Source organism: Kitasatospora sp. NPDC059327, assembly GCF_042752535.1.
Taxonomy (GTDB): Bacteria; Actinomycetota; Actinomycetes; order Streptomycetales; family Streptomycetaceae; genus Kitasatospora.
Genome location: NZ_JBHYYB010000010.1, coordinates 79,617 through 137,287 on the forward strand (window position 1 = coordinate 79,617; position 57,671 = coordinate 137,287).

Sequence of the window (57,671 nt, forward strand, 5' to 3'; positions counted from 1 at the left end):
GCAACCCCACCGTTCCCGGGGGGGGGGGGGCCCCCGGCGGGCCCCCCCCCCACCTCGCCGTCCCGCAGCACTCGAAAGGAACGCGATGGGCCCGTGCGGGCCGGCGCGAGGGTGTGGGGAGACATCCCATCTCGGCATGCCGGCCGGCGCTCAGGCCTGGGGAATTTGATCCTCGTCTCGGCAGTTGGTCCCCCCTTACCGTCGGATCCAAGGGATGTTTGGATGGGGACCGCACGGGGTCACAGCGAAGAGTGGAGGGTCCATGGCGCGCGTCGACGATGCGGTGGCCAAGATCCGTGAACTGGTGCGCACCGGAGAGTTGCGGCCGGGCCAGAGGCTGCCGCCCGAGCAGGAACTCGCCGCGCAACTGGGCATGTCCCGCAATTCACTGCGCGAGGCCGTCAAGGTCCTGGAAGCCGCCCGCGTGGTGGTCGTCAGACAGGGGGACGGCACCTACGTCACCAGCCTGTCACCGCGCATCCTGTTCGAGGGAATCGGCGTCGGCGTCGAACTGCTCCAGGGACAGCACCTGCTGGAGGTCCTGGAGGTGCGGCGGATGCTCGAACCCGCGGCCACCGCCGCGGCCGCCCTGCGCCTGACGGAACCCGGGCTGGCCACCGTGCGTGCCCACCTGGAGGCCATGGCCGAGACGGCCGACGAAGCCGAGGCGATGGTCGCCCACGACATGGCGTTCCACCGGAGCATCGTCGCGGCGGCCGGCAACGAGTTCCTCGTGTCCATCCTGGACGGCATCGCGCAAAGCACCCTGCGCGTGAGGGTCTGGCGCGGACTCCTGCACAGCAGCGCCGCGGAGCGCACCCTCACCGAACACCGGGCGATCGTCGCTGCCCTGGAACAACGGGACCCGCTGGTCGCCCACGCCGCCGCCACCATGCACATCGCGACCTCGGTGAAATGGCTCATGCAGAGCGTGCCCTCCCTCAACGGCCACGCCCCTCTCGACGAATCCCCGCACCCGGAGGCCGCCGCCTGATCGCCGCGGCCCTCCTCGCGGCACACCACCCGCCGACAACCCATCCCTGGTACGTCGCGGACGCTCTCACCCCCCTGCGGGCTCGGGCCGCGCACTGGAGGGTCCGACAGGCCGTGGAGCCGTCCCCGCCGGTCCGGCCGATGCCGGCGGCAGCAGCCTCGGACGGCGGGTCCGGTCTCCGCTTCGGCTCGGGGCGCTGAGGTTCTCTCCCCGACGACGGATAGCGCTTCGGCTGTGGGGGTCTGGGTGACGGCGTGGGATGTAGGGCTCGGTGGAGCGGTTGGCGACGGCGAAGACAGGCTTGCTCTGGGGGCCAGGCCATGACGCGCTGGTCGGGGTCGAAGTCACAGCGGCTGGCCCGGATCCGGGGTGATGGCCGACGTTGAGGTCGTGCGGGGTGCCAGAAGCCGAGGCCGTATCCCTCGGACTCGGCCTTGATGACGGGCTTGAGGGCGCGCGGCCGCCTCCAGTTGGTGGAGTTCTGGAAGGTCATTCAGCTCATGATCGACTGGGTGGTACTGATGCATCGCCAGTCGGCCAGCACGCCACCGAGGCACTCGAACTCGTTGGTGAAGGCGGGCTTTCGGAGAAGAGGGCGGTCCGGTCGTTGCAGCGGCCGGCGAAGTGCTCGCAGTCGCGGTGGTAGAGGTCGAGGGTGAGGCGGCAGGAGTACGGGGACGCCGCTGACCAGGCCGGGAATGCCGTTGATGAGACTCCGTCTCGACCGCTTGTTCGGGGGTCCGTGCCTGGGCGCGGACCCCCGAACAGCGGCCCGGATCAGTCGGGTTGGGGGGCAGGCCCCGCCGGGAGGCGGCCGGGGACAGTCTCACCGACGGAGTGGGCCATGGTGGCAGAGGGGGCCTCGGTTGGGGTGTCGTCGTGGAGCGCCCTGGTCTCGGCCTTGAGGATGCGAAGCGATTTGCCGAGCCCGCGGGCCGCTTCGGGCAGCTTCTTCGATCCGAAGAGCAGCATGATGACGGCGACCACGACGAGAAGGTGCCAGGGTTCCAGGGCGTTGCGGAGCATGGAGCTGTCCGTCCTTGTTGTCGGCAGGGCCGCGGGGCGATCCCGTGGGCACCACCGGAGCCGTGCGGGTCGGCGGCCTCCCGAGCCGGGGCCAGCGTCGGCGGAAGCATGCGGAGTACGCGCTCCTCGGCAGATGCCTGCGAGTCCGTGACGGTGGAATTGGGCCGCCGGGCCGACGGTTCAGTGCTGGGGGAGGGGTGGGAGTGGCTTCACCGAACTCGGGCCGGCGGCGACGGGTACACGCGTTTCCCGGAGGCCGTCGGAAGCCCGGTGAGGCACGCTGCGGACCTTGCCATAGCGGACCATCAAGCGACCCGCCTGTCATGCCGAAGCGATCGGGCTGGCATCAAGCGCTGAGTCCGACACCCTTTCCAGGGCGACTATCAGCCATCCGGCGGGCTCAGTCAAGCCCCTTCGGCGCGAGGCTTCCTGGTTCGCATCCGGCCTGCCCACGGGCGGGTGGCCGGCGCTGTCATTCACAAGGGACATCCCATGTCTCTTGGCGCCGGCATCCTTCACCTGTCGGTTCAGCTAGGAGTGTGCCAGGAAATTTTGCCAGACCTATAGACAAGGCAGGCCTGATTGCTGTTAATACATCCAATGTCTGGTGTGGCAGTTGGGGCGCTGGCAGTGGTTGGGCCGTTCACACGCGTGCCTCCTGTACTGGTGTGCGGCTGATGGCGAGATCGTTGACGTTGGAGGGGTGCCTTGCAGGAGCGTGAGCGTTGTGCCCTGTGGTCGGCGATCGGGTGGGACCCGCGTCGTCGGAGTCGAGTTCCGGTAGGAGGGTTCTGGTCGGCGTGGCGATCGCGGTGCTGCGGTCGGTGGCGGCGTCGGAGGGCGGGGAGGGTGCTCGCCACCGTCGGCTACGGTGCTTTCGGGACCGGTTGGGGCTGGTTCGTGGCCGACGGCGTCGACTGGCCCGGGGCGTCGCGGTTCGGGCGAACGTCGGTGGCCCGTGCTCCCCCCCGTTACCGTCTTCGTGGTCCCGCAATGGGGTACCAGCCTTCGGGTCGTTGGGCGCGGTGTTGTCGCGATGAGCCGCAGCACGGCCGGGGAGACCTCGATGACGGAGCGTCACTCTGCCTGCGGTCTTCTCGATCACGGTGCGCTTGCCCTGCCCCGCTGGGGACCGCCGCTTGGCCTCGCGGCCGTGGACGGCGATGACACCGGTCGGCAGCTCGGACGCTCAGCTGATGCGGTGGTCGCTGAGGCGCCCGGCCCCCTCCGTCGTCGTCGGCGCCCGGACCGCGCGGCGCCAGACCGAGTCACACCAGGTCACGCGATGCCGCGTCGTGTCACGTCGCGGTCAATCAAGGGCGCGGGCTTCCAGGTCATTCCTGGGGGCCGGGTGTCCTCCTCCTTGAACCGATCATCATCGGCGTTTCGAAGGGAACGACATGTCTTCCTCTCCTTATGAGATCAGCAGGCGGGGCCTGTTGGGCGCGGCCGGCGCGGCCACGGCGTTCGGCCTGTTGCGGTTCGCCCCCGAGGCTTCCGCGACCGAGGGGCCCCAGGGCTACACCGCGACCTGGTCCTCCGTGAACCAGCACCCGGCGGTCCCCGAGTGGTTCCAGGACGGCAAGTTCGGGATCTACTCCCACTGGGGCGTCTTCAGTGTTCCCGCGTTCTACGACGAGTGGTACCCGAGGACCATGTACAACTCCAAGCAGGTGGCCAAGCCAGAGCGCCCCGTCACCCCTTGGCAGCACCACGTCGCCACGTACGGCGACCCCTCGGTGTGGCCGTACCACAACTTCATCGACGGTGCCCGCGACAAGGCCGGCAACTTCGTGCAGTTCGCCCCGAAGCTGGCCTCTCAGGGCGGCGAGTGGGACCCGGAGGCCTGGGCGCGGCTGTACAAGGCGGCAGGGGCGAAGTTCGCCGGTATGGTGGCCGAGCACCACGACGGCTACTCCATGTGGCCCAGCCGGTGCAACCCGTGGAACTCGGTCGATCGCGGCCCCAAGCTCGACATCGTGGGACTGCAGGCGAAGGCCATCCGAGGCCAGGGGCTGAAGTTGGTGACGTCGCTGCACCACGCCTTCCACCTCAGAACGGATAACCGGTTCTTCGCATTCGCGCCCAGGCAGTCGGATCCGACGCTGCGGATCCTCTACGGACAGCTGAGCGCGGCCGAGCGGCACCAGCTCTGGTCCGACAAGCTGATCGAGGTCATCGACGGCTGCCAGCCGGACATGATCTGGCAGGACTTCGGCGTGGGCGACATCCCGGAGTCCGAGCGTCTGCGGTTCCTCGCGCACTACTTCAACATGGCCGTCGCGGGGAACAAGGACGTCGTCGCGACCTACAAGGGAACGGACCTCAGCGGCGGAAGTTCGGTCTACGACTTCGAGCGCGGCGGTCCGGCAGGGCTGCTCAGCCCCTTCTGGCTGACCGACGACAGCGTCTCCTCCTCCAGTTGGTGCTACACGGAGGGCATCGGCTACTACCCCACGCGGGCCATGCTGCACTCACTGATCGACAGGGTCAGCAAGGGGGGTGCCTTGCTTCTGAACATCGCCCCGAAGGCCGACGGTTCCATCCCCTCCGAACAGCAGTCCATCCTGCTCGGCATGGGGGACTGGCTCCGCCGCTTCGGCGAGGCCCTCTACGCCACCCGTGCCTGGACCTGTTACGGCGAGGGCCCCACCCAGATGGGCAACGGCACGTTCACCCCCCCGAAGGCCGGCACGGCGCGGGACGTCCGGTTCGCCCGCAGCAAGGACAACCGGGTGCTGTACGCCACCGCACTGGGCTGGCAGGGCGCCACCATGACCATCGGGACGCTGAACTCCAACCGGATCAACCTCGGCAACCTCACCCGCGCGCAACTGTTGGACAACACCACGGGCACCTACATCGACCTGCCCGCACCGACCCAGGACGGTGCCGGCCTTCACCTGACCATGCCCACGTCCAACCCGCCCTTCGACGCCCTGGCGTACTCGGTCAAGCTCACCTTCTCCGGCCAGATCCCCACCCTCGACGCGCCGGCCGGCCCGGTCGCGTGGGTGAAGATCACCCACCCGACCACCGGACTGGTGCTCGACAGCGGGGGCCCGGTCGCCGCTATGTCCAAGCTCAAGCAGTGGAAGTACGACGGGAGCGCCTACCTGCACAACCTGCAGTGGCAGCTGACACCGGTGGGCGACGGCTACTACCGCATCACGAATCGCAAAAACGGCATGGCCATCGACAGCAGGCCCGTCCCACCCCAGATTCCGCCGGTCCCCGCCCCGGCCACGCCCGTCGTCACCCAGGCCCCGTGGGACGGCAGCCACGAGCAGCAGTGGATGTTCAACAACATCCGTGACAACCACTACGAGATCATCAACCGCGCCAACGGCATGGCCATCGACGGCAACGGCAAGACCGTGGAGGGCTCCGACGTGCTGATGCGGCCACCGGCCGCCGCCATCAGCGACAAGAGAGACTGGATCATCACCGGAATCTGACCGCCGGGGCGGTACCTGTGAGCCGGCGTCAGGGACGCTCATGGTCGACTTCCCACGGCCACCTTGCTCATGTCGGAAAGCGCCATGCTCGGGTCGGTCGTGACCGCCGGTCAGGTGGCGGCTGCGCGGACGCCGAGAGCGGGAATCCCCAGGATGGACACGCCTTCCGGGTGCCCTCCGGACGTCTCGCCCTCACGTCTGTCGGACGCCTGGGCACCTCGCTCGTGGCCGTGCTCGCCCTGCTGGCGGGTTCCGCAGCCCTGGCCCCCTGCCTGTCGGCGGCGGCGCGACCGCCCAGCCGGCGCCGGATCCCGCGCAGGCCCCGTACGACCTCACCAAGGACGCACCGGTGCTGATCGTGCTCGGCCAGAGCAACGCGGAAGGGCGGGTGGCACTTGACCCGGGACACCGTCGATGCGGGGCAGTGCAGGGCCTTCGGCCACGTCAAGGGGAACCAGACGAACAATCGGGTGACCGTCGCGGAGAGCGCCACCTGGTCGCCGTACACCTGCGTCGGCAACAACCTCGGCCAGGAGTACGCAGGGGGCCGCAACGACGACGTCGCGTCGGCGACCGCGCTGCGCTGGGAGCGCGCCGTCACGGCAGGCGGGGCTCGCCCCGTACGAGGTGTTTCAGACGGTCGGGCGTGGTGAGCGGTCGCATCCGCGGTGAGCGGTGAGCGGTGCGCCGAACGGTCGAGCGGCCGCCGAACCGTGCCGTTCGTCGTGCACTGTCCCCTCCGGCGATCCGGTTGGTCAGTTCTCTTGACGATGGCACAGGGGCCGGGATTTCATCTGCTCCATCGCGTTCGGACGGTTGGTTCCGAGCGCTCTCCCGTCGGAGGCGTCCGGGCATCGAGGCCGCGCCAAAACGTAGTTGACACTCATTCATGCAGCAGGCGAAGCCGCCCCCGTAGGGCCTCTCCGTGTCAGCGCGGGGAGACCCTGACCGGTCGGCGTCTCGACTGGACCACGGAACCCGTGCGGCTGTGACAGACGGCCGTGCGTGGAGATGCCAGGGGCACGCCGTCCGGCCCGTTCCATCGGAACGCGTCGGCCGGCGGTCCTACTGCGGCCGCCCTCCCCGCCATGGCGAGGGCGGCGCCCGATCATCAAGCAACCTCTCACGAGCACCACGAGGTGACCACCATGCGCAGAGCTCACCACTCCACCCCGGCCCCCCGCACACTTGCCGCCGCTACCGGTCCGGCCGACCCCGGCCACGCCGATGCCCCGAACGCCCCGTCGCCGTCCACGAGGAGGCGCTTCGCCTCCGTTCTCGGTCGGCTCGGGGTGACGCTCACGGCCGCACTCACCGTCGCGGCGACGTCCGCCGCCCTGGCTCCCGCCCTGGCTGCCGGTGCGACGGCCCCCACCACTGAGGACCCCACCCGTGCTCCGTACGACCTCGCGGTCGACGCCCCCGTGCTCATCGTGCTCGGACAGAGCAACGCCGTCGGCTGGACGACGAAGGTGACCAACTCTGCGGACAAGGCCCAGTGCGAGGCCTTCGCTCACGTCAAAAGCCTGAACCGGTTGGAGAACCGCGTGGTCGGTGCCCTCGGCGCGACGTGGAAGCCCTACACCTGTGTGGGCTCCAACCTGGGTCAGGACCGCTACGCCGCCTACGGCGAACCCGACATCTACAGTACCTACAACACCGCGACACTGAGCGCGCTGCGCTGGGAGCGGGCCATCAAGGCCGGCACCAACCTTCCCGACCTCCACGTGATCCACGTGGCCTGGGGCGCCCAGGGAATCCAGGAAGCCGCCGGTCCGAACAGAAATCGCTGGTGGCCCGACCGCGACTTGGCCGACATCGAGAGCCTGCACCAGCTGACGCTCAACACGATCTCCAACGGACTGCGGGCTCTGCGGGAAGCCGGCAAGCGGCCTCGGATCATAGGAATGCACTGGAACCAGTGGGAGACCGAGACCCAGACTGCTTCGACGATCAGCGCCGACCAGGTCCAGCGGGCTTTCCTCGGCGTCCTGGGACCCTTGCAGACCATCTCGGGCGGTACGTCGTTCCCCGTCTTCCTCTACCGCCCGCGTACGGCCAGCACCCATATCCGTACGCAGTACGTCACCGACGCGCTGACCGGGCTCGCCGCCCGGCCCGCGCCCAACCCCTACCGGCTGCTCGACGCGGCGCAGGCTGTTTCCGCGACCGGCACGCCTCTCTACGACCCCGCGATCCCGAAGAACCTCGGGATATACAACGACGGTATCCACTACACCCGGGCCGTGCAGGAGTGGTTCGCCGACCAGCAGTGGAAGACCGTCTTCACTGACAAGCAGTTCGGCGCGCCGGTGCAGGCCACCGAGAACGCGGCGCTGGGCAGGCCCGCCACGCAGTCCTCCACCAACTGGGCGGGACGGGAGGAGGCCGGGAACGCGGTGGACGGCAACACCGGCGGCGTCTACTGGGAAGCGACCCCCAGCTACACCAAGTACGAGGCGCAGCCGTGGTGGCAGGTCGACCTCGGCGCGAAGCGGACGATCCGGTCGGTGGAGCTGTTCAACCGCACGGACCGCCTCTTCGAGCGTCTCACCGACTTCGACGTCATCGTGTCGGACACCGATCTCACCGGTCGCGGCTGGGCGGACATCCAGGCCGACCCGACGGTGAGGAAGATCCGGATCAAGGGCACCGCACCGACGAAGCTGACCGTCGCAGTGGGCGCCGACGGACGCTACGTCAGAGTCCAGCTCGCCGGCACCAACCACCTCACCCTGCCCGAGGTCCAGGTCAACGTCCCCATCGGCTGACCCCCGAACGGGACGCCACCGCGGGGACGTCCGGCAACGCCGCACCCCCCGCGGCAACACCCCCTGACGGCGATCAGGCACGGGTGGGGGAGACCTCGACGGACGGATCGCCGCTGCATCTGTTCGGGCCCGTGGTCGTCTCGACCACGTCGGGGCTGCCGTACTCCGCCGCGGACCGCCTCCAGGCCTTGTGGCCGCGGGCCGTGGGAGGTGCGGTTCGGCGGTCGCGATCGTCGGTGTCGCCTGCGCGGGTGCGAGGGCGTGTCCGATGCGTCGCGGGCGGTCGACACCCCGGTGCGGCCGTGGACCGTGACAACATCGCTCGGCGGGGCGGACTCTCCAGGGATCCGATGGCCGCCGCCGGCAACAGGCCCCTCCGTTGTCAGTATCGCCTGGACCGCGCCACGCCACACCGTGTCGCGGTGAACCAAGGGCGCGGGCTCCCAGGCCACTTCTGGGCGCCGGGTGTCCTCCTCCTTGAACCGATCATCATCGGCGTTTCGAAGGGAACGACATGTCTTCCTCTCCCTATGAGATCAGCAGGCGGCGCCTGCTGGGCGCGGCCGGCGCGGCCACGGCGTTCGGCCTGTTGCGGTTCGCCCCGCAGGCTTCCGCCACCGAGGGGCCCCAGAGCTACACCGCGACCTGGTCGTCCGTGAACCAGCACCCGGCGGCCCCCGAGTGGTTCCAGGACGGCAAGTTCGGGATCTATTCCCACTGGGGCGCCTTCAGCGTTCCCGCGTTCAACAACGAGTGGTACCCGAGGGAGATGTACGAGGCCGCCACGAAGGCGAACCTGCACCATCTCGCCACGTACGGCGACCCGTCGGCGTGGCCGTACCACAACTTCATCGACGGTGCCCGCGACAAGGCCGGCAACTTCAAGCAGTTCGCCCCCAGCCTGGCCTCTCAGGGCGGCCAGTGGGACCCGGACGCCTGGGCGCGGCTGTTCAAGGAGGCGGGCGCGAAGTTCGCAGGTCCGGTGGCCGAGCACCACGACGGCTACTCCATGTGGAACAGCAGCTGTAACCCGTGGAACTCGGTCCGGCGCGGCCCCAAGCTCGACATCGTGGGACTGCAGGCGAAGGCCATCCGAGGCCAGGGGCTGAAGTTGGTGACGTCGCTGCACCACGCCTTCCACAGCAGAAAGAAGCCAGACAGGTTCTTCCAGAACGTGCCTGCCCAGTCGGATCCGGCGCTGCGGATCCTCTACGGACAGCTGAGCGAGGCCGAGATGGCCAAGCTCTGGTACGACAAGCTGGCCGAGGTCATCGACGGCTACCAGCCGGACATGATCTATCAGGACTTCGGCGTGGACGACATCGCGGAGTCCGAGCGTCTGCGCTTCCTCGCGCACTACTTCAACAAGGCCGTCGCGCAGAACAAGGACGTGGCCACGACCCACAAGAAGGAGGAGCTCAGCATCGAGAGCTCGGTCCTCGATTTCGAGCGCGGCGGTCCGAAGGGGCTGCTCAGCCCCTTCTGGCTGACCGACGACAGCGTCTCCTCCACCAGCTGGTGCTACACGGAGGGCATCGGCTACTACCCCGCGCCGGCCATCCTGCACGGACTGATCGACAAGGCCAGCAAGGGGGGTGCCACGCTCCTGAACGTCGCCCCGAAGGCCGACGGTTCCATCCCCTCCGAACAGCAAGCCATCCTGCGCGGCATGGGGGACTGGCTCCGCCGCTTCGGCGAGGCCTTCTACGCCACCCGTGCCTGGACCTGCTACGGCGAGGGCCCCACCGTGATGGCCGGCACCCCGAAGGCCGGCACGGCGCGGGACATCCGGTTCACCCGCACCAAGGACAACCGGGTGCTGTACGCCACCGCGCTGGGGTGGCAGGGCGCCGTCATGACCATCGGGACGCTGAACTCCAACCGGATCAACCTCGGCAACCTCACCCGCGCGCAACTGTTGGACAACACCGCGGGCACCTACATCGACCTGCCCGCGCCGACCCAGGACGGTGGCGGTCTGCACCTGGCCATGCCCTCCTCCCAGCCGCCGTTCGACGCCCTGGCGTACTCGGTCAAGCTCACCTTCTCCGGCCAGATCCCCACCCTCGACGCGCCGGCCGGCCCGGTCGCGTGGGTGAAGATCACCCACCCGACCACCGGACTGGTGCTCGACAGCGGGGGCCCGGTCGCCGCGAAGTCCAAGCTCAAGCAGTGGAAGTATAACGGGAGCACCAATCTGCAGTGGCAGCTGACACCGGTGGGCGACGGCTACTACCGCATCACGAACCGCACCAACGGCATGGCTATCGACAGCAGGCCCGTCCCACCCCAGATTCCGCCGGTCCCCGCCCCGGCCACGCCCGTCGTCACCCAGGCCCCGTGGGACGGCAGCCACGCTCAGCAGTGGATGTTCAACAACATCCGTGACAACCACTACGAGATCATCAACCGCGCCAACGGCATGGCCATCGACGGCAACGGCAACACCGTGATCGGCTCCGACGTGCTGATGCGGCCACCGGCCGCCACCATCAGCAACAAGAGAGACTGGATCATCACCGGCATCTGACCGTCAGCGCGAGTACCGGCACCGCCCCGTGTGCCACGCGGGGCGGTGCCGGTGAGCCGGCGTCAATGACGCTCATGGTCGACATCCCACGGCCACTTTGCTCATGTCGGAAAGCGCCGTGCGCGGGTCGGGTCGCAGCCGACGCTGGTGCGGGGAGTGACCCGGGCTCCCGGTCGGTGCCTCGATCGGGCCCCGGCATCCGCGCGGCCGTGACCGACGGTCAGGTGGCGCCCGGCCCCAGGCGGGCCGGCAGGCAACGCGCTGTTCCTCACCCCGCACACCCGGTCGTCAGCACGCGGACAAACGTGGCGACGACCAGATGTGCGGGGTCGTCCTCCCGCCATCCCGCGGACGTGTCCGTCCACCCGCGGCGACGAGCCACTCTCACCCACCACGTCCCATGCCGGGCACAACGGCCCGACCACCACCCTGTAGGACTCGCGGTAAGGAGCATCCACCCATGTCCAGGAGAACTCCCGTCCAGTCCCCGGCCGAGAGCCGGAACCCTCAGCACGGACACGCCTTCCGGGCGTCCTCCGGACGTCCCGCCCTCACGTCCGTCCACCGCCTGGGCACCTCGCTCGTGGCCGCGCTCGCCCTGCTGGCGGGTTCCGCCGCCCTGGCCCCCACCCTGTCGGCGGCGGCGCCCCCCGCCCAGCCCGCGCCGGATCCCGCGCAGGCCCCGTACGACCTCACCACGGACGCGCCGGTGCTGATCGTGCTCGGCCAGAGCAACGCGGAAGGGTGGACGGCACCGATCCAGGACACCGCCGACGTGGCGCAGTGCAGGGCCTTCGGCCACGTCAAAGGGCTGCGCCGGACGAACAATCGGGTGACCGGAGCGGAGAGCGCCACCTGGTCGCCGTACACCTGCGTCGGTAACAACCTCGGCCAGGAGTACGCAGGGGGCCGCAACTACAACGTCGCGTCGGCGACCGCGCTGCGCTGGGAGCGCGCCGTCACGGCAGGCGCGGCCCTGCCCGACCTCCACGTGATCCACGTGGCCTGGGGTGCCCAGGGCATCCAGGAAACCGACGGGACGAACAACCGGTGGTGGCCGGACCGCGACCCGACCGACATCGAGAGCCTGTTCCCGTTGGCGGTGAACACGATCACCAACGGTCTGAGGGCGCTGCGGGAGGCCGGCAAGCAGCCGCGCGTCATCGGCATCCACTGGAACCAGTGGGAGGCCGAGGCGGGGGCCAGGTCGACGATCAGCGCCGACCACATCCAGCAGGCGTTCCTGAAGGTCCTGGAGCCGCTGAGAACGATCACCGGCGCAGCCACGGCCCCGGTCTTCCTCTACCGTCCGCGCACGAGTCACTACGACGCAATGTCCAAGGCGCACATCACGGAGGCGCTGACCGGGCTCGCCGCCCGGCCCGCGCCCAACCCCTACCGGCTGCTCGACGCGGCGGAGGCCACTTCCGCGACGGGTGTGCCCCTCTACGATCCCGCGATCCCCAAGTACTTCGGGATATACAAGGACGGTATCCACTACACCCGGGCCGTGCACGAATGGTTCGCCGACCAGCAGTGGAAGACCGTCTTCACCGACAAGCGGTTCGGCGCGCCGGTGCAGGCCACCGAGAACGCGGCGCTGGGCAGGCCCGCCACCCAGTCCTCCACCAACTGGGCGGGACGGGAGGAGGCCGGGAACGCGGTGGACGGCAACACCGGCGGCGTCTACTGGGAAGCGACCCCCAGCTACACCAAGTACGAGGCGCAGCCGTGGTGGCAGGTCGACCTCGGCGCGAAGCGGACGATCCGGTCGGTGGAGCTGTTCAACCGCACGGACCGCCTCTTCGAGCGTCTCACCGACTTCGACGTCATCGTGTCGGACACCGACCTCACCGGCCGCGGCTGGGCGGACATCCAGGCCGACCCGACGGTGAGGAAGATCCGGATCAAGGGCACCGCACCGACGAAGCTGACCGTCGCCGTGGGCGCCGACGGACGCTACGTCAGAGTCCAGCTCGCCGGCACCAACCACCTCACCCTGCCCGAGGTCCAGGTCAACGTCCCCATCGGCTGACCCCCGAACGGGACACCGCCGCGGGGGGAGGTCCGGCTACGCCGCACCCCCCCCGCGGCACCACCCCCTGACGGCGATCACGCCCGGGACACCGTGGCAGGACTGCCACCGGCTGTCAGTGGGCGTCTTGGTAACTCTGGTGCTGTATGCGGCTCTTGCGACTGCCCCAGTTCGCCGTGTTTGCCAGTAGATCTGCGTTGTCCCCGGGCGTCCAGTGAGGACCGCTGCCCGGCCCATCCGCTTCTGCGACTCAAAGTCCGTCTGCTTTGCGGACGTTATGGTATCGCCCGACCAGCAGCGGAACTACGTCCTCCGGCTCATTGATGCTGACGCTGTGTCATGACCGCTGAACGGCTCCTGGCCGGTCACACGGCCCAGGCATCCAGGCCCGCCACGGATGCCCCCTGTTTCGCCCCGGGGTGAAACAGGGGGCATCTCCGGTGCCGTCGGCGCCGCGGCTGGACCGGAGCCGGGCATCCTGCCCGTTCGCCGGGCCGCCGAGGTCGGCGTCGAGACGCCCACTCCATCGCCCCGGGGCGAAACGCCGCCGCCGGTGGACGGCCTCCAAGGTGCTGAAGAGGCCCTTCCGGCGTCTGTTCCGCCCCGGGGTGAAACGGGGCGCCCGCCGCCACGGGCCCTGCGGCGGCGCTTGTTGTGCCCCGGGGAGAAGGCCCCGGCCCGACGGGCAGGGGAGAGAGGCTGCGTGACCTTGTTGGCCGGCGCCTGGCCCAGCAGGACCCGCACCGCCCCGCGTCGGCCCCCGCGCCCACGGTCCCGACCCCGCCTCCCGGGACGCTGACGGTGCCGCGCGACCCTACGTTGCGGGGCCTGCCCGACCTGGACGTGTACCTCGCCCTCGACCCCGGCGTGTACGGCGACCACTGGGCACCGGCCGGCTGGACCGTCAACCCCCACCCCTGCCTCGTCCTGGGCGAGGGCCACCAGGCCGAGTGGGTCCCGCGCGGCCTGCCCGGCCTCGCTCGACCCAGTGGACAGCGGTGGCAGGCGGCTACTTCATCGGCGACCCCCTCATCCCCAACGGCCTCCTACACGACACCCCGTCCAGGCCGCTCGCACCGTCCAGCTCGCCCACCTCCACAACCTGTGACAGGGCCGCCCCGGGCACCGTGACGGGGCGGGCCGGAGCCGCCGCCCGGCATCCGAACCGCCCGCTCGCCCGGCCGTCGGAGGTCCCGGTGACTGTTCCCAGGAACCGGGTCCTCGGCTGTTGCCGTGTGGCGCGTTGGGCGCCGCCCGGTGCCCGACGCCTACCGACGAGCGGAAGGAAGGGGAAGCCCCGCCCACCGTCCGCATCCGGCCACCGTGCCGACCGGGCGGTGGGTTGTGTGGTGGAGAGAGGGCGGAGAGGCGCGGCTCGGCGTGGCCGGCGTGGCCGGAGCGGTCGGTCAGCTCGCGGCGTCGAGGAACCGTTTCCACCCGGCGGCCGGTGCCTGGCCGACTTCGAGGGTGCGCAGCTTGCGCAGGGTCGACTCTTCCTGTGCGTCGAGCCAGTCGACCAGTTGGCGGAAGGAGACCAGCCTGACATCGGGTTTGTGGGCGATGGCTTTGATGGTCTGTTCGACGGCGTCCATGTAGATGCCGCCGTTCCAGGACTGGAAGTGGTTCCCGATGAACAGTGGCGCCCGGTTTCCCTCGTAGGCTCGTTTGAAGCCGGCCAGGTAGCAGTCGCGGGCCTGGCTGCGCCATGCGTCGTACTTGGCTGGGTCGCCCTTGGGGTTGGCGTTGGATTGGTTGGCCATGATGTTGTAGTCCATCGACAGGGTTTCGAAGCCGTGTCCGGGAAAGGGCAGCAGTTGTAGGGGGAGGTCCCAGATCTTGCCGTTCAGGATCTTCTGGGGCCAGAGTTGACGCTGACCGGGTGAGCTGGCGTCGTAGCGCCAACCCAATTTGACGGCGGTGGGAAGCAGGGCCTTCTGGCCTTCCAGTCCGGGGGTACGGCCTCCGATGAGTTCCTTGCGGTAGTCGAAGGGGAGTGGTGGAAGATCGGTGAAGCCGGTGTTGGTCCTCCAGTTCATGACGAATGCCATCACCTGCTCGATCTCCGCTTCCCACTCGGCGGAGGTCCATTTTCCGACGCCGTTGCCGTCCGACCTGCCCCCGAGGAAGTGGCCGTTGAAGTGGGTGCCGATCTCGTGGCCGTCACGCCAGGCGGCCCCTAGCAACTCCAGGGTGTCGTGGATGTGTTGGTCGGTGAGGTAGCCGATGTCGGATTCGCCGACGCGGTGCTGCGGTGGGTGGTACAGCGTCTTCTTGGACTCGGGCAGCAGGTAGATCCCGCTGAGAAAGAAGGTCATCGAGGCCTTGTGTTCTCGACCGACCTTGAGGAAGCGGGCGAACTGCCCACCGTCCGCGGTGGCGCCCGCGCCGTCCCAGGAGAACACCACGAACTGCGGCGGGCTCTCGCCGGCCTTGAGTCGTTCGGCCCTCGGCTGGCTGGGCTGGGGGCCGGTGTCCGCGGTGGACCCGTCGCCGATCAGGTTCCTGTCGGATGTCGGCCGGCTGTCCTTGCTCGGCGCGGGCGTCGGCTCGTGGGTCGCGGCGTTCGGCGTGGCCGGTCCGCTTCCTCTGGTGGGCGGGGAACAGGCCGTCGGCGCTGCGAGCGCGGCGCTGACGGCACCGCTCAGGATGGTGCGTCTGGATATACCGGTCATGGGTCTTCCTGGCTTGTTGGGTCCGGTCCATCGGAGGATGCCGGGAGTCGGTGCCTGCTGGGCGGGAAGGAGCGTTGTGGCGGGCCTGCCCTGAATCTCCGTTCCTCTGAACGAACGGTGTCTCGTGGACGGCAAGCCGGAGTGCTCGCCGCCGACCGGCGTTCGCCGGAGGAACGGCCTCTCGCGGCAGCCTGGGATTCCGTACGAGCGGGCGCTGTGGTCCGGGTTGTCGACCGCGGAGTCGGTGTTCCGAGGAGGAGAGGAGCCCGGTACAGGCCAGCGGTCAGGTAGGAGCCCCCTGAGAGCGTGAGCGTGGCGGCCCTTTATGACGAGGTGTCATGAGTGCGACGAAATTGCCCCCCTTGCGGCCGCAAGACACAACTGACAGAGCGACAGAAGGCTGTCCTTGGCCCGCCGTGTTATGGAACTGAGACCCTGGGTTCCTCCGGGCTTTCCCACTGAACGGGTGGAGAGCGGGCTCGCCCCGCTCGGTCCCCTTGGCGTTCTGGCTGTCGAGCACCCCCGCACTCGGCATCGGATCACGCCCCTGATCAGCACGCTCCCGTGCACGCAAAGCTGCGAGGATGCCTTCCCACCGTGCTTCGATCCGCCACACCCTCCGGTAGTGATAGACCGTCTGCCAGGGCGGAAGATCATGCGGAAGCAACCGCCAAATGACAACTCGTCTGTCCTGACAGGGACTTCTCAGGAAACCCTCCAACTCCTCCACGACCTCACCGAGTTGGTCGGCGAGCCGGCGCGTGCGGCGCCGGTCGCGCTCCGCGGGGCCGGGACAGGACAGAGCCGGTTACCGTACAGACCCCGGCCTGGGTGTGACAGGCTTTCTTGTCTCCCTCTCCCGGCCGAACCGGCGCCGTGTCCGGCCCATGGTCATCGCAACCCGGTCGCACGACCTCGACGGGCTGACAGATTGGTGGCTGCCCTCCCGGTTACAGCTCATGACAACCTCAGGACCGCGGCTGTGCACCGTTTGCAGCGGGGCTGGCCGGCCGACAGGTTCGGCCGGTTCGGGGTGTCCTGAGCGACGCCCCGAACCCCCTGTATGAAGCGGTCCGCACCGTGCACGGCGACGGGCGGGAGTGTCATGAATTCGGCGCTGTTCCGTAGTCGGTGGTGACGGTGTGTGTCCGGCTGCGGTCATGAGGTGTGGATGAGCCCAACTCTCCTGTGAATGTGATGTCTTCCGGGTTGTCGGCGTGGTCGTCGAGGATGTGGTGGATGGCGGGGAGGTGCTCCGGGCGACGGCCCGGACCCGGGATGTCCCGGGGGCGTGCCCGCTGTGCGGGGTGCCGACCGCGAAGGTGCACGGGTGCCACTGGCGGACGTGCCGTTGGACGGCCGCCGGGTGAGGGTGCGGCGGCTGGTGTGCCCGGTATCGGGCTGTCGACGGCAGACCTTCCGCGAACAGATTCCGGGGCTGCTGGAACGCCTCCGGCGCCGGACCGCACGCCTGGCCGGCCAGCTCGCCGCAGTGGTCGAGGAGTTATGCGGCCGGGGCAGCGCCCGGCTCGCCCGGCTCCTGGCCGCGCCCGTCTCCTATGCCACGGCCCTTCGCCTGTTGCGGCGCACGGCCGTGCCGGCGGTGTCCGTGCCCCGGGTGATAGGGGTCGACGACTTCGCCCTGCGCCGTCGGCACCGCTAATCCCGGAGCCGTCGGCCGAACGCATCGCCCCCCGCTACCGGCCCACCCTGGTGGACCCCTACCGCGAGCATCTGCGCCCCCGACGCGCAGCCGAGCCCGCCGTGGCCGTCACCCAACTGTTCCGCGAGATCAGAGCCCAGGGCTATACCGGCAGCCACACCCTCCTGGTCTGTTACCTCGCTCAAGGACGGGCCGAAGGCACCCGGCCGACGACGACCCCGCGCCACGCGACCCGGATCCTGCTCACCCGTCCCGAGCACCTGTGGACCAAGGACACAGCCCTGCTCACGACCCTCACCGCTGCCTGCCTCGAAACCGAGGAACTCGCAATACTCATCAGTGAGTTCGCGCAGCTACTGATCCCGGCCGACGGCAACGACACTCGGCTCAGCAGGTGGATCACCGCCGTCCGTGCCGCCGACCTGCCTCACCTGCACAGCTTCTGCAACGGCCTGGAACTCGACCGCGCCGCCGTCGACGCCGGACTCACCGTGCCCCACCACAACGGCCGCACCGAGGGCGTCAACACCCACGCCAAGAAGATCATGCGCCAGATACACGGCCGAGCGGGCTTCGATCTCCTCCGCCACCGCATCCTCCTGCAGTGACGATTGCGCACCGTCACCACCGACTACGGAACAGAGCCGGAATCCTGATAGTCCCCCGGCGCTACAAGCCGGCTCTTCGTGGGCGGCACGTGTTCCCGTCGCCTTTCATGAGGCCCCGTCTGGACCGGTGTGCCGGGGTCCGTCCCCGGGCGCGGACGCGGGCGCGGACGCTTTCAGCGGTCCGGATCGGTCGGGTTGGGCGGGTCCTGCGGGGAGGCGGCCGGGGGCGGTCTCCCCGGCGGGGTGGGCCGTGGTGGTGGGGGTCTCGGTCGGGGCGTCGTCGTGGAGCGCCCTGGTCTCGGCCTTGAGGATGCGAAGCGACTTGCCGAGCCCGCGGGCCGCTTCGGGCAGCTTCTTCGATCCGAAGAGCAGCATGATGACGGCGACCACGACGAGAAGATGCCAGGGTTCCAGGGCGTTGCGGAACATGGGAGTGCCTTCCTTGCTTGTCGACAGGGCCGCGGGGCGATCCCGTGGTCACAACCGGTGGAGCGGGGCGGCCGCGTCGGGCCGGGGCCGGTAGCGGCGGAAGTACGCGGACCACGCTCCCCGGCGCAGACCCGCGAGTTCGGCATGGTGGAGTTGGGCCGCCGGGTCGACGGCTCAGTGGGTGGGGCGGGGTGGGAGCGGCCACCGGCTCGGGCGGGCGGGGATGGGTCCGTGCAGTGCCCGGAGACCGTCGCGAGGCCGGGCGCAGGACACCACAGGCGCCCCGTGGCGGACCATCAAGCGACCCGCCGCGTCATGCCGAAGCGATCGGGCGGCAGCGCCAAGCGCTGAGTCCAACGGGGTTTCCAGGGTGACTATCAGCCATCCGTCGGGCGCGGTCAAGCCCCTTCGGCGCGGGGTTGGCGGGTTCGCACGCGGTGGTTCGCGCCCGGCGTGCCGGGCGGCGTGTGGCGGGTGTCGCCATTGGGCCCGGGGCCGTGGTGGTCGGCGACGGGTGCGTAGGTGGGGGCCGGGACCCGAAAGCGCGTGGTCGGACGCCGGTAGGCGCAACTTCCGGGTGGTCGAGGTGGGGAACCGGGACGAGCGGTCGCCCTGAGGACGGGGCAAGCGCTCACGCCCGACCGCCTGGCGGGCACGCCGTCCCGTCAGCGGTCAGACCTCCCGGCCGACCAGCGGGGACACGGTCCGACCTGAACTCGACATGGTTCGGGCGCAGAGGGGCTCGCCTGTCGACGGCCGCGGACCGGAGTCTCCCCAGGGCCCGATGGACCTTCCTGGACATCCCATGTCTATGGCATCGGGAGTCTCACCTGGCGGATTGCCTGGGAATGGGGCAGGAGATTTTGCCAAGTCTATAGACAAGGCGGGATCGATCCCTGTTAATACATCCAATGTCTGGTGCGGCGGTTGGGCCGCCCTCCGCGGTTGGGCTCTCCTGGGAGTCCCCCCGTATCCGTGTGCGGTTCATGGCGAGATCGTCGACGTTGGAGGGGTGCCTTGCTGGAGCGTGAGCGTTGTGCCCCGTGGTCGGCGATCGGACGGGACCCGCGTTGTTGGAGTCCGCTTCTCGTGGGAGGGTCGCCGGCGTGGCGATCGCGTCGCCGCTGTCGGTGGTGTCATCGGACTGTGTGGAGGGTGCTCGCCGCCACCGGCCACGGTGCCTTTGGGATCGTGGTGACCGGTTCGGGCCGGTCGGTCGCCGATGACGTCGACTTCTCTCGGGTGTCGTGGACCGCGCGGACGTCCGTGGCCACAGGTCGTCCCGGTCCGACGGCGGGGTGGTGTGTCGGGCGTCGTATCGTCCGGCGCGACGCTGCCGCGATGGGTGGCGGCACGGGCGGGGGAGACCTCGACGGACGGATCGCCGCTGCATCTGTTCGGGCCCGCGGTCGTCTCGACCACGTCGGGGCTGCTGTACTCCGCCGCGGACCGCCTCCAGGCCTTGTGGCCGCGGGCCGTGGGAGGTGCGGTTCGGCGGTCGCGATCGTCGGTGTCGCCTGCGCGGGTGCGAGGGCGTGTCCGATGCGTCGCGGGCGGTCGACACTCCGGTGCGGCCGTGGACCGTGACAACATCGCTCGGCGGGGCGGACTCTCCAGGGATCCGATGGCCGCCGCCGGCAACAGGCCCCTCCGTTGTCAGTATCGCCTGGACCGCGCCACGCCACACCGTGTCGCGGTGAACCAAGGGCGCGGGCTCCCAGGCCACTTCTGGGGGCCGGGTGTCCTCCTCCTTGAACCGATCATCATCGGCGTTTCGAAGGGAACGACATGTCTTCCTCTCCCTATGAGATCAGCAGGCGGCGCCTGCTGGGCGCGGCCGGCGCGGCCACGGCGTTCGGCCTGTTGCGGTTCGCCCCGCAGGCTTCCGCCACCGAGGGGCCCCAGAGCTACACCGCGTCCTGGTCGTCCGTGTACCAGCACCCGGCGGCCCCCGAGTGGTTCCAGGACGGCAAGTTCGGGATCTACTCCCACTGGGGCGTCTTCAGCGTTCCGGCGTACCACAACGAGTGGTACCCGAAGAGAATGTACGACTCCCGGGAGAAGGACTACGCGCACCACGTCGACAAGTACGGCGACCCGTCGGCGTGGCCGTACCACAACTTCATCGACGGTGCCCGCGACAAGGCCGGCAACTTCAAGCAGTTCGCCCCCAGCCTGGCCTCTCAGGGCGGCGCGTGGGACCCGGACGCCTGGGCGCGGCTGTTCAAGGACGCGGGCGCGAAGTTCGCCGGTCCGGTGGCCGAGCACCACGACGGCTACTCCATGTGGAACAGCCGGTGCAACCCGTGGAACTCGGTCCAGCGCGGCCCCAGGCTCGACCTCGTGGGACTGCAGGCCCAGGCCATCCGGGGCCAGGGGCTGAAGGTGCTGCTGTCGATGCACCACGCCTACCACACCAGGCGCACGAATCCGTTCTACGAGTTCGCGCCCCGGCAGTCGGATCCGACGCTCCAGATCCTCTACGGACAGCTGAGCGATGCCGCGATGTTCAAGCTCTGGTCCGACAAGCTGGCGGAGGTCATCGACGGCTACCAGCCGGACATGATCTGGCAGGACTTCTACGTCAGCCACCTTCCGCTGTCTGAGCGTCTGAGCTTCCTCGCGCGCTACTACAACATGGCCGTCGCGCAGAACAAGGACGTGGCCACGGTCCACAAGGACGGGCTCGGCCTCCAGAATTCGGTCTTCGACTACGAGCGCGGCGGTCCGCCAGGGCTGCGCAGCCCCTTCTGGCTGACCGACGACAGCGTCTCCTCCACCAGCTGGTGCTACACGGAGGGCATCGGTTACTACTCCGCGCGGTCCATCCTGCACGGACTGATCGACAGGGTAAGCAAGGGCGGCGCGACGCTCCTGAACATCGCCCCGAAGGCCGACGGCTCCATCCCCACCGAACAACAGACCATCCTGCGCGACATCGGGGACTGGCTCCGCCGCTTCGGCGAGGCCTTCTACGCCACCCGCGCCTGGACCTGCCACGGCGAGGGCCACACCCCGATGGGCGGCGGCACCCACATCCCACCGGAGGCCGGCACAGGGCGGGACATCCGGTTTACCCGCAGCAAGGACAACCGGGTGCTGTACGCCACCGCGCTGGGCTGGCAGGGCTCCACCATGACCATCAAGACGCTGAACTCCAACCGGATCAACCTCGGCAACCTCACCCGCGCGCAACTGCTGGACAACAACGCGGGCACCTACATCGACCTGCTCGCACCGACCCAGGACGGTGGCGGTCTGCACCTGGCCATGCCCTCCTCCCAGCCGCCGTTCCCCGCTGCGGCGTACTCTGTCAAGCTCACCTTCGCCGGTCAGATCCCCACCCTGGACGCACCGGCCGCCCCGACCACCTGGGTGAAGATCACCAACGCGGCCACCGGAAAGGTGCTCGACAGCGGGGGCCAGGTCGCCGCAGGGACCGACCTCAAGCAGTGGCACTCCAATGAGAGCCCCAATCTGCAGTGGCAGCTGATACCCGTGGGCGACGGCTACTACGGCATCATGAACCGCACCAACAGCATGGTCATGGAGATCGGGGGCAGCAACGACACGGACGCTCCCGTCCACCAGGCCCCGTGGGACAGAGGCCCCAAGCAGCAGTGGCTGTTCAACAACATAGGTGAGAACCGCTACCAGATCATCAACCGCTTTCTCGGCAAAGTCATTGACGGCGACGGCAGCACCACGAGCGGCTCCAACCCGATGACGCGGAAACCGAATAGCCGCACCAACACCAACAGGGAATGGACCATCACCGCCATCTGATCGCCGGTGCGAAGCACCGGCACCGCCCCGCGTCGCACGGGGCGGTGCCGGGGACCCGGCGTCAATGACGCTCATCGTCGACATCCCACGGCCACTTTGCTCATGTCGGAAAGCGCCGTGCGCGGGTCGGGTCGCAGCCGACGCTGGTGCGGGGAGATGACCCGGGCTCCCGGTCGGCGCCTCGATCGACACCCCGGCATCCACGCGGCCGCGACCGACGGTCAGGTGGCGCCCGGCCCCAGGCGGGCCGGCAGGCGACGCGCTGTTCCTCACCCCGCACACCCGGTCGTCAGCACGCGGACCAACGTGGCCACGACCAGATGTGCGGGGTCGTCCTCCCGTCACCCCGCGGACGTGTCCGTCCACCCGCGGCGACGAGCCACTCTCACCCACCACGTCCCATGTCGGGCACAACGGCCCGACTACCCTCTGGGACTCGCGGCAAGGAGCATCCACCTATGTTCGAAAGAATCGCCGTCCAGCCGCCGGCCGGGAGCCGGAACCCTCAGCACGGACACGCCTTCCGGGCGTCCCCCGGACGTCCCGCCCTCACGTCCGTCCACCGCCTGGGAACCTCGCTCGTGGCCGCGCTCGCGCTGCTGGCGGGTTCCGCCGCCCTGGCCCCCACCCTGTCGGCGGCGTCCCCCGCCCAGCCCGCGCCGGATCCCGCGCAGGCCCCGTACGACCTCACCACGGACGCGCCGGTGCTGATCGTGCTCGGCCAGAGCAACGCGGTTGGGTCGGGGGTACCGATCCAGGACGCCGCCGATGTGGCGCAGTGCAAGGCCTTCGGCCACGTCAAAGGGCTGGACCGGACGAACAACCGGGTGACCGGTGCGGAGAGCGCCACCTGGTCGCCGTACACCTGTGCCGGCAGCAACCTCGGGAAGGAGTACAACGGGGGCCGCAGCTACCACGTCGCGTCGGCCACCGCGTTGCGCTGGGAGCGTGCCGTCACGGCGGGCGTGGCCCTGCCCGACCTCCACGTGATCCACGTGGCCTGGGGCTCCCAGGGAATCCAGGAAGCCTCCGCCCCGGACAACCGGTGGTGGCCCGACCGCGACCCGACCGACGTCGAGAGCCTGTTCCCGCTGACGGTGAACACGATCGCCAACGGCCTGCGGGCTCTGCGGGAAGCCGGAAAGCGGCCCCGGATCATAGGAATGCACTGGAACCAGTGGGAGGCCGAGGCCGATGCCCGGTCGACGATCAGCGCCGACCAGGTCCAGCGGGCTTTCCTCGGCGTCCTGGGACCCTTGCAGACCGTCACGGGCGGCACGTCGTTCCCCGTCTTCCTCTACCGCCCGCGTGCGGCCACCAAGGGTCCGATCCGCACGCAGTACATCACCGACGCGCTGACCGGGCTCGCCGCCCGGCCCGCGCCCAACCCCTACCGGCTGCTCGACGCGGCGCAGGCTGTTTCCGCGACCGGCACGCCTCTCTACGATCCCGCGATCCCGAGGAACTTCGGGATCTTCTACGACGGTATCCACTACACCCGGGCCGTGCAGGAGTGGTTCGCCGACCAGCAGTGGAAGACCGTCTTCACTGACAAGCAGTTCGGCGCGCCGGTGCAAGCCACTGTCAACGCGGCGCTGCACAGGCCCGCCACCCAGTCCTCCACCAACTGGGCGGGCCGGGAGGAGGCCGGGAACGCGGTGGACGGCAACACCAGCGGCGTCTACTGGGACGTGACCCCCAGCTACACCAAGTACGAGGCGCAGCCGTGGTGGCAGGTCGACCTCGGCGCGAAGCAGACGATCCGGTCGGTGGAGCTGTTCAACCGCACGGACCGCCTCTTCGAGCGTCTCACCGACTTCGACGTCATCGTGTCGGACACCGATCTCACCGGCCGCGGCTGGGCGGACATCCAGGCCGACCCGGCGGTGAGGAAGATCCGGATCAAGGGCACCGCACCGACGAAGCTGACCGTCGCCGTGGGCGCCGACGGACGCTACGTCAGAGTCCAGCTCGCCGGCACCAACCACCTCACCCTGCCCGAGGTCCAGGTCAACGTCCCCATCGGCTGACCCCCGAACGGGACACCGTCGCGGGGACGTTCGGCAACGCCGCACCCCCCGCGGCGCCACACCCACCGCACCCAGCTGCCACGGAGCCGGGGTGCGGGGCGCCCGGACGGTGTCGGTCAGTACCCGGGCGGCGCCGGGGAAGGCAAGGCAGGGCGGATGGTGTTGCCGTCCGGGGTACCGATCAGCCGATGGTCCACCTCTGGAGGGCGGTGCCCGAGGTGGCCTGCTGGGTGATCAGGGCGCCGTCGGCGGTCGAGGCCGTGGTGAGCAGGAGTTTGCTGTCGGCCGAGGCGATGGTGTAGCCGCCGCTGACCGGGGTGATGGTCCAGCGTTGGTTGGCGTGGCCGGTGCAGGTCCACTGGGTGATGGCCACGCCGGGCGAGTAGGACGCGGAGGTCACGTCGGCGCAGAGCCCGGAGGCCTTGTTGACGAGCGTGTAGGTCCCGTTGCTCTGACGGTTGAAGGACCACTGCCGGTTCGACCCGCCGCTCGCGCTTCTGGTGGTGAGCTGGGTGCCGCGGGTCGTGGAGGCGGCCGGGGTGTCCAGGGCCTTCCCGCCGTTGGTGAGGGTGTGGTCACCGTCCAGGGTGGCGTTGACGCGGACTTCGGCCAGGGTGAGGTAGTCGGTGCCGGCGAGCTGGACCCGGACGTACCGGCCCGCGGTGCCGACGGGGACGGTGACCTTTCCGGGCGCGGTGCCCTTGACCCGGACGCGCTTCACCGCCGGGTCGGCCTCGATGCTCGTCCAGCTGCGGCCGGTGAGGTCCGTGGGGGACACGACGACGTAGAAGTCGGTGAGGCGCTCGGCGAGCGTGTCCGTGCGGTTGAAGAGTTCCACCGACCGGACCGGGAGCTGCGCGCCGAGATCGGTCTGCCACCAGGCCCGCTCGTCGCTTCGGGTGTAGCTGAGGCTTCCGTCGGCGTAGGCGCCGCGGGTGTCGCCGTCCACCGCCCGCGACGCCGGGGTCGTGCCGTTGAGGTCGGAGGACTGGGTGGCGGGTCTGCCCAGGGCGGCGTTGACGGTGGGCATCACCGGCGCTCCCCTCTCGCCGTCGGTGAAGACGGTCTTCCACTGCTGCTCGGCGAACCACGTCTGCACATCGCGGTTGTAGTGGACGTTGTCGCTGACGTAGATCCCGAAATTGGGCGCGGTGGCGGCGTTGTAGAGTGGCGTCCCCGTCGGCGTGGTGGCATCCGCCGCGTCGAGCATCCGGTAGGGGTGGGGGGCGGGTTGCTTGGCGATGAAAGTGGTCAGCGCCTCGGTGACCTGCTGCGTCGGCCCCTCGCCGTACGTTTCGACGTAGTCGCGCGAACGCGGACGGTAGAGGAAGATCGGGGCCCCGCTGTCCCCGGTGATCGTTCGCAGCGGATCCAGGACCTTGAGGAACGCCTCCTGGAGCCCGGCGACGGTAGTGCCCGCGTTCTTGGCCTCGGCCTCCCACTGGTTCCAGTGGATGCCGATGACGCGCGGCCGCTTGCCGGCCTCCTGGAGCGCCCGCAACCCGTTGCCGATCGTGTTCATCGCCAGCGGGAACAGGCTCTCGACATCTTTGGGGTTGCGGTCGGGCCACCAGCGGTTGCTGCCCTGCCACTCGTTCTCCAGGATGCCCTGGCCGCCCCAGGCGATGTGGATCACGTTGAGGTCGGGCAGGGTCGCTCCCGCGTCGATGGCGCGTTGCCAGCGCAGCGCGGTCAGCGACGCGACCTGGTAGTTGTAGCCGTAGAGGCCCGGCGCCCCGTACTCCGAGCCGAGGTTGTTGCCGGCGCAGGTGTACGGCGACCAGACGGCCGCCGTCGCTCCGGCCACACGATTGCTCGTCCGGTTCAGTCCTCTGACGTTCTTGAGGGACTGGCACTTCGTGCGGTCGGCGGCGTCCGTCATGGGTGTCGCCCCGCCCTCGGCGTTGCTTTGGCCGAGCACGATCAGCACCGGCGCGTCCGTGGCGGTGCTGTACGGGAGTGCGGTCGGGTTCGGGGTGGCCGCCCGTGCCGGGGTGGGTTCCATCGTGGCGGAAGCGGCCAGCAGGGTGAGCGCGGCCATGAACGAGGCGGTGAGGCGGCGGCCGGCGGACCGCGGGGAAGGTGTCAGGGGGTGTGCTGTGGAAGCCCGGGCTCCGTGTCGGTGCGGCAGCGGGTCCTGGACGGTCGGCAGTCGGGGGGCAGATCTTCTGAACATGGCGTGCAACTCCTTGACAGGGATCAGCGGCATGCTTACCTGTTGCAGGAAGATGCGCGTAATCGCCACTTTTCATGCATGGTCAATCAGGGTTGTTGCGCTGTCAAGGCCTTGGCCGGGGCAGGTCGCGCAACGATTTTCGTCCGGGGCCTCGTACTGCCTCCAGAGTTGACGCGTCGTCATCGACGGTCTCGGGCCCACCACGCGGACCACGCGCCCTGGTCCGCTCCCGGATTCCCCTCCTTCGGCACGGCCTGGACGACGACGTCCTGGACGGTGCGACCGGACGTGTGGTTGGTGACGGCGGAGGGCCACTCGGTGGGCTGGGTGGAGCGCGGCGCGGCCGACTCGAAGCGGTGGGTCGCGGTGTACGAGGGCTACGTCCTCGGTGACCCGGCCACCCAGGAACCGATCCTGCGCGACACCCCTGAGCAAGCCGCCCACACCGTCATGAAGGCATACCTGCAACAGGTGTGACGAGGCCTTGGCCGTCGCCCTGCAGGTGCCGGGAGAGCAGGCCGTGGCCGGTACGTCCGCTGTCGGGGCGGCCATCAAGGATCGGTGCGCGCCACCACGGTGGAGGCCCTGCTCGATGCGGGGGCGCGCCGGTCCGGAGCGAGGGGGTCAGGAACCGTTGGGGCCCTTGCCGCCACCGGAGCCGCCCGTGCGGTCGACGATCACCCGGACCTGTGCGGGGGCGGTCTTGCCGGCGACCCAACCGGACTCCGAACCGCTGCCCCGAGAAAGGTACTTGGCCGAGACGTCGATCACGACGAGGGCGTTCTTGTGGCTGAACCCTTCGGCGACGCCGGGGTCGGTGGTGAACTCCGGGAGCACACCGCCCTTTCCGACCTGCTGGGCGGCGTCTGTGCCGGACGGCCGCGCCGTGGTGGGTGAGGCGGGGTCGCCGGATACCGATCCGCGCGTGGCCATGCCCTCCGCGACGTCCAGTCGTGTGCCGCGCCACAGGGTCACCACCTGGTCCGAGCCGGAGGCCACGGCCTTCGCCACGTCGGTCTGCGCGGTGGGCCGGGGGAGTCTGTCGCGGTAGTGCTCGTCGAAGTCGTCGCTGTCCGAGTCGTAGTTCGGGTCGTCCTTGGCCAGTTGGGTCCGGCCGGTCTTGATCCGGGTCACGCCCTTGGCGGAGTTCGGCGTGTCCACGGCGAGGGTCTTGAAGTCGAGTACCAGCTGCGACTCCGCTCCCGTCGCGGTGGCCTGGCCTGACTGGGCGGGATCGCCGGTCACGATCTGGTAGCTGGGGCCGCGGTCGGCCTCCACGAACTTCTGCGCCGCGAACTTCTGCGCCGCGGGATCCGTCTGGGGCTTGCTCGCCGTCGCGCCGGTGGCTGACTTCGACGTCCGTGCGGCGTTGCTGTCCGCGGGACGCCGCGCTCCCTCGCCGTCGCCCCCGTCGCGTCCGCCACCGCCGCGGGAGGATCCGCCACGCTCACCCGCAGGCCGGCCGCCGCTTTCGATCCCCCCGATTCCGTCGACGCCGCCGAATTCCGGCAGCGGTCCGAAGCTGAGCACGCCGATGACCGTATTCAAGATCTCACGGGTCTTGTCTCCGGTCGTGGGCGGCTTGCGGTCCTCGGGCCGGTCGTGGAACAGGGTCGGGTCGTAGCATTCGGCGCAGTAGGCGAACGCGGGCTGACCGATGACCAGGCCGGTGCCGAGGGCCAAGGACAGGACGGTGGCCACCCTTGTGACGGTGTAGCCGATCTTACGGGCCATGTGGAAATCTCCAGGAATCCGAAGGTGGTACAGGTTTTGGTTTCAGGCGGTTCGCGATACGGAGTGGAGAATGAATCGCCTGTGAAGGCTGGGCGGTTCGTCGGAGCCGCTGAGCGATCAATTGACGCCAAACCCGGCAGGAATGGCGAAGGCGACCCGCGAACGCCAGGTCTTTCTCTGCTCCGCTGCCGAGGATGATGCCAATGGGCGTAGAAGTGGTGGCCGATAGCCTTATGGCCATTGGTTTTCCTGTGTCTGAACAGATTCTAAGCACCGGCATATGGTTACTATCAAGGCCACCTACTTTCTAGTGGAAAGCATCGAGCCGACGGCCGCTGAACCCTTCTCGCGCTCGCTGCCACAGGAGCGGCATTTCTGTCGCCCGGCCCTGCGATTGCCGTTCATCGCGGTGGGGTGCCTCCGATACCGTGGGGGGCGTCGTGGAGGGCGGGTCCGGACGGCGGTGCGTGCGGGGCTCGGGGCGCTGATGCGGTGTCGGATGTGTTGCCGGTGCTGTCCCGTTCGCTACCCGCGGTGAGTGGCGGAGGCCGCCATCAGCGCCTCGATGCCGGTCCGGCCGAGGACGTTGATGCGGATGTAGCCGGGATGGCCGTCGAGTTCGAAGTAGCTTTCGTCGAGCGCCAGGAACCACCTGTGCGGAACTCGTGGTCGGGCGAAGAGGAAGAAGCCGGTCTCGATCGGTGCCTGGTCGGCGAGCACTCCGCTCGCCGTCAGCTCCACGTGGTTGGCCCGGATGTGCCGGACCAGATCGCCGTTGCCCTCCCGCGCCATGAGATCGGCGGCGCGGTGGGCGAAGAGGCGGTCGGAGACCGCGACATCGCCGTGCGGGTCGAGGTGCAGGTCCGCCAGTTCCTGACACAGGGCGGCGGGCACCAGGAGGTGGGCACAGCGGTACCCGTGGATCGACAGGTACTTGGTGGGGCAGACGATGCGCAGCGTGCGGTCCACCGGCAGGCGGCCACTGGCCTCTCCCAGGGCGCCGTTCCAGGGCATGTACTGGAACGTCCCGTCCACGAACACCAGCGAGTCGGTGGTCTGTTGCACCGCGCGACGGGGTCCAGGACATCGGCGGGGACACGGCGGCCGGCGTACCAGAGGGGGTCGGTCAGGACGAGGACCGTCCGCTCGTTGGGCAGCCGCAGGTCGAAGCCGGTCCGGCAGGCGTGACGACGGGCCACCGGTACCTGACTCCCACGCTTCACGGGGGTGTGTGTCGGCCCGCCCGGAATGGGTCCGTCGGGAGGCCGAGCACCGGAACACCGTCGTCGGGGGAGACGCACCGCCGCTGCCGATGGCGCCGCCGCCGTCCTGCCGCACCCGTCATCCCCCACCCGCACCCGCACCCGCACCCGCGGCTCCGGTCCGGGCCGCCAGGCCGCCGGCTCCGGTCCGGCCGAGCGGCGGCACGCCGTCCCGGGGCATGCCTCATGCGTCTACATCGATGTCGCCGATCGGTCCGTCGGCGCTTCCTCGGGCTCTGGTCGGCCCGGTGTCCGGAGGAGCGCGGAGCCGAGAAGCAGCCAGGCCGCGGCGAGGAGCCAGCCGCCGAGGACGTCGAGCGGCCAGTGCACGCCGAGGTAGACGCGGGTGGCGCCGATGACGGCGAACGCCACGGCGCAGACCGCGATCCAGGGCGCGGCCCGCCGTGGGATCATACGGTCAGCCATCGGCGCAGCCTCTCTACGCGGGCCCGGTCGGCCGGCGGCGCGTCGCGGCCGGCGTCCAGTACCCACTGGTCGATGCGCTGGTACAGGCCGCCGTCGAGTCCGCGGCCGTCGAGGGCGAGCGTGCTCGCGCGGCCGGTCATCGGGCCCTGGCCTGACGGCGGGAACGCATGATCTCCAGGGCCAGCGGCAGCAGCGACACCACGACCACGACGGCGACGATCGGCAACAGGTACCGGTCGACGTTGGGGACGGAGGAGCCGAGCGCGTACCCGGCCATCACGAGACCGATCGTCCACACCAGGCCGCCGACGACCTGCCACAGGGTGAACGTGCGGGCGTCGACGCCGAGCGCGCCGGCCAGCGGGTTGAGGACGGTGCGCACGACGGGGACGAAGCGGGCGAGGACGACGGCCTTGGCGTGGCCGTACCGGGTGAGGATCTCCTCGGCGCGCACCGCGCCTTCGCGCAGGTGCTTGCCGCTGGAGCGGGCGAGCAGGGCGCGGCCGCCGCGCCTTCCGATCAGGTAGCCGACCTGCGCGCCGGCCAGGGCGCCGATCACGGCGGCGGCGAGGACCTGGCCGAGGTCGAGGTGGGGGCCGCTGTGGGTGCCGGTGGTGCACAGCAGGCCGGCGGTGAACAGCAGCGAGTCGCCGGGGAGGAAGAACCCGACGAGCAGGCCGGTCTCCGCGAACATGATCACGGCGATGCCCAGTGCGCCGAACGCGGCCAGCAGTGAGCCCGCGTCCAGCGGGTTGACGGCCAGCAGGGCCGAGGAGGTGAGCATCGTCGGGTGCCTTTCCAGGTGGGGCTGTCGGCCGACGGCGTCGCACTCTTCGCACGGCGAGGCGTTCTCCCGCGCGACCGGTGGCGTCGTGTCCCAACAGTCGTGTTCAGCATGGCCGAGCGGTGCTGAAGGGTTCCTGAAGACCTGAAGGTGTCTTCAGGAACCCTTCGCGCGGGCCTCGTCCGGCCTGGTCAGTGGATCGTGCCGGCGTTCGGGGCGAGGACGCCCGCGGTGACCAGGCCGATGATCAGGATGCCGAGCAGGACGCGGTAGATCACGAACGGCAGGAAGCTGTGGTGGGAGATGTACTTCAGGAACCAGGCGATGGCCGCGTAGCCGATGGCGAAGGCGATGAGGGTGGCCAAGACGGTCGGTCCCCAGGCGGGCGCGGGGCCCTCGCCGATCTTGAACAGCTCCAGGGCGCCGGAGGCGAGTACGGCGGGGACGGCGAGGAGGAAGGAGTAGCGGGCGGCGGCCTCGCGGCTGTAGCCGAGGAAGAGGCCGGCGCTGATGGTGCCGCCGGAGCGGGAGACGCCGGGGATGAGGGCGAGGGACTGGGCGGCGCCGTAGATCAGGGCATGCGGGAAGGTCAGTGAGTCGATCCCGCGGGCGGTGCGGACGGCGCGGGTGCGGTCCGCCACCGCCAGGATCACGCCGAAGATGATCAGGGTGGTGCCGATGATCCGCAGGTCGCGCAGCTGGGTCTCGATCGTGCTCTGGAAGAGCTTGCCGAGGATCGCGATCGGCAGCGTGCCGACGATCACGAACCAGCCCATCCGGGCGTTCTGGTCGCTGCGCAGGGCCGGTTCGAACAGCGAGCGGACCCAGGTGGAGACGATCGCGGCGATGTCCTTGCGGAAGTAGATCAGGACCGCGGACTCGGTGCCGAGCTGGGTGACCGCGGTGAACGCGGCGCCGGGGTCGTCCCAGCCGAGCAGTGCGGAGAAGACCCGCAGGTGGGCGCTGGAGGAGACCGGTAGGAACTCGGTGAGCCCCTGGATCAGGCCGAGTACGGCCGCGTGGAGCCAGCTGATCACCGGACACCCGCCACGCATGTCCGCCGTTCGCTTCGCATCGTGTCTTCCTGTTCGGCTCGTGGGAGGGCCCGGGCCGCTGCCGGCGGCGGGCGGGTTTCAGCACCGCGGTCCCGGGGTGGCGGCCCTCGGAACGGACGGATGCCGCACCTGCGGGCCGTGCGCCGTTTCGCGCTCCGGCCCGAACGGGCAGCGCGGTCAGCATGGCGGAGCCGAGCTGAACGTTTCCTGAAGACCCGGGCCGCGGGGTGTGATGACGGCGCGAGCCCGGTCGGTCGGGCGCTCCGGGGGAAGCTCCCGGTCTCGGATCGGCGCCGGCCGGCCGCGTGCGACGTCGGTGCCGCCGCTGGTCTGCCCACCGGTGTCGACCGGGGGCTGTAGGGAGGGGCCTGGCCGTGGCGCTCGGCCCGCGGGCGCCTAACGCGGGGGAGGAAGGGCCGCCGCCGAGGGCGAAGCGCCAGGCCGGGCGGGGGCGGAGAGGTGGGTGCTGAGCCAGCCGAGGGACGGGGGGAGCAGTCGGACCCACGTGGTGAAGTTGTGTCCCCCGGCTTCGACGGTCGCCTGGGTGACGGTCATCGGCGGGTGTACGGCGGCGGCGAACGCGCGTGAGTCGGCGTAGGTGCTGCCGTCCTCCTTGCTGTCGGCGAGCAGGACTGGGACCGGGGGTGCCGGCAGGTGGGCGAGTCTCCAGGTGAGGTCGGCCTGGTCGCGGCGTTGCCGGCTGCCCGCGAACAGGTCGCCGGTGGTGAAGTCCTCGGCCGCCTTGAAGTAGCCGGACAGCGACACGGCGGCGGCGAACACGTCGGGGTGCTCCATGGCGAGCTTGAGCGCGCAGTACCCGCCGGTGGAGTCACCCATCACACCGAGGCTGCCGCCACCGGTGAGGATCCGGTAGGACGCTCTGAGGTCCTGCGGGACGTCCGTGGTGAAGTACGTCTGGGCCTGCGGGCCGCCGGGGACGTCCTCGCACTCGCTGTCCTGGGGCATCGAAGGCGACGGCCGCACCAGCACCTGGACGGTGGGCCGCATGGCGCCGCTCCTGATCAGCTGGAGCTCGGTCGCCGGGTAGCGGAGCTTGGTGATCAGATTCTTCGCATCGCCGGGGAACCCCGTCATGACGACCACGGCGGGGAAGTGCTGGTCCTTGAACGGCTCCTGGAAGTACTGCGGCGGAAGGTAGACGTACCCGTCGGTGGACAGCCCGGTGGACCCGCCCGGGATGCGTACCCGGTCGAGTCTGCCGACCTGTGCCGGGTCCTGGCCCAGCCCGCCGGTGGCCGGTACCTGCTTGCGCCCGAGCAGCTGCACGCCGGCCGCCCCGGTGCCGGGAGACGGGCCGGCGCCCTGGACGGTCGCCGCCCCCCGGTTGTGGCCCAGGAGGTCGCCCCAGCTGCTGTAGAACACGAAGTAGTCATTGGCCAGCAGCAGGAGCGTGCACAGCAGTAGGACCTGGGTGGACACGATGGTGGCGAGCCGGCCGAACATGGCGGGCCAGTTGCGGTACGCCAGCCGTGGCCAGATCCACAGTGTTCCGAGTACCGACAGCACCGCCAGCACGGCGCACAGTGCCAGGAGCTTGTGACTGGTCAGTCCCACAGGTCGCGTCACCACCGTTCGGGGCCCCTCCTCCAGTCTGCCCACCGGAGGTCGGACCGCTCCACCGAGGGCCTTCCGCCACCTGGTGCCGCCGCCCGGCGCCGCGCTCCGAGCGGCAGGGGTGGCCGGCGCGTGCGGTCGGGCGGGCCGGAGCGGATCCGCGGGACGTCGCTCTCCGGCCCGAGGCCGAGCCCGTGCCGTGTCCCGCCTGTGCCGAGGCCGAGCCCGTGCCGTGTCCCGCCTGTGCCGAGGCCGAGCCCGTGCCGAGGCCGAGCCCGTGCCGTGTCCCGCCTGTGCCGAGGCCGAGCCCGTGCCGAGGCCGAGCCCGTGCCGAGGCCGAGCCCGTGCCGTGTCCCGCCTGTGCCGAGGCCGAGCCCGTGCCGTGTCCCGCCCGTGCCGAGGCCCCGCCCGTGCCGTGTCCCGTCTGTGCCGTGCCCCGCCCGTCAGCCTGCGGGGAGCGACACCACGAACCTCGCGCCCTCGGACGAGGGCGCGAGAGTGATGTCGCCCCCGACGCCGCGGGCGAGGCGGCGGGCCAGCGGGAGGCCGAGACCGGCGCCGTCGTGGCCGTCGTCCGGGTCGGCGCGGCGGCCCGCCTCGAAGACGGCCTCGCCCACGCCTTCGGGAACACCGCGGCCGTCGTCGGCCACCGCGACCAGGACCCGGCCCGGCTGCCGCTCGCATTCCACGGCGATCCGGCGCACCGCGTAGCGGCGGGCGTTGTCGAGCAGCGGCGCGAGGATGCGTTCGACGAGCGCGGCGGAGACGCCGGCGGTCGCGCCGTCGCCGAGCACGGTGACGGCCGGGGCCCCGGGGTGCTCCTGGGAGCTTCGCACGGACAGCGCGCGGGCCACGTCGGTCACGGCGCAGCGGCCGGGCACCTGGTGATCACGGCTGCGGGCCTCGGAGAGCAGCGTCTCGCAGATCCGCCGCATCCGGCCCGCGGCCGCGGCGATGGCCTCGTGCGAGGTGCGCTGGTCGTCGGGGGTACGGGGGCGGGCGACGAGCCAGTCGGTTTCGGCGGTGATCCTGGCCAGGGGGGTGCGCAGTTCGTGGGAGAGCTCGGCGGTCAGCTGTTGTTCGTGCCGCAGCATCGCGGCTTGCCGGTCGAGGAGCTGGTCGAGGTTGCCGGCGAGCCCCGCCAGTTCGGCGAGGTGGTTGTCGGTGGCGAATCTGCGGGCGGTGCCGTGCTCGCTCCACTGGGCGGCCCGGGTGCTCATCTCGTCGACCGGCCGGAGGGCCCGGCCGACGACGCCGCGGGTGACGAGGTAGACGCCGGTGAGCAGCAGGAGGCCGAGGCCGATCGAGCCGGCCAGGACGGAGCGGGCGGTATAGCGGTAGGCGTCCAGGCCGACGGAGGCCACGACGGTGCCCACCTGTCGGTCTCCCGCTGTGATCGGCAGGGCGTAGAGGCGGAAGGCGTGCGGCTCGGAGGTGTCCGCGGAGGATTCGCCGGTGCCGGCGAGCCGGTCCGCGCGGTCCTGGAGCGCGTCCGATGCGCTGGGGCGCTGGACGGCCGTGGTGCCCTGGTAGATCCAGATGCCGACGTCGAGGGCGGTGTCGTCGGCGGGCTCGTGTTCGACGATCCGTCCGTCGGGTTGGGCCTCCATGGTCGCGGCCACCGCCGCCGCGCGGGTGCGCACCAGGTCGTCGGCCTGTTGGCGCAGGCGCGCCCCGAGCTCGACGTTGAAGACGGCGGTGAGCACGGCGACCCAGATGGCGGTGGTGGCGAGCGCGAGCAGGGCGAGGCGGCCGCGCAGCGTGGCGGGGGCTCGTCCGGTCCTCACGCGAGGCGGTATCCGACGCCGCGCACGGTCAGGATGCTCCGTGTGCTGCCCGACCGGTCCAGTTTGCGTCGCAGTCGCAGCAGGTACTGGTCGAGGGTGTTGTCGCTGACCTGGGCGCCCTCGGGCCAGCCGGCGCGAAGCAGTGTCCGGCGGCGGACCGCCGCGCCGGGAGTGGACATCAGGCAGGCCAGCAGCCGGAACTCGGTCGGGGTGAGCGCGACCGGCTCGGCGGTGGTGGATCGCAGCACGTGCGCGACGGGGTCCAGGCTCAGGTCGTCGACCTCCACGCCGGGCGCGCGCCCGTTGCGGCGGATCGCCGCGCGCACCCGGGCGGCGAGCTCGGCCAGGTGGAAGGGCTTGGCGAGGTAGTCGTCGCCCCCGGCGGAGAACCCGGACAGCCGGTCGGGCAGCGCGTCGTGCGCGGTGAGGAAGAGCACGGGCGCGTCGAAGCCCGCCGCGCGCATGGCGTGGCAGACGTCCCGCCCGTCGGAGTCGGGCAGGCCGACATCGAGGACGACGGCATCCACCCGGTCGTGGACCGCGCGCAGCGCGCCCGCCCCGTCGGCGGCGGTGAGCACCTCGAAGTGTTCCTCGCGCAGGCCTCGGGCGAGCACGTCGCGAAGTCCGTGGTCGTCCTCGACGACCAGTACCCGGAAGGAAATCATGCGGGTCAGTATGGCCCGACCGGAGCCTGTCCCCGGACCGGTGCTCAGGTTGCGTTCAGGTCCGGCATGCGAGCCTCGCCCGCATGGCTACCAACACGGAACGGCGCTCGGCCGCACCCGACGTCCGAGGGCTGCTGAACAAGGTGCCCGAGGTCACGGTCTGGTTCTGGGTCATCAAGATCCTGTGCACCACGGTCGGCGAGAGCTTCGCCGACTGGATCAACATGACTCTCGGCGTCGGGCTGATCAGCACCTCGCTGATCTTCACCGCCGTCCTGGTCGCCGCCCTGGGCTGGCAGCTGCGCACCCGGCGGTACGTCCCGTTCGTCTACTGGCTCACCGTCGTGGTGCTGAGCGTGACCGGCACCCTGTACACCGACATCCTCACCGACAGCCAGGGCGTCCCCCTCGCGGTGAGCAGCGGCGTGTTCGCCCTCGTCCTCGCCGCCGTCTTCGGGATCTGGTACGCCCGCGAGCGGACCCTGTCGATCCACAGCATCGTCACCCGCCCCCGTGAGCTCTTCTACTGGCTCGCGGTGCTGGTCACCTTCGCCCTCGGCACCGCGACCGGCGACTGGACCCTGGAACTCACCGGCTGGCCCCCGGGCGTGTCCGTGCTGCTCCCGCTCGGCCTGATCGCGTCCATCGTGCTCGCGTGGCGCCTGGGCGCCGGCACGGTGCTGTCCTTCTGGCTGGCCTACATCCTGACCCGCCCGCTCGGCGCCAACCTCGGCGACTGGCTCGCCTCGCCCGGTGGCGACGGCGGTCTGGGCCTCGGGACCGCGGCGACCAGCGTGGTCTTCCTGGCCGCGATCCTCGCCACCGTCCTCCACCTCGGCCGCAGCCGCGCCGACGTCATCGAGACGCACGGCCGGACCCGGGCCGCGGGTGCGTCGGACCCGGCCCGCGAGCGGATCATGCTCGGCTACTACGTGGTCGTGGCGCTCGCCACCGCGGCGCTCCTCATCTGGGCGCACCAGCGGCCGCACGCCGCGGCGGCGGCGAGCGAGGAAGGCGACGCGGCGGGGTCCTCGTCCGCCCCGCTCACGCCGGATCAGGTGACCTCGTCGTTCCCCGCCGCCGAGGTGGCGAAGTTCCGTACCGTCACCGCCGACACCCTCGCCAGGCTCGGCTCCGGTGACCAGGCGGGCGCGACCGCCCGGATCGCGGACCTGGAGAAGGCCTGGGACGACGACCAGTCCAGTCTGCGGCCCAAGAACCAGCAAGCCTGGACGCTCCTCGACGGCCAGATCGACCAGGTCCTCAAGGCGTTGCGCGCCTCGAAGCCGGACCGGGCCACCGAGGTCGAGGCGCTCGACACCCTCCTCACCTCGCTCGGCTGACCGGCCCCGGGCGGAGCCTCGACGCCCGCCCGGGGCACGGCGGAGGGCGGCACCGGATCATCGGGTGCCGCCCTCCGCCGTGCGCCCTCCGCCGTGCGCCCTCCGCCGTGCGCCCTCCGCCGTGCGCCCTCCGCCGTGCGTCACCCGGCACTCCTCGGCCACCTCGCGAGCGAGGAGACCATCGAGCCGCTCGCCCGGAAGGGCGTGTGGCTGAGTACCCAGCCGTGGATCGGGTCGGACGGCTATCGCCGCCGCCGGGCCGGCCGGTTGCCGGAACCCGAGCGAGCAGGCACCCGGGCTCATTCCGGGCGCCGTCTTCGACAGCCCCGGCCAACGCGTCGGACCCAACGGTGTCCGCACGCGCCGGGCCCTCTTCCTTCCGGTCCTGCCGATCGGTCTGCTCGCCGCCGACCGTGCCCGCACCGATCAGACCGGCGCGCGGTTCCCGCTGCACGTCCGCCGCCTCGGCCACCGGCTCGCCCTCGATGACAGGGCGCGGACGGCGAGAGCCTGCGCGGGTGTCAGGTGCCGTCCGACCACCCGGCCGTGAGGGAACCCGTCCCCGGCCGACGGAGGCTCGGCTGTCCTGGCCGAGCCTCCGTCGGCCCCGGCTTCGCCGCTCACGCCTCCCGGCGACGGCGGAAGATCGCGCGGATCGCGAACACGATCGCCACGACGAGCCCGATGGCGAACAGCACGATCAGCAGGATGACGACGAGCACGGCTATGCCGAGCTTCTTGAAGAAGCCGCCCTTCTTCTCCTTCTTGTCGCCGGCCGCGAGTACGCCGGTGTCGGCCGTGCGGTCGTGGGTCCGCTGCGCAAGGGTGCTGTCCCCGCCCGTCCGGTCCGAGGTGGGCGGCGCGGCCGCGGGGGCGGATACGGACGCACGGACGGCGGCCGGAACGGCCTCGGCGGCGCTCGGCGCGCCGAATATCAGTCCGGCCAGGACGAGGGCGGGTACGACTCTCGCGATGATGCGCGACTTCACTGCTTCTCCTGTGGTCTTGGGTGTCGTGCGGTGTACTCGTTGGCGGACCAGGCGTCGGTTCCGGGGCCTCGGACTACTGGGGGCCGAAGCCCGGGCTGTCGAAGTCCGGCCTGCTGTGGGCGGGTCGGAAGGCGCGCTCGGGTGCGGTGCCGTTGGGTGAGGGCTGGGCCCGGCTCAGCAGGAACGGAATCAATCCGTGCTCCAGTAGTGCCGTGCGCCACGCCTCGCGTGCCCGCTGGAGCTCGTCCTGCACGTCGTCATGGCGCGGCTGCTGCCTCGGTGGGGCTGCTCGCCTGCGCGACGCCTCGACGAGGAGGCCGCAGAGCCCGAGCGCCATGCTGATTCCGGCGATGGCGGCGGTCAGGGCAGCCGCGGAGATCAGGAAGCCCCCGAGTCCGCGCTGGGACTTCACCATGTCCATGATCTGGCCGAGCACGAAGAGGATGGCTGCGGCGGTGCCGGCGATGAGCGGCACCAGTACGGCCATGACGCCGGCCACCCCGGCCGCTCTCTCGTGCCCCAGGGGCGGTTCCGGTCGCATCGGAGCGGACGGCGCGGCCGAGGCGCGGAGTCCGGCGTAGCGCTCGAACTCCGTACCGACCGCCGCGGTGATCTCGGCCGTCGACCCGCGGACGAGCGCCCGCAGGTCCTCAGTGCCGGGCGCTGCGGGTCCGGCCGCCGTGAGAGCGTCCCTGACCTCGGTGGCGGACAGTGCCCGGCTCAGGGCATGTTCGAAGTCGACCCGGTCCTGCTGCAGGAGCCTGAGCGGTCGATCCACGGTCGTTCCCCCGATGTGCTGGAGCGGCAGTGCGCCGGCAGGAGGGCGGCGGTCCGGGTTCCAGGCCGCCGGCCCATGGTCCGGCCAGGCCTGATCGGCCTGCTGCCAGCCAGAATCTACAGGACTGTAGAGGTTCGGGGAACCAGCCACCGGGTTCGGGGTCCCGGTGGCGCCCGGTCGGTCGCGCGCTCGGGAGCCGCCCGGGAAGGGTCGGCCATGGGATGGACCCGCACGCGGACCGTCCTCCGTTGAGCCGGCTCCGGCACTCGTTCGCGGTGCGCTCCAACGGTTTCGCGGGGCCGTCCGAGGTCGAACCGGCCTCCATGAGGGCCTGGGTTCCCGTGCTTTCGGCCCCCTGGTGTGCCGGCCCCGCGAACGAGGGTGACGGGCTCTGCCCGGCCGTGGCGTCGTCCTCGGGAGTCGTGACGAACTGTGGCTGACTGACACGAGCTTCCTGACGGTCCACCCGCACGGGACGGGCCGCCCGGACGCCTCGGACATCAACCACCGGCCGGGCGAGGTGGTCTCCACACAGGTGATGGTTCCGCGGACGGGAGGGTGTCCTTCGCCAACCAGCGGGGCAGCGCCCACGTCGTCGCCGACCTGATCGGCTCCTTCTCTGCCTGACCCGTTGTCAAGGAGTCACTGCCGCTCCGCCTCCGCTCCGGCCTCAGGACGACAGGTGGGCCCGATGTCGTCCCAGTCCGGTTCATGCGGCGAGAGGTTTTCGGCGGCTCCTGTCGCCGGGGTCGTAGCAGCACACGGCGCAAGGGCTCCGGTGCGCAGCTCGGTGAAGCCGCTAGCAACTTCGGTCCGTGGAAGAGTGATTCGCCGGGCGGGCCCGGTTCTGCGGCTGCCACCGCTGTTCTCGGTCGAAGCGGTGTCGCCAGGCCGGCGCACGTCTGGTGGGGGAGTGGTTCGGGGGCGTCGCTCTGGACGCCCCCGAACCGGCCAGGCCTGTCGGCCGGCTGGCCGGCGCCGCTGCAACCGGTGCGCGGCCGTGGTCCCGAGGTTGTCATGGGCTGCAACCGGGAGGCCGGGTACCAATGTGTCGGTCCCTTGAGGCTGTGCGGCCGGGTTGCGATGACCTCGGGCCGGACAAGGAGCGGGTTCGGCCGGGCCTGCCGGGCATGTGGTGCGCCTTGACCAGCGCGGATGGGGCGTCGGCGGACGGTGTTTTTGCACGGGCATCCGGACGATCACGCAAGAACCCAAGGGTGGCGCGAATCCCGGGCTGAAAACCGGACAAGTACCGCCATCCGCCGTCGATCTGTGCGGTGCAGGTGCTCTGATCTGCGGAGATCCCGCGTTGCCGGTCCGGGTTGTTTCAAGGTCTGGCGAAGCGGGTGCCCGAGTCGTTCATCCCAGGAGCCGGGGTGCTCAAGACTTGGCCGCACGGTCCGCCAGGGGAGCTGCAACCTCCCCCGGTTCCGATCTGTCATGAGGGCTGCACTGACTGTGGGAGGAATTCGAATGAGTGTGCCGCGTGGACGCCGCAAGGCCGGAGGCGGTGACGGGCCGGTGTCCGCCGCCGTCGTCGTGCTGGCAGTGGCGGTGCTGACCCTGTTCGTCGTCCTGGCCGCGATCGGCCTGTCGACCGAGACGATCATCGCGCTTTCGAGCGCTGCCGTGCTGACGGCGGCCGAGCTGGTGAGACGGCTGGTGTCCGCCGTCTCCGCGGGGCGCCGGCGCGGGTGAGCGTACAGGGTGGGAAGGCCGAGGACAGCGGTCGCCGCAGGAGCCGTCGCCGGGCATCTGGCTGAGTACCTGCAGGCTCTGTGCACACGCAGCGGACGGACCTATGCCCAGATGGCCGCCGAGACGTCGCCACGGGTATCCGTGTCGACGCTCTCGCGGGCGGCGTCCGGGAAGCGCCGACCGCAGCTGGACGTCGTCCAGGCCTTCGTGCGCGCATGCGGTGGCACTCCGTCCGAGCTGGCGAAGGCGGAGCGGCTCTGGCGCAGGACGCCGAGCAGTGCTTCGGCGGGGCGAGCGCGGCACTCCGGCCTCCGCTGGCGCGAGCCCGAGTCGCTGAGCGAGGTGCACCACCTCGGGGAACTGATGCGTGCGGCACACGAACTGAGCGGGAGTCCGTCGCTGCGCGCGGTCCAGGAGCGAGCCGCCGCGTTGGGCCAGAGCCTCCCCCGGAGCACGCTGGGGGATGCGTTGCGGCGGGGCGCGGTCCCCAGCGAGCATGTGTTCTGCGTCTTCATGCGGGCCATCTCGGACTTCGCCGGTTCGCCCACGGCCGAGTACGGGGCCGAGGTGTGGAAGGAACTGTGGCGGCGTGTCCGGGCCGACCGGCCCGGGCGGGCCCGCGGCGATCTGCCGCCGGGCCCCGTGAGGTCCCCCGGGGTGGCCGCCCGGACCAAGGCGGTCGGCGCCAGGACGCCGGCCGGACGCCGTCCCCGACGGGTGCCGCCCCGGGCCTGGGTGCGGCCGGGGCCGCTGAAGGACTTCAAGGACTGGGTGCACACGCTGTACCTGGAGGCGGGGGCCCCGTCGTTGACCGACATCGTCGGTGCCATCCGGTTGGACGACTCCCTGGATTTCGCTCCTGAGCGGGACAGTGTGAACCGGTTGCTGCGATCGTCCTCCCTCGGGAGCCAGGGGGACGCGGTGGCGGTGGCGGTGGCTCTGGCCCATACGGCGGGGGTCGACCCGGTGACGACCGGCGGGCAGGCCCGGGAGCTGTGGATCCGCGCAGCCGCGGTTCGGCCGTACGGGCACGCGGTGGGAGAGGTGACGGATCCGTTGGCTCTGGGGGTCCGGGAGGCGTTCGCGCTGCCGGATGCCGGAGTTGTGTTGCCGGTGCTGGTCCCGTACGTCCGGCGCCAGCACGACCAGGTGATCGACGGTGTGGTGTACAGAGCCGTCGGGGGTCAGAGCGCGATGGTCGTCGCACGCGGGCCACGGACCACCGGCAAGACGCGCAGTTGTTGGGAGGCCCTGCGGGGGCTGCCGGGGAGCTGGCGTCTCTGGTTCCCCGCGGATCCGTCGAACGGCGAGCAGCTGGTCGAGGCGCTGTCCCAGGCCGGACCGGGCACCGTGGTCTGGCTCGACCGCGTCGACCGGTACCTGGACCCTGCCCAGTTCGGCGTGGCCGGACAGGTTCACGCCGAGATCCGGGAGGCACTGCACGACCCGCGCCGGGCCCCGATCCTGGTGATCGGAACCGTATCGACCGCGGCCGGCGTGCTGACCCGGTCGGGCGGTCCCACCCCGGGAGCCGACGCCGCGGCGCGAACCCTGATCGACGACTCGGCCGTCGACGTCCCGGCGCAGTTCACCACGGCCGAGCTGGCCAGGCTGGCCGAGGCCGTCGGGCGGGATCCCCGGCTGGCCCTGGCCGGGGCCAACGCTCGCGGCTCCGTGGCCCAGTACCTCTCCACCAGCCGGAACACCGATCCCTTGTTGAAGATCCAGACCTTCCACAGAGCCGTCATGCAGGGCGACGCCGACACCCTGCACATGGGTGGGGCGCTCCTGCAGCAGTCGGGACGGTTGGAGGAAGCGGCCACGTGGTACCAGCGGGCGGCCGAGGCCGGTGACGTCCAGGCGCTCGAACCGGCGGCCGCGCTGCTGAGCGAGAGCGGCGCACCGTACGAAGCGGTCGCGTGGCTGCGGACGCTCGCGGAAGCCGGTGATGCCGACGCCGCGGTCGTCGCCGCCAGGTGGTTGCTCCGGACCGGCAGGGACCACGAAGCGATCGACTTCTACCAGTTGGCCGCCGTGGACCGCGGAGCGAGCCACGCGCTGCGGGCGGCCGCCTCGCTCATGCGCCGCCACGGGCGCGGGGAGGAGGCCGTGGAGTGGTTGCGTTCCCTGGCCGCCGCGGGGAACCCGATCGCTCTGCGGGAGGCTGCCCGTCTCCTGTGGGAGGCGGGAGACACCACCAGGGCCCTGCGGTTCCTCTCCGAGGCCGGCTCGGCCGGTGACCTTGAGGCCTGGCGGGATGCCGCCGAGCGCCTCCAGGCCTTGGGCCGGGACGATGAGGCGATCCTCGTGTACCGGGTGGCGGTCCAGAAGGAGGACGAGCGCAGTGTGCTGCCTCTGGCCGATCTCCTGGCCACGGTGGGGCGCCAGGAGGAGGCGCTGGCGATCTACCTCCGAGCGGCGGCGAAGCCGGACCTGGCGGCGATACGGCGGGCCGCGGCCCTCTACCGGATGACCGAGCGGCCCGACGACGCCCTTCGGTGGTACCGGCGGGCGGCCGAGCTGGGGGACATGACGGCGTTCATGCACATCGGGCTGATTCTCAGGGAGAAGTGCGAGTTGGCCATGGCGGACACGAGTGAGGCGTTCGTGGACGAGGCGCTCGTGGACGAGGCCGTCGCCTCGTTCACCAAGGCCGCCGACGTGGGGGAGTGGCACGCCCACCGCGAGGCGGCGTGGATGCTGTGGAGGAGCCGCGGCCTGGACGAGGCCGCGGCCTGGCTGCGGCAGCGTGTGGAGGCGAAGGACCACCGGGCCCTGCGCGAGATGGCCGATCTCCTGCGGGAAGCCGGAGAGCCTGCGCAGGCCCTCGCCTGGTACCAGCGATCGGCCAAGAAGGGCAGCGAGTACTCCGCCGGCTATGCCTTGCGCCTGCAGTCACAACTGCCGTCCGGAGCGGGAGGGAGGAAAGCCGGTCGCACCCGGGCCACCGGCGGCGGCACACGAGCGACCGAAGCGACCGAGGAGCCGTGACAGAGCGGATCCGCTCGGCAACACCCCTGACGGGGTTCTCCCCGGTACGTCGTTCCGGCAGGCAGGTGATGAACCCGTTCCTTGAACACCGCCCACCCCGAGTCGGCGACGCACGCGCCGACCGGTGGGCGTCGAGCACGCCCCCTGCTCCAGGCACGAACGGCAGGCGGCCGGCGTACGCATGACGGGTCAAATCCCCGCCCCGAGCGGAGGAACGGGCCGGCGACCCGATGTGGGCAGCGGCAGCCGGGACCTCCGGCCGCGGTGCGGCGGCAGAGCGGTGCCGGCATCACGCCGACCTCGGTGGTGCTATGATGGTCACCGGTGCAGCTGGATGCCCACCCTCGGGGTGCGGGAACCAGGCGCCGTTTCACCACGGGGACACTCTGCGACAGGCCTCGGAACCAGCAGACTGTCACCGTTCCAGTGCCCTCGATGCCTGGCATGTCGCCCGAGCCTGAGAGCCACCCTTCAGGAACCGCCCAGGCGGTCGCTCACCGGCCCTGCTGCCGTCCGCAAGGACCTTGACCGCCCCGCGACGGCCGCTCGGCCGCCGGGCCCACGCCCACCCGGGCGCGCCCGCCGGGCGACGCCACGTTCCCGGCCCGGGCACCCGGTCGGCCCTGTCGCTCGCCGCCGGCTCATCTCGGTGCGCCCGCCCGATGCCACCACATCCCCCGGTGCCACCACCTCCCCTTGACACCTCAGGAGTACCCTCTCGTGACCATCACCACCACCACCGAACCGTCCACCACCACACCGCTGGACGCCCTGCTGAAGACCGACCTGCACCAACTCGCCGCCGACCTCGGCATCCCGGGCACCGCCCGTCTGCGCAAGGACGAGCTCGTCGAGGCGATCACCAGCGCGCGCTCCACCGCCCGCCCGCCCACGCCGGTGGGCGCACCCCGGGCCGAGGACACCGCGGGTCGCAGTGGCCGGCCCGTCCTCCCGTCGCCGCGCACACGCGCCCGCTCCGGCCGGCCGGCGGCGCAGCCGGACACCACGGATGGCAGCGGCCTCGTGCCGGTCGCCGGTGTGCTGGACATCCGGGAGGCAGGCGCGGTCCTGCGCACGTCCGGCTACCTTCCCGGGCCTACCGACATGGATCTCCCGGCGGGCCAGGTGCGTGCCCTCGGCCTGCGACGGGGCGATGTCCTGACCGGCGCGGCCCGCCCGCGTCCGGGCGGCGGCCGCCCGACGCCGGCCCGCATCGACACGATCAACGGCATCAGCGTCGACGAGGCCGGCCCCCGGCCCGCGTTCCATGAGCTGACGCCCCTGTACCCGCAGGAACAACTGCGTCTGGAGACCGGACCGCGGCAGCTGACCGGCCGCGTCATCGACCTGGTCGCCCCGATCGGCAAGGGTCAGCGCGGCCTGATCGTCGCACCGCCCAAGGCGGGCAAGACGCTCGTCCTGCAGACGATCGCGCAGGCGATCGCCCGCAACCACCCCGAGGCGCACCTGATGGTCGTCCTGGTCGACGAGCGCCCGGAGGAGGTCACCGACATGCGCCGCTCCGTGAAGGGCGAGGTCATCGCCTCCACCTTCGACCGGCCCGCCCGTGAGCACACCGCCCTCACCGACCTCGCCGTCGAACGCGCCAAGCGTCTCGTCGAACTCGGCCACGACGTCGTCGTCCTGCTCGACTCCCTCACCCGCCTCGCCCGCGCCCACAACGCCACCGCCCCCGCGCACGGTCGAACCCTCTCGGGAGGCCTCGACGCCGCGGCGCTCCAGGCCCCGAAGCGGCTCTTCGGCGCGGCTCGCAACATCGAGAACGGCGGCTCACTGACCATCCTGGCCACCGCCCTCGTCGACACCGGCTCCCGGATGGACGACCTGATCTTCGAGGAGTTCAAGAGCACCGGCAACATGGAGCTGCGCCTCGACCGGCGCCTCGCCGACCAGCGCGTCTTCCCGGCCGTCGACGTCAGGGCCTCCGGCACGCGCCGGGACGAACTCCTCCTCGGCCCCGCCCGCACCCCCGCATCCTGGGCCCTGCGCCGGGCCCTCGCCGGCCGCGACACCCAGCAGGCCGCAGAGCTGCTCCTGGATCGGCTGAAGCGCACCGGCGCCAACGCCGAACTCCTGCGCCAGGTGGCCACCAACTTCCCCTCCCACGCTTCCTGAACCCCGAGCGCTCCCTCCGCGAGTCCCAGCCGAACGTCCGCGTGTCCAGGGGGCCCAGGACGGCAGCACAACCGGCGGGACCGACCGCAGCCCGCCGCCGGGGACGAACCCGGCCCCGGACCGCCGTGATGACCCCCCCTACCGAACCTTGAGATCCTCCCTCGACCCCGCTGGGGCGCCTGGCTGTTCGACGGGGCTCGGACACCGTCGTCGCCGACCCGAACGGCCGACGCTGTCACCCTTTCGTCCGGAGGAACTCCACCCATCGTGCCCAGCACGCAGCCGCGACGCCGCGCGGTCGGCGCCCGCCCGGTCCTGGCGGCGGACGCCTCACCGTGGCTTCGAGCGGCTCGCCGTGACCGCACCGCAGGGTTCCCCTTCGGCGTTGCCACGACGACTGCTTCGACCTCGTCCACCGCGATCGTGGGCGGCCGGCCCGGCCGAGGCGTACGCGTCGCGGGCTGCGGTGAACTGCCGGGTGACGCTTCGGGGGTCCCCGGCGTGGGCGACTCGCACGTCCCTCGCCCTGGCCGCCACTCTCCTTCCGGTCGGTGGAGCCCGTGCCGACGGGCCGGTCCATGGGGGTGGGTGGACGGTCCCGGCCCGGGCGGTCAGTGCTCGGCTGTGTCCGGTCGGTTCCGTGGCGCGTCCAGTTGTGCCGTCAGCCGGGTCCGGCCCGAGCGTTCCAGCCAGGTGCCGAAGTCCATGAGGCCGGGGTGGGCCTCGCGCAGGGGCCGGGGGTCGGAGTCGTAGTACGTCGCGTTCGCCCAGGTGAAGACCTTCGCGGTTTCGGGGTGGTGCTCCCACAGGACCTCCAGGGGCACCTGGACGTGCGGGACGGGCCGGCCGGCCGCGGTGCTCAGTGCGGCGGCGATCTGCGGGGCGGTCAGCCGGTCGCCGGTGATCTCCATGGACCGGCCCAGGTAGACGTCCGGCTCGGCGAAGGCCAGTGCGGCGAGTGCGCCGATGTCGTCGACGGCGATCAGCTGCATGACGAGGTCGTCGTGCCAGGGCACGGTGAGAGTACCGCCGGGGAGGAACCTCGCGGGGCTGGTGAAGTCCTCCATGAAGCCGGCGGGGCGCAGGATCGTCGCGGGCAGCCGCAGGTCGTGGATGTGCCGCTCGATCCGCCACTTGTCGATGGGGCCCCAGCCGCGTTCGACGTAGAAGCGGTTCTGGCTCTGCATGCCGCCGACGGACGAGTACACCAGGTGCCGCACGCCCGCGGCCTTGGCGGCATCGGCGACGTTCATGCCCTGGGCCACCTCGTTGTCGTTGGCGGCCTGGACGCTGTAGACGCCGTGAACCCCGCGCATCGCCGCGTCGAGGCCGGCGCGGTCGTCGAGGTCGCCGCGGACCACCTCGGCGCCGGCGGCGGCGAGGGCGGCGGCGGCCGGGGTGGTCTCGTCGCGCACCAGCGCGCGGACCCGCCGGCCGGCGGAGAGGAGGTGGCGGGCGGTGGCGCCGCCCTGGTTCCCGGTGGATCCGGTGACGAGGATGATCTGCTCGTGGGCGTTCACGGTGGCTCCCTGACGAAACGTCAATATCTGCACTTGATGCAAGAATGCATTGAGTGCAGACTTGCAGTCAATGCCGTACCCTCCGGACATGGTCAAGCGAGAGCACGGCGCCCCGGTGCCTTCCCTGCGGGCGATGAAGCGGGCCCGCACCCGTCAGGCGCTGGTCGACGCGGCGGCGGAGATCTTCGACCGGAAGGGGTACGACGAGACGACCGTCGCGGAGATCGCGGCGGCGGCGGAGGTCAGTACCCGCACCTTCTTCGGCTACTTCGCGACCAAGGAGGACGTCCTCTTCCCCGACAGTGACGCGCGGGCGCGGAGCACGGTCGAGGCGATCGCCGAGCGGGATCCGGCCGAGGGGCCCGCCGACGTGCTGATCCGGGCGCTGGAGACCGTGGCCCGGACCGATGCCGACCTGGTCGGCCCGATGGCGGCCGTCCGGATGCGCCTGTTCCGCACCGTACCGGCGGTGCGCGGCAAGGCGCTTCAGGTCCAGATGGCCGCTCAGAAGGAGATCGCGTGCGCCCTGCAGGCCGCCTTCCCCGACGAGTTGGACCGCGTGCGCGCGGCGGCACTGACCGGGGCGCTGGTCGGCGCGGTGAACGGCGCGCTCGACGCGCTCATGGACGACGAGGACGCCGCCGCCACCCTCGACGTGGAGCGGCTCGGGGAACGGCTGCGGCAGGCGACGGAACTGGCGCTCGGGCCCTGGCGGAGCCGGGAGCCGTTGTCGTACCGGTCCCGGTGAGCGCGGGTTGCCGATCGCCGCGGGCGGGCCGATCCTGGCCGAGCAGACCGTCGAGGATGCCTTCCCGCGGCCGCGACCGAACGAAGCATCAGTAGCGGCTCGTCGGTGAAGCCGACTCCGGCATGGGCGGGCGTGCGGTTGATTCCGGGGCGTGGCCGTACCGGGCACGGGTCGGGTCGGGGCGGGTCTCGTTGGTCGCGGCACGAAGACGACTCGGGTCATCCTGGCCACCTTGGTGGCGCTGGGCGCCGGCGTGGCGGCGGCCATGAGGACGCGAGGTGAGCCGCGGCCGGCCGGCGGTGCTGACCGCAGGTGCTCGTCAGAAGAGGACACCAGGGGTGCGAGGAGCGTGTCCCTATCAAGGCCTTTCCGGCGGAGTGAGGCGGCTCCGGGAGGGGCGGGCCCCCGTTGCGGCGGGCTCCCGGAGGACTCTGGTGACGCACCCGCAGCACTCTGGTGGCACACCCCGAGGACGCCTCTGGCCTTCGGGCCCTGGCCGGCCGGCCGGGCGAACAGCGAGGGTGCTGATCTCCTGCCACAGGACTCCGTCCGCGGGTGCGCCCGGTTCGGAGCCCTGTCGCCTGGCGTCCACCACGTCGCGTCACGGAGCCGTGAGTTGCGCGTATTCGGCGGCGAGGGACTGCGCCATGGCCGACGCGGAGAACCGTGCGGCCACGCTCCTGCGGCCCTCGGCCGCGATCCGAGCGAGCTCGGAATCGGGAAGCTCGGCGAGGACGACCAGTCGCTTCGCGAGGGCCGTGGTGGACTCGGTGGGGAGCAGGAATCCGTTGGTCCCGTCGCGGATGTAGTGCGGTACGCCTCCTCGGTGGGGTCCGGCGGCGACAAGCCCGGAGTCCATCGCTTCGAGCAGGGCGAGGCCGAACTCTTCCTTGGCGCTGGGGCACACGTACAGGGCGCGGCCGGTTCTGCGGCCGCGGGCGAGTGCTCGTTCGAGGACTCTGACGTGGTGGTTGGGCAGAGCGGGCCAGAGGGCGATGTGCCGGCGTGCTTCCGGCCGGTCGCCGAGAAGCTTGGCGATCTTGGATCGCACCTCCGTTTCGACGGGTGTGGCGTCATCCGCCGATCCGCCGATCAGGAGCATCGTCGTCGAGTGGTGGAGGCCTGACGCGAGCCAGGCCTCCACCAGGCGGTCCTGCTGCTTGACGGGGTGCAGGCGGCCCACGCTGAGGAACAGCCGCATCCCGCGTGCCGCGGGGTCGATGCCGTCGGGGCGCTCGCCGCCCTGGAACATTCGGTCCAGGAGCGAGGTGGCGAGATCATCGTCGTCGGAGCGGGGGGTGAACGGGGGGATTCCCTCCGGCGGGGAGGCGATGCGCCGCCGGCCGCGCGCGGCGGCGAGTTGGGGGAAGTGGACGGCGAGGTCCGAGGAGCCGGTGCGGCCGGGGATGGTGACCAGGAGGTCGGAGCGGGCCACGAGGCGGTCGCCCACGAAGATCCGGTGGAGATCCAGGCGCAGCGCCGCTGCCGGTTCGCCCCGCGAGGCGCGAGGCACTCCCCGGTGCCGTTCCGCTACGGTGCGGTGCGGATCCGGAGTGGCGGTGAACACGAAGCGTGAGCCGTTGCGGCGCGCGGCGTCCGCCACGGCCAGTGAGCAGTCGTCGGCGAACCGTGCGTGCACCACGTCCGGTGTCGCACCGGGAAGGGCCAGCAGATGTGTCGCCCACCAGGCGATGGCGGGCCGCAGGGCGAGTGCGGTGGCGGGGTCGACGGGGTCGCTGCCGGGTACCGGAATCCTCAAGACCCAGTGTTCGGCGCCGAGTCGTGCGACCAGGGGTCGGCCCTGGCCGAGGCCGGGGGAGGTGGTGAGCACCACGGTGAGAACCCGTGAGACCGTGCTGGTCGCCGCGATGGCGTCACCCAGGCCGGCGACGAGGACGCTCATGCCGCCGCTGAGGCCTGCGCCGGGCTCGTCCAGCCGGCCGAGCATCATGGACTGTGCCAGCACGAGCCCCCGCGCGGGTCGCTCCGGCAGGGCGTGGACGGCGTGTCGGAAGTGGGCGCCGAGTGGCCCGCCGGGCTCGGCCCGTTCCCAGGCCGCGGACAGGAGAAGCCGCTCGTAGGGGTCTGCCGGGCGGATCGGGCGGGAGGGCAGCACCGCGGCGCCGCCGGGAACGCCGGACAGGTAGCGCAGGGCCGCGTGGCGCTGCGAGGAGTGGGCGCTGTGGGCGTGGGGTGCGCACTCGGCGGCGGTCAGCGGTCGCAGGCCGTGCGCCTCGGCGAGGTCGAGCAGGCACGCCGCCTCCGCGGCGTCGACGCTGGTCAGAAGCCGAATCCTGAGGGCGGAGCGTGCGTGCGCGCGGGGCCCCGCGGTGACGGTGTCCGCCCATGCTTCGGTGAGGCTGCTGCGCAGCATCGGTGTGCCCCGGGCCGCGGCCACCAGGGCGAGGGGAGGCCAGGGGGTGCCGGAGCGGACGGCCCTGCGCAGGTCGGCCGCCAGCAGGTCGTCCGGGGCGAGGGTGTGCGCGCCGTGGCGGTCGGCTCCCCGGCCGTATTCCGCTCTGGCCAGGAGCGACAGGAGGTCCTCACCCGTGGGGCCGGGCGTCGAGGGGTTCCACCAGTGGTGGCGCCACCGCGCGAGCACGTCCGTTCGGGCGGCTACCGCGTGGTGTTCCTGGGACAGAGCGAAGGTGTCGGGCGGCATCGGGGTGGGCCTTTCGTCGGCTGCGCTGCCACGAACGGTTTCGGAGCCGCGGCCCCGACCGGATGGGGGCAGGGAGGGTGGGTTTCCGAGCCGGGGAGCGGGGGCATGCGTGGCATCATCGAAAGGACGGCCGCCCCCGGTTGCCGGCCGCGCCCCGGAACGTGTCAGCAGCGGAGGATCTCCGTGCCTCGTGTCGTTGTCATCAGCCCGCCGTTCCGCTCGCACGCCACACCCCTGAGCGTCCTGGGCGCGGCCCTGCGCGACGCGGGAGCCGATGTCACGCTGGCCTGCGCGCCGGCCTTCACCGACCTGGCCGAGCGGCACGGCCTGGAGTTCGCCCCGTTGACCGTCACTCGCAACGCCAACCACGGCATCGCGCAGCGCACGGCCCAGGCCGACGGCGAGGCCGAACGCCTGCGGGAGTTCCTGGAGGCCACCCGCGAGGGCGCCGTCGCGACCCTGCTCACCCAGGCCCGTCACCGCCGGGCCGACATGCTCACCGACCCGGACCGGATCCTGGCGCAGGTCCGCGCCCTCGACGCGAGCACCCGCCCCGACTGGTACCTGGTGGACCAGCTCAGCTACCCGGTGACACTGGCCATGCACTGCCTGCGCCTGCCCTACGCCACGTTCTGCCCGGGCCATCCCAGCTACATCCCGGCCGGCCCGGACGCGTTCTTCGGCCTGCCCTACGCCTGGCCCGACACGCTCCGGCCCCACCCCCACGCCCTCGCCCGGCTGCGCACCGCGACGGCGGTGAACGACCGGGCGTTCACGGAGGTGTTCCGGGATGTCGCCGGGCGGCAGGCGTCCGAAGTGCCCCTTCCGGAGCGGGCCTTCGCCCTGTGCTCACCGCATGCCGTGGTGTTCAACTACCCCGAGCTGCCCTGGCTCCCGGCCGCGCCTGCCGGCCCTGCGGCGATCTACGCCGGGCACTGCACGCTCCGGTCCGGCGCGCCGGGGCTGGACGAGTTCTGGCGGGCGACGGTGGCCCGCCTGACCTCGGGCGGGCGCCCGCTGGTGCTGATCGCTTTCGGCACGTTCCTCTCGGCCCGCCACGACGTCCTGCGCACGGTGACCGAAGCGGTGCTTGAGCGCACGCGGGCGTCGGTGGTCGTTGCTGCGGGTGATCGCGTCGAGGACCTCGTGCGCGATCCGCGGCTCGCGGCGGTGCCGTCCGATCGCCTGTGCGTCGCGGAGGCCGTTCCTCAGCGGGAACTCCTCGCTCGCGCCGCCGCGATGGTGCATCACGGTGGCAACAACTCGTTCACCGAATGCCTGACGGCGGGTGTGCCGATGCTCGTCCTGCCGTTCTCCAGCGACCAGTTCGCGATCGCCCACGACCTGGAGCGGGCCGGGCTGGGCGTCTGCCTGGACCCCAACACCCTCGAAGTCGAGAGCGTGGGTGCCGCGGTCGGGGGCCTGCTGGCGGGCGCGACGGGCGTGCACGAGGCCAGGCGCGCCGAGGTCCTCGCCGCGGGCCCGCACTTCGCCGCCGAGCGGCTGACGCGCGTGATGTCGGGCGCCCCGCGCGCGGGTGCCGCGGCGCGGTGACGTTCCCCCGCGGCCGCGGGGCGGGCCCGGGTGCTGCCCCGTGCCGTCTCCGTAGTCCCGCGCCCGGGCTGTGCCTCCCTCCGGGACCGACCCCGGATCGCGGACCGGATCTCGGGCCGGATCGCGGCCCGCGGCCGTGGTGCGAGCACAGGCGGTGCGCAAGCGATGCGAGTTCGGTTCGGTGCGTGGCTGCGTGCACGCCGGTTCCTGGGGCCCTGCCAGGGAGTGGAGAGAGTGATTGCCATGCTGATCGTCCGCAAGCTTCACGAGGCCGGCGTCACCAGCGAGCACGCCTACACGGCGGCATTCGGTTCTGTGGGTCTGTCGTTCCTGAGCTGGATCGTGTCGATGAAGGCGGAGCACGCCGGGGTCGAACGGGCCGACCGCTGGGGCATCTTCGTCGGTGAGTGGGCGCCGACGTTCTTCGGTCTGGGCCTTGCCCTCGCCCAGTACGAGAATGCCTCGGAGGAGGCGGGTGACCACCGCGGTGCGTGGTCCGACCGCCGGGCGGGAGCCGAGGCGAGCTGAGCGCCGGCCCCGACCGGGCCCGGTGCGCTGCGCGCCGGGCCCGGCGCTCGCGTCGGAGCTGATTACGTGGCCGGGGAGGTCCGCAGCACACGACTGATCCACGCCCGTGACCCCGACGGTGTGCTGTTCGGCTCGGGCAGCCCGGCCCGACCGACCCGGAGAACCGGTGAGACTGTTCACCTGGCTGCTCGACTCCGGCATCCCGCACCGACGGTCGCGCCCTCACCGACGACGTGACCTAAGCCCGGCTCACCGTGGTCTCCGGTGGGCAGATCACCAGTGACCACATCCCCGCCGCACACCGACCTGCTCCCCGGTCCCCCCACCTCGGCCACTTCCACCCCGTCTCCCGGCGGGTTGGGCACGGTTCCGGCGATCGGGATGCCGGGTCCGCGCAGGCAGCGGCTTCCCTGTCAAGTACTTGTGTTCAGGGGTAGCTGATTCAGGTGTAAGACAGGGCGCGCGGCGATGAAGAGCGACTGTGACCTGATGTAGTTGCTTCGCTACATTCCGTCGAACCTGGGAGAGTCATGGTCTACTCAAAGCCACAGGAGTTCGGTGCGTTGACGCTCGTCTTCAGTGTCCGGGAGGCCTTGCCGCCGGACGGCTATTACGCCTTGTCGGGCGGCATCCCTGACCCAGACTTCACCGGGCTCCCGATGACTTGGGTGAAGGAGACCGAGAACGGTTCGGGAGTGCTCACAGCGCCTACGGACTGGAAGAAGGTGGAAGGTGGGCTCGTACCGGTAAGCCCGTCCGGGTACCGGGTCCTCAGTGACTGCTATGCAGACGGGACAGTGATCGCTGGCGTCGGCTTTCCGACGCCTGTGAGCCACGAGTACCTGATGTGTGTGAAGGAGACCGTCGACGGTCACGACTACACGGCGCTCGGGATCGAGGGTGAGAAGCAAGGCCTGTACTCCGAGACAAAACGCCCTGTCACCATCCCCGACGGTTCGGGGATCCTGATGATCCCGGGCGCGTCATTGTGGTTTGACGGTGGCCATGATGGGCGGGGCAACGGGAACGTCTACGTCCTGAACCTGCCGTTCCAGACCTGGAAGGGTCCGCAGCTGGACGTCCCGATCCTGCGCGACTACGTCGACGTTCCAAGGACCGTCAACGAGGTCATCGACCGGAAGGTCACCGTGCCCTGCACGGCGTTGACCGACAAGGGCAAGTCCCCGGAGTGGACCGTGGAGAACTCGCCCGTCTACACGCTGCAGCGCAAGCGCTCCTACACGCTGGTCGAAGCGCTCAACCTGAAGGACTCCTCCAGCCCCGGAGAGATCTCGCAGGAGGTGGAGGTCGGGGTCGAGTCGACCAAGTCGTCCAGCTTCTCGGAGAAGACCGGCTTCAAGGTGGGATTCGAGGTGGGAGCCGAGTTCGAGGGACTCGGGGCGAAGGTCACCGGTGAGGCGTCCTACGAGTTGGGCTACGAGGAGAGCCACTCCGTCAGCGTCATGCAGAACACGACCAAGGGCGTCAAGGCCGATGCCGCCGCCCGGCACACCACAGCTCTGTACGTGGAGAACCACGCCCTCTTCGCGCTGCGCGTGGACGGCAGCGCGGTCTCGGACGCGGACGACCTGGACTTCTACGCCGGTGGCAGCTACGTGGCCGTCCAGTATCCGCCGCCCTCGCAGGGCGAGGTGCCGCCGCGCGTCACCGTGGCCTCCGCCGGCACCTGATACGGCACCACATCGAGAGGCTGCGGATCGGCCTGTGCGCGCTGGGGCGGTCTCCTGTGCGATGTACCGCCCCAGCGCGGGGCCGGGGGGCTGGGAGGCTCGTCGGCCCGCTTCTGAAGAGCCCCGGCGTCGGACCTGACCCGGCCTGTCGCCGGAGGCCGTGCCTGGGACCGGCCGGAGGAGTCAGGGCTTCGGGAAGCGCACGACGTTGTCGGGCAGCCGCACCTGCCCCTCGGCTTTGCGCAACCGGTCGGCCAGCACGGCGCCCGCGAGGGCGAGGTGGGTGGTCCGGTCCTTCAGGGCGGTGTTCTCCTCCGTCAGGCAGGAGACCCGTTCCGGGGAGGGCGGGGAAGGACGGGACGACGACGGAGTCGGCCGGGATGTAGTTCACGTCACCGGGGAAGAGGATCTGCGCGGCGTGCGCGGCGTGCGCGGTGCCGGCGGTCAGGGCGAGCAGCGGGGCCAGTACGGCCGCCGCGGCCAGCGCGGAGGCCGGTCGGCGAAGACTCATGGGAGGACGGCTCCTTCGGGAGGCGGAATCGCCGGCGCCCGGCACCCGATCGGTGAGCGACGCCGTGGACCGAATCCTCCCGGTCCCGGCCGGTGCGGTGACATCCCAGGCTTCTGGATGGCTCTCCGTCCGGCGGTGGCGAAGGGAGGCCGCCCGGCCCGGCGACACCCGGCCGGGCGGCGGGGCTCACCGGTTCAGGCCTTGACGAGCTTGAAGGTGGTGTAGGCGTGGCCGCTGTAGATCTCGGTGGCCGGGCCCAGCCAGGCCTTCCCGGAGGTCTTGTGGGCGACGGTGCGGCGGGACTGGTCCTCCAGCTTGAAGCCGTCGTCGCCGGGGACGATCTTCCAGGTCGTGGCGCAGCCGTCGGCCTTGCCGAGCTTGATGCCCTTGTCGACGGAGCACCAGGTGTCGTAGCCGGGCCAGTTGGAGCTGGTGGAGCGGATCGTGTAGCCCGCGTCCTTGGCGTCGAGGACGACGGCGGTGCCGTTGCTGTTCTCGCTGTTCGTCAGTAGGGCCCAGTCGTTGTTGGTGTCCACCTCGAAGGTGACGCCGCGGTTCCCGTGGTTGGTGGCGAGCATGTAGTAGGACTGCCCGCTCTCGATGGCCTCCTCCGGCGGCGCGGCGTGCCCGGCGGGGGCGCTGATGCCGAGCAACGCCGCGGCGGCGAGCGCGGCTACCCAGGATGGGCGGGAGGAACGGGGGGAGTGGTGGGGGGTGGTCCGCATGACTCGACTCCAAAAGATCGTGTGCATCGCAATTCGATGCCGAGGAGAAGAGTCGCAGGCGCTCGGGCCCGGGGGTGCGGTCCGGACCGGGGTTCACTCGATGAGGGGAAGGATGTTTCGGCGCTGTTCCACCGCCCCGGGCCGGGGCGGTGGAACAGCGGCGGGCGGCGCTAGACGAACCGCACCTGCGGCGGGTTGCCGGTGGAGATCGACACCCGCCCCTGCTGGAACTGGACGTCGCAGCCGCTGGTCAGGAAGCCGTTCTCCTTGGTGGCCGAGAAGCTGCCGGTCTGGAAGGAGACGGTCAGGCCGCGCTCCATGCCGACCCACTTCTTGAACTCGGCGATCGCGGAGAAGACGATCCGGTCCGGCAGGGTGACGAAGATCCGCTCACCGTCGTGGCTCAGCTTCATTCCGCCGCCGACCGAGAGCATCCCCCGCACCCGCGCCTCGCCGGAGACCCGGGCCTCGACCGTGTGCAGTTCGTTCAGGCTCGCCGTGCCGGCCGTGACGGTGCCGAGGTCGTGGCCACCGTCGCGCAGGACGCGCAGGCCCTCGGCGGGGAACTCGATCCAGCCGTCCGAGGTGGAACGGCCCTGCACCCACTTGGTGTTGACGCCGTTCAGGTCCGCCTTGTCGGCGGCGACGACACCCCAGTCCTGGCCGCCGTCCTTGTGGACGTCGATGCCGTTCTGCGGGAAGCCGATCCAGCCGTGTCCGCCGTCGCGGTCGCCGACCCAGGTGGTGTTCAGGCCGTTGAGCCGCGCCTTGTCGGCGATGACGGTGCCGAGGTCGTGGCCGCCGTCGCGCAGGACGCGCAGGCCCTCGGCGGGGAACTCGATCCAGCCGTCCGAAGTACCGCGCCCCTGCACCCACTTGGTGTTGACGCCCTCCACGTCGGCCTTGTCGGCGTGGACGGTGCCCCACTCCTGGCCGCCGCCCTTGCGGATGGCGATGCCGTCCTGGGGGAAGCCGATCCAGCCCTTCCCGGCGTCTCGGTCACCCACCCATGTGGTGTTCAGGCCGTTGACGTCCACCTTGTCGGCGGTGAGGGCGCCCAGGTCCTGGTTGCCGTCCTTGTGGAGGGTGGCGCCGGGCTGGGTGAACTCGATCCATCCGCTGCCGCCGTTGCGGCTGCCGGCCCAGGTGGTGTTGACGCCCTCCACATCGGCGAGGGCGGCCGTGAGCACGCCCAGGTCGCTGTTCGACCCGTGGTAGACGTTGAGGCCGCGGTCGGGGAAGGTGATCCAGCCGGCGCTGTCGGTGCGGCCCTGCACCAGCCGGGTGGTGACGTTGTCCACGTCGGCCTTGTCGGCGGTGATCCGGCCCAGGTCTCCGGCCGGGTCGCGGACCTCCGCTCCGTCCGCGCCGAGGACCAGCCGGCCCTTGTTCGCGATGCCCTCCACCCACGGGCTGCGGGTCCCGCTCGCGAACTCGGGAATCACCGCGTGCACGGTGGTGGTGAGGAAGTACCCGCGCTGCTGGCCGCCGCCGGCCGCCTTGGCGACCAGGGTGTAGGTGGTGCCGCGCTTCGGGGCGGTCGTGGTCCAGGAGTACTCCTGGTGGGCCGGGGCGGCCCCCGCCACCGCCGGTTCGCGGCGGACCTCGGCGCCCGTCTGGTCGAGGATCACGTAGTCCAGGCCGTTGGGGCCGTCCCAGCGGAGCACGAGCTGCTCGCCCGCGTCGGTGTCCAGCTGGGACTTGTCCGGGCGGAAGTTGCGCGGGACCCGCGGGGTCTGCTTCGCCAGCCCGAGGTGGGTGGTGTAGTGGTCCTGGCGCATGGCGATGTTGGCGTCCCCGCCGCCGGCCCGCTCGCGGATCTCCAGCAGACTCAGACCCGCGCCCTCGGCGACCGGGATGTTCTCCAGCTTCAGCACCAGCGCCCCGTGGGCGTCCAGGAGCGCGAACTGCCGGGTGGGTGGCTGCGCCTGGGAGAGTCGGGCCCGGAAGCAGTCGTTGGCGGCGTCCCAGGCGAACTCCAACGGGTCGTCCCAGGGGCTGGAGTACGTCCGCTCGATGGTGGCGGTGACCGCCGCGGGGGTGTCGGTCAGGTTGGAGGACTGGGCGAGCAGCGGCAGGGCCACGTCGATGTAGTCCCACTCCACCTGGGCCTGGTGGGTGTTGGAGACGATCAGGTACACCGTCCCCACGGAGGGCTCGTTCGGGAGCGAGGCTTGGAGCGATGTCGGATCCGCGACGATCTCGTAGTGCAGCAAGGACGGCACAGTACGGACTCCCTGGCTCGGCGTTTCACACGGTGCGCACGCGTACGCGAGTGCGTCCGCGTGCGCGGCTTGGCGGCGGAACGGGTGCCTACGGACCTGTCGACCG

Annotated in this window: 36 protein-coding genes and 1 pseudogene; 18 read left to right on the top strand and 19 right to left on the bottom strand. The window is 71.0% G+C overall.

Annotated elements, in window-relative coordinates; genetic code table 11:
* Positions 1 to 262 precede the first annotated feature (262 nt).
* Positions 263 to 994, top strand: coding sequence for a FadR/GntR family transcriptional regulator (locus ACFXHB_RS09350; RefSeq protein WP_380573268.1), 732 nt, complete (start codon positions 263 to 265; stop codon positions 992 to 994).
* A gap of 777 nt (positions 995 to 1,771) precedes the next feature.
* On the opposite strand, the gene tatA (ACFXHB_RS09355) is transcribed toward ACFXHB_RS09350, so the two are convergent.
* Entirely contained in the window at positions 1,772 to 2,020 is a 249-nt protein-coding gene (gene tatA, locus ACFXHB_RS09355) for a Sec-independent protein translocase subunit TatA (protein WP_380573270.1), read from the bottom strand.
* Between the two features lie 1,400 nt (positions 2,021 to 3,420).
* On the opposite strand from tatA (ACFXHB_RS09355), the gene ACFXHB_RS09360 reads away from it, so the two are divergent.
* From ACFXHB_RS09360 to ACFXHB_RS09380, 5 genes are all read left to right on the top strand, one after another.
* Positions 3,421 to 5,478, top strand: a complete 2,058-nt coding sequence (locus tag ACFXHB_RS09360) for an alpha-L-fucosidase (RefSeq protein ID WP_380573271.1) — start codon at positions 3,421 to 3,423, stop codon at positions 5,476 to 5,478.
* 470 nt (positions 5,479 to 5,948) lie between these two features.
* Positions 5,949 to 6,131 (top strand): hypothetical protein, encoded by a 183-nt coding sequence (locus ACFXHB_RS09365; protein WP_380573272.1) that lies wholly within the window; start codon positions 5,949 to 5,951, stop codon positions 6,129 to 6,131.
* Between the two features lie 495 nt (positions 6,132 to 6,626).
* Positions 6,627 to 8,249 (top strand): discoidin domain-containing protein, encoded by a 1,623-nt coding sequence (locus ACFXHB_RS09370; RefSeq protein ID WP_380573274.1) that lies wholly within the window; start codon positions 6,627 to 6,629, stop codon positions 8,247 to 8,249.
* 514 nt (positions 8,250 to 8,763) lie between these two features.
* Positions 8,764 to 10,779: an alpha-L-fucosidase gene (locus ACFXHB_RS09375; protein WP_380573275.1), complete on the top strand. Its 2,016-nt coding sequence runs from the start codon at positions 8,764 to 8,766 to the stop codon at positions 10,777 to 10,779.
* Positions 10,780 to 11,239: 460 nt separating this feature from the next.
* Entirely contained in the window at positions 11,240 to 12,814 is a 1,575-nt protein-coding gene (locus tag ACFXHB_RS09380; RefSeq protein ID WP_380573276.1) for a discoidin domain-containing protein, read from the top strand.
* 1,406 nt (positions 12,815 to 14,220) lie between these two features.
* Here the strand turns inward: ACFXHB_RS09380 and ACFXHB_RS09385 are convergent.
* The gene (locus ACFXHB_RS09385; RefSeq protein ID WP_380573277.1) at positions 14,221 to 15,486 is read right to left on the bottom strand and encodes a hypothetical protein; all 1,266 of its coding nucleotides are present in this window, start codon (positions 15,484 to 15,486) and stop codon (positions 14,221 to 14,223) included.
* A gap of 1,197 nt (positions 15,487 to 16,683) precedes the next feature.
* Between ACFXHB_RS09385 and ACFXHB_RS09390 the strand changes: the two are divergent.
* Positions 16,684 to 17,757, top strand: a pseudogene (locus tag ACFXHB_RS09390) (transposase).
* Between the two features lie 105 nt (positions 17,758 to 17,862).
* Here the strand turns inward: ACFXHB_RS09390 and tatA (ACFXHB_RS09395) are convergent.
* Positions 17,863 to 18,186: a Sec-independent protein translocase subunit TatA gene (tatA, locus tag ACFXHB_RS09395; protein WP_380573278.1), complete on the bottom strand. Its 324-nt coding sequence runs from the start codon at positions 18,184 to 18,186 to the stop codon at positions 17,863 to 17,865.
* A 1,788-nt stretch (positions 18,187 to 19,974) separates the two neighbouring features.
* Between tatA (ACFXHB_RS09395) and ACFXHB_RS09400 the strand changes: the two genes are divergently transcribed.
* Both ACFXHB_RS09400 and ACFXHB_RS09405 read left to right on the top strand, forming a co-directional pair.
* Positions 19,975 to 21,972: an alpha-L-fucosidase gene (locus tag ACFXHB_RS09400; RefSeq protein ID WP_380573279.1), complete on the top strand. Its 1,998-nt coding sequence runs from the start codon at positions 19,975 to 19,977 to the stop codon at positions 21,970 to 21,972.
* 458 nt (positions 21,973 to 22,430) lie between these two features.
* Complete coding sequence (locus ACFXHB_RS09405) at positions 22,431 to 24,002, top strand: discoidin domain-containing protein (protein WP_380573280.1); 1,572 nt, start codon at positions 22,431 to 22,433, stop codon at positions 24,000 to 24,002.
* A 181-nt stretch (positions 24,003 to 24,183) separates the two neighbouring features.
* Here ACFXHB_RS09405 and ACFXHB_RS09410 read toward each other — a convergent pair whose 3' ends face one another.
* The gene (locus tag ACFXHB_RS09410) at positions 24,184 to 26,043 is read right to left on the bottom strand and encodes an RICIN domain-containing protein (protein WP_380573281.1); all 1,860 of its coding nucleotides are present in this window, start codon (positions 26,041 to 26,043) and stop codon (positions 24,184 to 24,186) included.
* Between the two features lie 423 nt (positions 26,044 to 26,466).
* On the opposite strand from ACFXHB_RS09410, the gene ACFXHB_RS09415 reads away from it, so the two are divergent.
* Positions 26,467 to 26,655, top strand: a complete 189-nt coding sequence (locus ACFXHB_RS09415) for a hypothetical protein (RefSeq protein WP_380573282.1) — start codon at positions 26,467 to 26,469, stop codon at positions 26,653 to 26,655.
* A gap of 147 nt (positions 26,656 to 26,802) precedes the next feature.
* On the opposite strand, the gene ACFXHB_RS09420 is transcribed toward ACFXHB_RS09415, so the two are convergent.
* The 9 genes from ACFXHB_RS09420 to ACFXHB_RS09460 all read right to left on the bottom strand — a co-directional run bounded on the left by ACFXHB_RS09420 (position 26,803) and on the right by ACFXHB_RS09460 (position 35,466).
* Entirely contained in the window at positions 26,803 to 27,912 is a 1,110-nt protein-coding gene (locus tag ACFXHB_RS09420; RefSeq protein WP_380573283.1) for a DUF4765 family protein, read from the bottom strand.
* Positions 27,913 to 28,437: 525 nt separating this feature from the next.
* Positions 28,438 to 28,977: a hypothetical protein gene (locus tag ACFXHB_RS09425; protein ID WP_380573285.1), complete on the bottom strand. Its 540-nt coding sequence runs from the start codon at positions 28,975 to 28,977 to the stop codon at positions 28,438 to 28,440.
* Positions 28,978 to 29,366: 389 nt separating this feature from the next.
* On the bottom strand, positions 29,367 to 29,600 hold the full coding sequence (locus tag ACFXHB_RS09430) for a phosphatase PAP2 family protein (RefSeq protein WP_380573286.1): 234 nt from the start codon (positions 29,598 to 29,600) through the stop codon (positions 29,367 to 29,369).
* Entirely contained in the window at positions 29,585 to 29,740 is a 156-nt protein-coding gene (locus ACFXHB_RS09435; RefSeq protein ID WP_380573287.1) for a hypothetical protein, read from the bottom strand. Before ACFXHB_RS09435 ends, ACFXHB_RS09430 begins: the two co-directional genes overlap by 16 nt.
* Positions 29,737 to 30,384, bottom strand: a complete 648-nt coding sequence (locus tag ACFXHB_RS09440) for a DedA family protein (protein WP_380573288.1) — start codon at positions 30,382 to 30,384, stop codon at positions 29,737 to 29,739. The genes ACFXHB_RS09435 and ACFXHB_RS09440 overlap by 4 nt, the downstream gene beginning before the upstream one ends.
* 191 nt (positions 30,385 to 30,575) lie before the next feature.
* Positions 30,576 to 31,418: an undecaprenyl-diphosphate phosphatase gene (locus ACFXHB_RS09445; RefSeq protein WP_380573329.1), complete on the bottom strand. Its 843-nt coding sequence runs from the start codon at positions 31,416 to 31,418 to the stop codon at positions 30,576 to 30,578.
* Positions 31,419 to 31,835: 417 nt separating this feature from the next.
* Entirely contained in the window at positions 31,836 to 33,014 is a 1,179-nt protein-coding gene (locus ACFXHB_RS09450) for an alpha/beta hydrolase (protein WP_380573289.1), read from the bottom strand.
* 443 nt (positions 33,015 to 33,457) lie between these two features.
* Positions 33,458 to 34,801 carry a sensor histidine kinase gene (locus ACFXHB_RS09455; RefSeq protein ID WP_380573290.1) on the bottom strand — a complete coding sequence of 448 codons (1,344 nt, stop codon included), beginning with the start codon at positions 34,799 to 34,801 and terminating at the stop codon, positions 33,458 to 33,460.
* Positions 34,798 to 35,466 (bottom strand): response regulator transcription factor, encoded by a 669-nt coding sequence (locus tag ACFXHB_RS09460; protein ID WP_380573291.1) that lies wholly within the window; start codon positions 35,464 to 35,466, stop codon positions 34,798 to 34,800. Before ACFXHB_RS09460 ends, ACFXHB_RS09455 begins: the two co-directional genes overlap by 4 nt.
* An 83-nt stretch (positions 35,467 to 35,549) precedes the next feature.
* Here ACFXHB_RS09460 and ACFXHB_RS09465 point away from each other — a divergent pair, with 83 nt between their 5' ends.
* Complete coding sequence (locus ACFXHB_RS09465; RefSeq protein ID WP_380573292.1) at positions 35,550 to 36,809, top strand: hypothetical protein; 1,260 nt, start codon at positions 35,550 to 35,552, stop codon at positions 36,807 to 36,809.
* A 620-nt stretch (positions 36,810 to 37,429) separates the two neighbouring features.
* On the opposite strand, the gene ACFXHB_RS09470 is transcribed toward ACFXHB_RS09465, so the two are convergent.
* Both ACFXHB_RS09470 and ACFXHB_RS09475 read right to left on the bottom strand, forming a co-directional pair.
* Entirely contained in the window at positions 37,430 to 37,798 is a 369-nt protein-coding gene (locus ACFXHB_RS09470) for a hypothetical protein (RefSeq protein ID WP_380573293.1), read from the bottom strand.
* A 73-nt stretch (positions 37,799 to 37,871) separates the two neighbouring features.
* Positions 37,872 to 38,576: a hypothetical protein gene (locus ACFXHB_RS09475; protein WP_380573295.1), complete on the bottom strand. Its 705-nt coding sequence runs from the start codon at positions 38,574 to 38,576 to the stop codon at positions 37,872 to 37,874.
* Positions 38,577 to 40,049: 1,473 nt separating this feature from the next.
* On the opposite strand from ACFXHB_RS09475, the gene ACFXHB_RS09480 reads away from it, so the two are divergent.
* The 3 genes from ACFXHB_RS09480 to rho all read left to right on the top strand — a co-directional run bounded on the left by ACFXHB_RS09480 (position 40,050) and on the right by rho (position 45,401).
* Entirely contained in the window at positions 40,050 to 40,274 is a 225-nt protein-coding gene (locus tag ACFXHB_RS09480; RefSeq protein WP_380573296.1) for a hypothetical protein, read from the top strand.
* Positions 40,275 to 40,283: 9 nt separating this feature from the next.
* Positions 40,284 to 43,265, top strand: a complete 2,982-nt coding sequence (locus tag ACFXHB_RS09485) for a helix-turn-helix domain-containing protein (RefSeq protein WP_380573297.1) — start codon at positions 40,284 to 40,286, stop codon at positions 43,263 to 43,265.
* A 720-nt stretch (positions 43,266 to 43,985) separates the two neighbouring features.
* Positions 43,986 to 45,401, top strand: a complete 1,416-nt coding sequence (rho, locus tag ACFXHB_RS09490) for a transcription termination factor Rho (protein WP_380573299.1) — start codon at positions 43,986 to 43,988, stop codon at positions 45,399 to 45,401.
* Between the two features lie 611 nt (positions 45,402 to 46,012).
* On the opposite strand, the gene ACFXHB_RS09495 is transcribed toward rho, so the two are convergent.
* Positions 46,013 to 46,921, bottom strand: a complete 909-nt coding sequence (locus tag ACFXHB_RS09495; RefSeq protein ID WP_380573301.1) for an NmrA/HSCARG family protein — start codon at positions 46,919 to 46,921, stop codon at positions 46,013 to 46,015.
* 88 nt (positions 46,922 to 47,009) lie between these two features.
* Here ACFXHB_RS09495 and ACFXHB_RS09500 point away from each other — a divergent pair, with 88 nt between their 5' ends.
* Positions 47,010 to 47,669: a TetR/AcrR family transcriptional regulator gene (locus tag ACFXHB_RS09500; RefSeq protein WP_380573302.1), complete on the top strand. Its 660-nt coding sequence runs from the start codon at positions 47,010 to 47,012 to the stop codon at positions 47,667 to 47,669.
* A 601-nt stretch (positions 47,670 to 48,270) separates the two neighbouring features.
* Here the strand turns inward: ACFXHB_RS09500 and ACFXHB_RS09505 are convergent.
* The gene (locus tag ACFXHB_RS09505) at positions 48,271 to 50,331 is read right to left on the bottom strand and encodes a glycosyltransferase (RefSeq protein WP_380573303.1); all 2,061 of its coding nucleotides are present in this window, start codon (positions 50,329 to 50,331) and stop codon (positions 48,271 to 48,273) included.
* Positions 50,332 to 50,514: 183 nt separating this feature from the next.
* Between ACFXHB_RS09505 and ACFXHB_RS09510 the strand changes: the two genes are divergently transcribed.
* The 3 genes from ACFXHB_RS09510 (at position 50,515) to ACFXHB_RS09520 (ending at position 54,104) form a co-directional block, all read left to right on the top strand.
* The gene (locus ACFXHB_RS09510) at positions 50,515 to 51,885 is read left to right on the top strand and encodes a glycosyltransferase (RefSeq protein ID WP_380573304.1); all 1,371 of its coding nucleotides are present in this window, start codon (positions 50,515 to 50,517) and stop codon (positions 51,883 to 51,885) included.
* Between the two features lie 246 nt (positions 51,886 to 52,131).
* Complete coding sequence (locus ACFXHB_RS09515; protein WP_380573330.1) at positions 52,132 to 52,413, top strand: hypothetical protein; 282 nt, start codon at positions 52,132 to 52,134, stop codon at positions 52,411 to 52,413.
* A 530-nt stretch (positions 52,414 to 52,943) separates the two neighbouring features.
* Positions 52,944 to 54,104, top strand: coding sequence for a hypothetical protein (locus ACFXHB_RS09520; protein WP_380573305.1), 1,161 nt, complete (start codon positions 52,944 to 52,946; stop codon positions 54,102 to 54,104).
* A 705-nt stretch (positions 54,105 to 54,809) separates the two neighbouring features.
* On the opposite strand, the gene ACFXHB_RS09525 is transcribed toward ACFXHB_RS09520, so the two are convergent.
* Together ACFXHB_RS09525 and ACFXHB_RS09530 are read right to left on the bottom strand one after the other, a co-directional pair.
* On the bottom strand, positions 54,810 to 55,340 hold the full coding sequence (locus tag ACFXHB_RS09525; protein WP_380573306.1) for a hypothetical protein: 531 nt from the start codon (positions 55,338 to 55,340) through the stop codon (positions 54,810 to 54,812).
* Positions 55,341 to 55,510: 170 nt separating this feature from the next.
* Entirely contained in the window at positions 55,511 to 57,565 is a 2,055-nt protein-coding gene (locus tag ACFXHB_RS09530) for a hypothetical protein (protein ID WP_380573307.1), read from the bottom strand.
* Positions 57,566 to 57,671: the final 106 nt, after the last annotated feature.

Coding starts and splice junctions, on each gene's coding strand:
- ACFXHB_RS09350 (WP_380573268.1), top strand. CDS start 263: ATGGCGCGCGTCGACGATGCGGTGGCCAAGATCCGTGAACTGGTGCGC.
- tatA (WP_380573270.1), bottom strand. CDS start 2,020: ATGCTCCGCAACGCCCTGGAACCCTGGCACCTTCTCGTCGTGGTCGCC.
- ACFXHB_RS09360 (WP_380573271.1), top strand. CDS start 3,421: ATGTCTTCCTCTCCTTATGAGATCAGCAGGCGGGGCCTGTTGGGCGCG.
- ACFXHB_RS09370 (WP_380573274.1), top strand. CDS start 6,627: ATGCGCAGAGCTCACCACTCCACCCCGGCCCCCCGCACACTTGCCGCC.
- ACFXHB_RS09375 (WP_380573275.1), top strand. CDS start 8,764: ATGTCTTCCTCTCCCTATGAGATCAGCAGGCGGCGCCTGCTGGGCGCG.
- ACFXHB_RS09380 (WP_380573276.1), top strand. CDS start 11,240: ATGTCCAGGAGAACTCCCGTCCAGTCCCCGGCCGAGAGCCGGAACCCT.
- ACFXHB_RS09385 (WP_380573277.1), bottom strand. CDS start 15,486: ATGACCGGTATATCCAGACGCACCATCCTGAGCGGTGCCGTCAGCGCC.
- tatA (WP_380573278.1), bottom strand. CDS start 18,186: ATGTTCCGCAACGCCCTGGAACCCTGGCATCTTCTCGTCGTGGTCGCC.
- ACFXHB_RS09400 (WP_380573279.1), top strand. CDS start 19,975: ATGTCTTCCTCTCCCTATGAGATCAGCAGGCGGCGCCTGCTGGGCGCG.
- ACFXHB_RS09405 (WP_380573280.1), top strand. CDS start 22,431: ATGTTCGAAAGAATCGCCGTCCAGCCGCCGGCCGGGAGCCGGAACCCT.
- ACFXHB_RS09410 (WP_380573281.1), bottom strand. CDS start 26,043: ATGGCCGCGCTCACCCTGCTGGCCGCTTCCGCCACGATGGAACCCACC.
- ACFXHB_RS09420 (WP_380573283.1), bottom strand. CDS start 27,912: ATGGCCCGTAAGATCGGCTACACCGTCACAAGGGTGGCCACCGTCCTG.
- ACFXHB_RS09430 (WP_380573286.1), bottom strand. CDS start 29,600: ATGGCTGACCGTATGATCCCACGGCGGGCCGCGCCCTGGATCGCGGTC.
- ACFXHB_RS09435 (WP_380573287.1), bottom strand. CDS start 29,740: ATGACCGGCCGCGCGAGCACGCTCGCCCTCGACGGCCGCGGACTCGAC.
- ACFXHB_RS09440 (WP_380573288.1), bottom strand. CDS start 30,384: ATGCTCACCTCCTCGGCCCTGCTGGCCGTCAACCCGCTGGACGCGGGC.
- ACFXHB_RS09460 (WP_380573291.1), bottom strand. CDS start 35,466: ATGATTTCCTTCCGGGTACTGGTCGTCGAGGACGACCACGGACTTCGC.
- ACFXHB_RS09465 (WP_380573292.1), top strand. CDS start 35,550: ATGGCTACCAACACGGAACGGCGCTCGGCCGCACCCGACGTCCGAGGG.
- ACFXHB_RS09480 (WP_380573296.1), top strand. CDS start 40,050: ATGAGTGTGCCGCGTGGACGCCGCAAGGCCGGAGGCGGTGACGGGCCG.
- ACFXHB_RS09500 (WP_380573302.1), top strand. CDS start 47,010: ATGGTCAAGCGAGAGCACGGCGCCCCGGTGCCTTCCCTGCGGGCGATG.
- ACFXHB_RS09505 (WP_380573303.1), bottom strand. CDS start 50,331: ATGCCGCCCGACACCTTCGCTCTGTCCCAGGAACACCACGCGGTAGCC.
- ACFXHB_RS09520 (WP_380573305.1), top strand. CDS start 52,944: ATGGTCTACTCAAAGCCACAGGAGTTCGGTGCGTTGACGCTCGTCTTC.
- ACFXHB_RS09525 (WP_380573306.1), bottom strand. CDS start 55,340: ATGCGGACCACCCCCCACCACTCCCCCCGTTCCTCCCGCCCATCCTGG.